58 protein-coding genes and 1 pseudogene (2 of these 59 running past the window's edge) are annotated in these 55,525 nt (G+C 73.6%); 18 read left to right on the top strand and 41 right to left on the bottom strand.

Going from position 1 to position 55,525, the window contains the following annotated elements; all coding sequences use genetic code 11:
* A protein-coding gene (locus tag ACTMS2_RS03205) for an ABC transporter substrate-binding protein (RefSeq protein ID WP_441173963.1) crosses the window boundary here: on the bottom strand, positions 1-28 show its 5' end (the start). Its footprint begins 1,169 nt before the window's first position; the window shows 28 of its 1,197 coding nt (coding positions 1-28); it begins with the start codon at positions 26-28; the stop codon falls past the left edge of the window.
* An 80-nt stretch (positions 29-108) separates the two neighbouring features.
* Entirely contained in the window at positions 109-906 is a 798-nt protein-coding gene (locus ACTMS2_RS03210) for an alpha/beta hydrolase family protein (protein WP_441173964.1), read from the bottom strand.
* Positions 907-989: 83 nt separating this feature from the next.
* Between ACTMS2_RS03210 and ACTMS2_RS03215 the strand changes: the two genes are divergently transcribed.
* A complete protein-coding gene (locus ACTMS2_RS03215) occupies positions 990-1,598 on the top strand; it encodes a bacterial proteasome activator family protein (protein ID WP_441173965.1) in 609 nt (202 codons plus the stop codon).
* A 33-nt stretch (positions 1,599-1,631) separates the two neighbouring features.
* Here the strand turns inward: ACTMS2_RS03215 and ACTMS2_RS03220 are convergent, their stop codons facing one another.
* The 3 genes from ACTMS2_RS03220 to ACTMS2_RS03230 all read right to left on the bottom strand — a co-directional run bounded on the left by ACTMS2_RS03220 (position 1,632) and on the right by ACTMS2_RS03230 (position 4,282).
* Complete coding sequence (locus ACTMS2_RS03220) at positions 1,632-2,444, bottom strand: HAD family hydrolase (RefSeq protein WP_441173966.1); 813 nt, start codon at positions 2,442-2,444, stop codon at positions 1,632-1,634.
* Positions 2,444-3,265, bottom strand: coding sequence for an HAD family hydrolase (locus ACTMS2_RS03225; RefSeq protein ID WP_441173967.1), 822 nt, complete (start codon positions 3,263-3,265; stop codon positions 2,444-2,446). Before ACTMS2_RS03225 ends, ACTMS2_RS03220 begins: the two co-directional genes overlap by 1 nt.
* Before the next feature lie 270 nt (positions 3,266-3,535).
* Positions 3,536-4,282 carry a hypothetical protein gene (locus tag ACTMS2_RS03230; protein WP_441173968.1) on the bottom strand — a complete coding sequence of 249 codons (747 nt, stop codon included), beginning with the start codon at positions 4,280-4,282 and terminating at the stop codon, positions 3,536-3,538.
* Positions 4,283-4,394: 112 nt separating this feature from the next.
* On the opposite strand from ACTMS2_RS03230, the gene ACTMS2_RS03235 reads away from it, so the two are divergent.
* The 3 genes from ACTMS2_RS03235 to ACTMS2_RS03245 all read left to right on the top strand — a co-directional run bounded on the left by ACTMS2_RS03235 (position 4,395) and on the right by ACTMS2_RS03245 (position 6,095).
* The gene (locus ACTMS2_RS03235; RefSeq protein ID WP_441173969.1) at positions 4,395-4,826 is read left to right on the top strand and encodes an OsmC family protein; all 432 of its coding nucleotides are present in this window, start codon (positions 4,395-4,397) and stop codon (positions 4,824-4,826) included.
* Between the two features lie 110 nt (positions 4,827-4,936).
* Positions 4,937-5,281, top strand: a complete 345-nt coding sequence (locus ACTMS2_RS03240; RefSeq protein ID WP_172896728.1) for a metallopeptidase family protein — start codon at positions 4,937-4,939, stop codon at positions 5,279-5,281.
* Between the two features lie 91 nt (positions 5,282-5,372).
* On the top strand, positions 5,373-6,095 hold the full coding sequence (locus tag ACTMS2_RS03245; RefSeq protein ID WP_441173970.1) for an AIM24 family protein: 723 nt from the start codon (positions 5,373-5,375) through the stop codon (positions 6,093-6,095).
* A gap of 237 nt (positions 6,096-6,332) precedes the next feature.
* Here the strand turns inward: ACTMS2_RS03245 and pheA are convergent, their stop codons facing one another.
* From pheA to ACTMS2_RS03270, 5 genes are all read right to left on the bottom strand, one after another.
* A complete protein-coding gene (pheA, locus tag ACTMS2_RS03250; RefSeq protein ID WP_441173971.1) occupies positions 6,333-7,286 on the bottom strand; it encodes a prephenate dehydratase in 954 nt (317 codons plus the stop codon).
* A gap of 9 nt (positions 7,287-7,295) precedes the next feature.
* Positions 7,296-7,973 carry a hypothetical protein gene (locus ACTMS2_RS03255; RefSeq protein ID WP_441173972.1) on the bottom strand — a complete coding sequence of 226 codons (678 nt, stop codon included), beginning with the start codon at positions 7,971-7,973 and terminating at the stop codon, positions 7,296-7,298.
* Positions 7,974-8,038: 65 nt separating this feature from the next.
* Complete coding sequence (locus ACTMS2_RS03260) at positions 8,039-8,428, bottom strand: ACT domain-containing protein (protein ID WP_089002865.1); 390 nt, start codon at positions 8,426-8,428, stop codon at positions 8,039-8,041.
* A 75-nt stretch (positions 8,429-8,503) separates the two neighbouring features.
* Positions 8,504-8,962 carry a hypothetical protein gene (locus tag ACTMS2_RS03265; RefSeq protein WP_441173973.1) on the bottom strand — a complete coding sequence of 153 codons (459 nt, stop codon included), beginning with the start codon at positions 8,960-8,962 and terminating at the stop codon, positions 8,504-8,506.
* Positions 8,963-9,139: 177 nt separating this feature from the next.
* Positions 9,140-9,880: a hypothetical protein gene (locus ACTMS2_RS03270; RefSeq protein ID WP_363622966.1), complete on the bottom strand. Its 741-nt coding sequence runs from the start codon at positions 9,878-9,880 to the stop codon at positions 9,140-9,142.
* 163 nt (positions 9,881-10,043) lie between these two features.
* Between ACTMS2_RS03270 and ACTMS2_RS03275 the strand changes: the two genes are divergently transcribed.
* Positions 10,044-11,282 (top strand): arginine deiminase, encoded by a 1,239-nt coding sequence (locus ACTMS2_RS03275; protein WP_101413382.1) that lies wholly within the window; start codon positions 10,044-10,046, stop codon positions 11,280-11,282.
* A gap of 74 nt (positions 11,283-11,356) precedes the next feature.
* On the opposite strand, the gene ACTMS2_RS03280 is transcribed toward ACTMS2_RS03275, so the two are convergent.
* The 22 genes and pseudogenes from ACTMS2_RS03280 to ACTMS2_RS03385 all read right to left on the bottom strand — a co-directional run bounded on the left by ACTMS2_RS03280 (position 11,357) and on the right by ACTMS2_RS03385 (position 34,443).
* Positions 11,357-12,241 carry a DUF5926 family protein gene (locus tag ACTMS2_RS03280; protein WP_441173974.1) on the bottom strand — a complete coding sequence of 295 codons (885 nt, stop codon included), beginning with the start codon at positions 12,239-12,241 and terminating at the stop codon, positions 11,357-11,359.
* A gap of 60 nt (positions 12,242-12,301) precedes the next feature.
* Positions 12,302-12,718 carry an ATP-binding protein gene (locus ACTMS2_RS03285; protein WP_441173975.1) on the bottom strand — a complete coding sequence of 139 codons (417 nt, stop codon included), beginning with the start codon at positions 12,716-12,718 and terminating at the stop codon, positions 12,302-12,304.
* 67 nt (positions 12,719-12,785) lie between these two features.
* Positions 12,786-14,243: a PAS domain-containing sensor histidine kinase gene (locus tag ACTMS2_RS03290; protein ID WP_441173976.1), complete on the bottom strand. Its 1,458-nt coding sequence runs from the start codon at positions 14,241-14,243 to the stop codon at positions 12,786-12,788.
* Positions 14,244-14,353: 110 nt separating this feature from the next.
* Entirely contained in the window at positions 14,354-15,145 is a 792-nt protein-coding gene (locus ACTMS2_RS03295) for a glycerophosphodiester phosphodiesterase (RefSeq protein WP_441173977.1), read from the bottom strand.
* A gap of 10 nt (positions 15,146-15,155) precedes the next feature.
* Positions 15,156-15,491, bottom strand: a complete 336-nt coding sequence (locus tag ACTMS2_RS03300; RefSeq protein ID WP_089002873.1) for a rhodanese-like domain-containing protein — start codon at positions 15,489-15,491, stop codon at positions 15,156-15,158.
* A 53-nt stretch (positions 15,492-15,544) separates the two neighbouring features.
* Complete coding sequence (locus ACTMS2_RS03305) at positions 15,545-16,483, bottom strand: LCP family protein (protein ID WP_441173979.1); 939 nt, start codon at positions 16,481-16,483, stop codon at positions 15,545-15,547.
* Positions 16,484-16,740: 257 nt separating this feature from the next.
* Complete coding sequence (locus tag ACTMS2_RS03310; RefSeq protein WP_441173981.1) at positions 16,741-17,955, bottom strand: LCP family protein; 1,215 nt, start codon at positions 17,953-17,955, stop codon at positions 16,741-16,743.
* 233 nt (positions 17,956-18,188) lie between these two features.
* Positions 18,189-19,427 (bottom strand): LCP family protein, encoded by a 1,239-nt coding sequence (locus tag ACTMS2_RS03315; protein WP_441173982.1) that lies wholly within the window; start codon positions 19,425-19,427, stop codon positions 18,189-18,191.
* A gap of 78 nt (positions 19,428-19,505) precedes the next feature.
* Positions 19,506-20,483 (bottom strand): UDP-glucuronic acid decarboxylase family protein, encoded by a 978-nt coding sequence (locus ACTMS2_RS03320; RefSeq protein WP_441173984.1) that lies wholly within the window; start codon positions 20,481-20,483, stop codon positions 19,506-19,508.
* Between the two features lie 88 nt (positions 20,484-20,571).
* Complete coding sequence (locus ACTMS2_RS03325; protein ID WP_441173985.1) at positions 20,572-22,245, bottom strand: solute symporter family protein; 1,674 nt, start codon at positions 22,243-22,245, stop codon at positions 20,572-20,574.
* Positions 22,223-22,594 (bottom strand): DUF485 domain-containing protein, encoded by a 372-nt coding sequence (locus tag ACTMS2_RS03330; RefSeq protein ID WP_441173986.1) that lies wholly within the window; start codon positions 22,592-22,594, stop codon positions 22,223-22,225. The genes ACTMS2_RS03325 and ACTMS2_RS03330 overlap by 23 nt, the downstream gene beginning before the upstream one ends.
* A gap of 237 nt (positions 22,595-22,831) precedes the next feature.
* Positions 22,832-23,383, bottom strand: a pseudogene (locus tag ACTMS2_RS03335) (flavin reductase family protein); the annotation flags it as partial.
* Positions 23,384-23,522: 139 nt separating this feature from the next.
* A complete protein-coding gene (locus ACTMS2_RS03340) occupies positions 23,523-24,017 on the bottom strand; it encodes an SRPBCC family protein (protein WP_441173987.1) in 495 nt (164 codons plus the stop codon).
* A 74-nt stretch (positions 24,018-24,091) separates the two neighbouring features.
* A complete protein-coding gene (locus tag ACTMS2_RS03345) occupies positions 24,092-25,792 on the bottom strand; it encodes an ABC transporter permease (protein WP_441173988.1) in 1,701 nt (566 codons plus the stop codon).
* Positions 25,777-26,541: an ABC transporter ATP-binding protein gene (locus tag ACTMS2_RS03350; RefSeq protein WP_441173989.1), complete on the bottom strand. Its 765-nt coding sequence runs from the start codon at positions 26,539-26,541 to the stop codon at positions 25,777-25,779. Before ACTMS2_RS03350 ends, ACTMS2_RS03345 begins: the two co-directional genes overlap by 16 nt.
* Before the next feature lie 92 nt (positions 26,542-26,633).
* Complete coding sequence (locus ACTMS2_RS03355; protein ID WP_357717692.1) at positions 26,634-28,274, bottom strand: sodium/solute symporter; 1,641 nt, start codon at positions 28,272-28,274, stop codon at positions 26,634-26,636.
* A 2-nt stretch (positions 28,275-28,276) separates the two neighbouring features.
* The gene (locus ACTMS2_RS03360; RefSeq protein WP_441174093.1) at positions 28,277-28,627 is read right to left on the bottom strand and encodes a hypothetical protein; all 351 of its coding nucleotides are present in this window, start codon (positions 28,625-28,627) and stop codon (positions 28,277-28,279) included.
* Between the two features lie 304 nt (positions 28,628-28,931).
* Positions 28,932-29,609, bottom strand: a complete 678-nt coding sequence (locus ACTMS2_RS03365) for a DUF5701 family protein (protein WP_441173990.1) — start codon at positions 29,607-29,609, stop codon at positions 28,932-28,934.
* Between the two features lie 69 nt (positions 29,610-29,678).
* Positions 29,679-30,440, bottom strand: coding sequence for a LytR/AlgR family response regulator transcription factor (locus tag ACTMS2_RS03370; RefSeq protein ID WP_101415315.1), 762 nt, complete (start codon positions 30,438-30,440; stop codon positions 29,679-29,681).
* Between the two features lie 17 nt (positions 30,441-30,457).
* On the bottom strand, positions 30,458-31,708 hold the full coding sequence (locus ACTMS2_RS03375) for a sensor histidine kinase (RefSeq protein WP_441173991.1): 1,251 nt from the start codon (positions 31,706-31,708) through the stop codon (positions 30,458-30,460).
* A 38-nt stretch (positions 31,709-31,746) separates the two neighbouring features.
* Positions 31,747-33,318 carry a sugar transferase gene (locus tag ACTMS2_RS03380; protein ID WP_441174094.1) on the bottom strand — a complete coding sequence of 524 codons (1,572 nt, stop codon included), beginning with the start codon at positions 33,316-33,318 and terminating at the stop codon, positions 31,747-31,749.
* A 264-nt stretch (positions 33,319-33,582) separates the two neighbouring features.
* The gene (locus ACTMS2_RS03385) at positions 33,583-34,443 is read right to left on the bottom strand and encodes an Fpg/Nei family DNA glycosylase (protein ID WP_441173992.1); all 861 of its coding nucleotides are present in this window, start codon (positions 34,441-34,443) and stop codon (positions 33,583-33,585) included.
* 24 nt (positions 34,444-34,467) lie between these two features.
* Between ACTMS2_RS03385 and ACTMS2_RS03390 the strand changes: the two genes are divergently transcribed.
* Positions 34,468-35,727 (top strand): glycosyltransferase, encoded by a 1,260-nt coding sequence (locus tag ACTMS2_RS03390; RefSeq protein ID WP_441173993.1) that lies wholly within the window; start codon positions 34,468-34,470, stop codon positions 35,725-35,727.
* A 341-nt stretch (positions 35,728-36,068) separates the two neighbouring features.
* Here ACTMS2_RS03390 and ACTMS2_RS03395 read toward each other — a convergent pair whose 3' ends face one another.
* From ACTMS2_RS03395 to ACTMS2_RS03415, 5 genes are all read right to left on the bottom strand, one after another.
* Positions 36,069-36,791, bottom strand: coding sequence for a CDP-alcohol phosphatidyltransferase family protein (locus ACTMS2_RS03395; RefSeq protein ID WP_441173994.1), 723 nt, complete (start codon positions 36,789-36,791; stop codon positions 36,069-36,071).
* Positions 36,766-37,833: an iron-containing alcohol dehydrogenase family protein gene (locus ACTMS2_RS03400; protein ID WP_366641596.1), complete on the bottom strand. Its 1,068-nt coding sequence runs from the start codon at positions 37,831-37,833 to the stop codon at positions 36,766-36,768. The genes ACTMS2_RS03395 and ACTMS2_RS03400 overlap by 26 nt, the downstream gene beginning before the upstream one ends.
* Positions 37,821-38,552 carry a sugar phosphate nucleotidyltransferase gene (locus tag ACTMS2_RS03405; RefSeq protein ID WP_441174095.1) on the bottom strand — a complete coding sequence of 244 codons (732 nt, stop codon included), beginning with the start codon at positions 38,550-38,552 and terminating at the stop codon, positions 37,821-37,823. The genes ACTMS2_RS03400 and ACTMS2_RS03405 overlap by 13 nt, the downstream gene beginning before the upstream one ends.
* Before the next feature lie 79 nt (positions 38,553-38,631).
* Complete coding sequence (locus ACTMS2_RS03410) at positions 38,632-39,402, bottom strand: hypothetical protein (RefSeq protein ID WP_441173995.1); 771 nt, start codon at positions 39,400-39,402, stop codon at positions 38,632-38,634.
* A complete protein-coding gene (locus tag ACTMS2_RS03415) occupies positions 39,399-39,848 on the bottom strand; it encodes an NUDIX domain-containing protein (protein ID WP_441173996.1) in 450 nt (149 codons plus the stop codon). The genes ACTMS2_RS03410 and ACTMS2_RS03415 overlap by 4 nt, the downstream gene beginning before the upstream one ends.
* Positions 39,849-39,964: 116 nt before the next feature.
* On the opposite strand from ACTMS2_RS03415, the gene ACTMS2_RS03420 reads away from it, so the two are divergent.
* From ACTMS2_RS03420 to corA, 4 genes are all read left to right on the top strand, one after another.
* Positions 39,965-40,357 (top strand): CBS domain-containing protein, encoded by a 393-nt coding sequence (locus ACTMS2_RS03420; RefSeq protein ID WP_089002895.1) that lies wholly within the window; start codon positions 39,965-39,967, stop codon positions 40,355-40,357.
* Between the two features lie 86 nt (positions 40,358-40,443).
* Positions 40,444-40,902 carry an ester cyclase gene (locus ACTMS2_RS03425; RefSeq protein WP_441173998.1) on the top strand — a complete coding sequence of 153 codons (459 nt, stop codon included), beginning with the start codon at positions 40,444-40,446 and terminating at the stop codon, positions 40,900-40,902.
* 106 nt (positions 40,903-41,008) lie between these two features.
* On the top strand, positions 41,009-42,103 hold the full coding sequence (locus ACTMS2_RS03430; RefSeq protein WP_441174000.1) for a PLP-dependent aminotransferase family protein: 1,095 nt from the start codon (positions 41,009-41,011) through the stop codon (positions 42,101-42,103).
* A gap of 357 nt (positions 42,104-42,460) precedes the next feature.
* The gene (corA, locus tag ACTMS2_RS03435; RefSeq protein WP_358166156.1) at positions 42,461-43,609 is read left to right on the top strand and encodes a magnesium/cobalt transporter CorA; all 1,149 of its coding nucleotides are present in this window, start codon (positions 42,461-42,463) and stop codon (positions 43,607-43,609) included.
* Between the two features lie 128 nt (positions 43,610-43,737).
* Here the strand turns inward: corA and ACTMS2_RS03440 are convergent, their stop codons facing one another.
* On the bottom strand, positions 43,738-44,553 hold the full coding sequence (locus ACTMS2_RS03440; protein WP_441174001.1) for a hypothetical protein: 816 nt from the start codon (positions 44,551-44,553) through the stop codon (positions 43,738-43,740).
* Positions 44,554-44,637: 84 nt separating this feature from the next.
* Between ACTMS2_RS03440 and ACTMS2_RS03445 the strand changes: the two genes are divergently transcribed.
* Both ACTMS2_RS03445 and ACTMS2_RS03450 read left to right on the top strand, forming a co-directional pair.
* A complete protein-coding gene (locus ACTMS2_RS03445) occupies positions 44,638-45,168 on the top strand; it encodes a peptidylprolyl isomerase (RefSeq protein ID WP_441174002.1) in 531 nt (176 codons plus the stop codon).
* Positions 45,169-45,262: 94 nt separating this feature from the next.
* Complete coding sequence (locus ACTMS2_RS03450; RefSeq protein ID WP_441174003.1) at positions 45,263-46,177, top strand: rhomboid family intramembrane serine protease; 915 nt, start codon at positions 45,263-45,265, stop codon at positions 46,175-46,177.
* 58 nt (positions 46,178-46,235) lie between these two features.
* Here the strand turns inward: ACTMS2_RS03450 and ACTMS2_RS03455 are convergent, their stop codons facing one another.
* On the bottom strand, positions 46,236-46,664 hold the full coding sequence (locus tag ACTMS2_RS03455; RefSeq protein ID WP_441174004.1) for a PH domain-containing protein: 429 nt from the start codon (positions 46,662-46,664) through the stop codon (positions 46,236-46,238).
* A gap of 88 nt (positions 46,665-46,752) precedes the next feature.
* Between ACTMS2_RS03455 and ACTMS2_RS03460 the strand changes: the two genes are divergently transcribed.
* From ACTMS2_RS03460 to ACTMS2_RS03485, 6 genes are all read left to right on the top strand, one after another.
* Entirely contained in the window at positions 46,753-47,925 is a 1,173-nt protein-coding gene (locus ACTMS2_RS03460) for a thiolase family protein (RefSeq protein WP_441174005.1), read from the top strand.
* Positions 47,926-48,369: 444 nt separating this feature from the next.
* Entirely contained in the window at positions 48,370-48,930 is a 561-nt protein-coding gene (locus ACTMS2_RS03465) for a phosphotransferase (RefSeq protein WP_441174006.1), read from the top strand.
* A gap of 183 nt (positions 48,931-49,113) precedes the next feature.
* Entirely contained in the window at positions 49,114-49,626 is a 513-nt protein-coding gene (locus ACTMS2_RS03470; RefSeq protein ID WP_089002903.1) for a hypothetical protein, read from the top strand.
* A 67-nt stretch (positions 49,627-49,693) separates the two neighbouring features.
* Positions 49,694-50,386, top strand: coding sequence for a response regulator (locus ACTMS2_RS03475; protein ID WP_441174007.1), 693 nt, complete (start codon positions 49,694-49,696; stop codon positions 50,384-50,386).
* Complete coding sequence (locus ACTMS2_RS03480) at positions 50,379-51,800, top strand: sensor histidine kinase (protein WP_441174008.1); 1,422 nt, start codon at positions 50,379-50,381, stop codon at positions 51,798-51,800. The genes ACTMS2_RS03475 and ACTMS2_RS03480 overlap by 8 nt, the downstream gene beginning before the upstream one ends.
* Before the next feature lie 55 nt (positions 51,801-51,855).
* Complete coding sequence (locus tag ACTMS2_RS03485) at positions 51,856-52,446, top strand: hypothetical protein (RefSeq protein WP_441174009.1); 591 nt, start codon at positions 51,856-51,858, stop codon at positions 52,444-52,446.
* A 91-nt stretch (positions 52,447-52,537) separates the two neighbouring features.
* On the opposite strand, the gene ACTMS2_RS03490 is transcribed toward ACTMS2_RS03485, so the two are convergent.
* Together ACTMS2_RS03490 and ACTMS2_RS03495 are read right to left on the bottom strand one after the other, a co-directional pair.
* A complete protein-coding gene (locus tag ACTMS2_RS03490; RefSeq protein ID WP_441174010.1) occupies positions 52,538-54,136 on the bottom strand; it encodes a ricin-type beta-trefoil lectin domain protein in 1,599 nt (532 codons plus the stop codon).
* Between the two features lie 236 nt (positions 54,137-54,372).
* A protein-coding gene (locus ACTMS2_RS03495; protein ID WP_441174012.1) for a hypothetical protein crosses the window boundary here: on the bottom strand, positions 54,373-55,525 show its 3' portion. The gene runs 1,133 nt beyond the window's last position; the window shows 1,153 of its 2,286 coding nt (coding positions 1,134-2,286); its start codon lies beyond the right edge, outside the window; its stop codon occupies positions 54,373-54,375.

The following is a 55,525-nucleotide window of genomic DNA, read 5'->3' on the forward strand; positions in this document are numbered from 1 at the left end:
GGGCCCGCCTGCGGTTCATCTGCGACACCGAGTTCCTTCCGGGGGAGCGTTGCAGGGCGGATCACGCCCCCTCGGCGTTCTACCCGGTCAGCGACGCTGCGTCAATGCCTAACGATCTTCCTGGAGGGATCGGAAAGCAGCCGTGATCTGCGGCCACGCCGCCGACTCCGGATCGATGAGCCCGAAATGCTCGCATTCTGGCAGCTCAAGAAGGGCGATATCGCCACCCGCGGCGCGGCCGGCCGCCACGAACTCCCGACTCATCGCGATGGGCACCTGCTCATCCAGTGCACCGTGCGCGACTACTGTGCGTGTTGGTGTTGGCACCGACAATCGTGGATCCGCCTTGGCGTACCGCTCGGGGTGCTCCGCCGGTCCGCCGCCGAGCAGCGCGGCCACCGCCCCCTCGTCCAGATCCAGCCGGTACGCCTCCGCGAGGTTCGACACCGGGGCCAGCGCCAGCACGCCGCCGACGGCGGCCGGGGCGGTCGTGGCCACGTACAACGCCAGGTGTCCCCCGGCCGAGTGACCCACCAGCAGCGGCGGCCCGGCGGCGACGCGGCCGGACAGCGCCTCGGCCGCGAGCCGGGGCAGCTCCGTCACGCCGGTCAGCACGTCGCTCAGCGTCGCCGGCCAGCCGCCGCCCGGCTGTCCCGTCCGCCGGTACTCCACCTGGGCCACCGGGTGGCCCAGCGCGGCCAGCCCGACGGCCAGCGGGTCGGTGTGCCGGCGGTCGTACTCGGCCCGCCAGAAGCCGCCGTGCACCACCACGACCAGCCGTCGGGCCGGGCCCGTCCCGGCGGGAACGCGCAGGTCGGCGACCTGGTCCGGGTGGTCGCCGTAGGAGACGGTGACGTCGGGGGCCGCGGTGGGCCGGCTGAGCACGTCGCGGGGGTCGGCGGGCATGGCGCGACCGTAGCGCGGATCACGCGTGGATCCGAGGTCGGGGATCGGTCCCCGGACGCATGGGCGCTCGCGGCTGGGTAAAGATGGTTGCCATGACCGAAGCGCACTCCGCTGGACAGAACGACGAGCCGGGCCAGGATGGCACCGGTCGCTCCGGAACGGTGGTGGTGGTGGGCCCGGACGGGCGGCCCGTCGGCACCGTGCAGACCGACGAGGCACACGGCGAGGACCCGACCCGACTGGTCGAGCAGCCGGCCAAGGTGATGCGGATCGGCAGCATGATCAAGCAGCTGCTGGAGGAGGTCAAGGCCGCCCCGCTCGACGACGCCAGCCGGCACCGGATGCGGGAGATCCACGAGCGGTCGATCGTCGAGCTGAAGGAGGGGCTCGCCCCCGAGCTGCGCGAGGAGCTGGAGCGCATCTCGCTGCCCTTCACCGAGGAGAAGGCACCCAGCGAGGGCGAGCTGCGCATCGCACACGCCCAGCTCGTCGGCTGGCTGGAGGGCCTGTTCCACGGCATCCAGGCGGCCCTGGTCGCGCAGCAGATGGCCGCCCGCGTGCAGCTGGAGCAGATGCGCTCCGGCCGGCAGGCGCTGCCGAGCGGCCCGGGCGCCGGCATGCTGCCGGGCATGCCGGGGATGGGCCAGCCGCCGCAGGGCGGCGAGGGCCACAGCACCGGCCAGTACCTCTGACCGTCCGGCCGGCCGGGGACCCCGGCCGGCCGCTCACCCCACCCCGAAGACCTTTTCCAGGTACGCCGCCACGCCGTCCGCCGAGTTCGCCGCCGTGACCTCGTCGGCGATCTCCAGGACGGCGCGGTGCGCGTTCGCCACGGCCACTCCCCGCCCGGCCCAGGTCAGCATGGGTACGTCGTTGGGCATGTCGCCGAAGGCGAGCACGTCCCGGGCGTCGATGCCCAGCCGCGCGCAGTACCACGCCAGGCCGGCCGCCTTCGTCACGCCGGACGCGGAGATCTCCACCAGCCCCGAGTACGACGAGTGGGTCGCCTCCGCCAGCCCTTCCAGGGCGGCGGCAACCAACGCGACGAACGCGTCGGGATCCTGCTCCGCCGAGCGGGCCAGCAGCTTCACCGCCGGCGCCGCCAGCAGCTCCTCGGGGGTCTCGACCGCCCGGATCGCGTCGTGGTCGGCGTCCCAGCGCAGCGGGTAGTGCGCCTCGTGCCGCATCTGCCGGCTGTCGACGATCTCGACCGCGAAGCTGACCTCGGGCACCTCGGCGCGCAGCCGCCGGGCCACCTCGGCGAGCAGTTGCGGGGCGAGGGGGTCGGCCCGCAGCACCTCGTCGGCGACCGGGTCGTAGACCACCGCGCCGTTGGCGCAGATCGCCGGCAGCGGCTCGGCGAGCTGCTCGTACACCATCTTCAACCAGCGGATGGGACGGCCGGTGACCAGCACGACCGGCGTGCCCCGCGCGGAGAGCCGGGCCAGCACCTCGGCGGTGTGCGGGCTGAGCGTGCGGTCGTCCCGGAGCAGGGTGCCGTCGATGTCGGTGGCGATCAGCCGTGGTGCCTCTCCCATCAGCGGGACAGTAGCCGATCGAGGTACACCGCCACCCCGTCGTCGTCGTTGCGCAGGGTGACCTCGTCGGCGAGGGCACGGACGGTCGGGTGGGCGTTGGAGACCGCGACCCGAGCCCAGCCGGCCCACTCGAACATCGGCAGGTCGTTGGGCATGTCCCCGAAGACCAGCACCTCGGCCGGGTCGACGCCGAGGCGCTGCGCCACCACGGTGAGCCCGGTGGACTTGTCCACCCCCGGCGGGCAGATCTCGACGAAGTCCAGCCCGGCCTGGGTGAGGGTGGCCACCTCCGGCGGGACGATCTGCCGGGCGACCTCGAGCAGTTCGTCGACGTGGTGGTCGGCGGTCCGGACGAAAGCCTTGATCACGTCGCAGGAGAGGCACTCGGCGCGGCTGCGCGTCTCGAACGCGTCCTGGTAGGGCCAGCTCGCGTGGTAGTCGCCCCAGAGCGGGGCGTCGTGCTCGTCCGACGCCTCGACCATCACCGTCAGCGGCCCGACGGTCGTCTCCAGGTCGGCCAGCAGCGTGGCCAGCACCTCGGCGGAGAGGCGCTCGTCGCGCAGCACCACCGGCCCGGCCGGGTCGCTCTGGTCGACCACCCGGCCGCCGCCGGCCATCACCAGGAAGTCCGCGGCGCGGATGTCGTTGCGGGTCAGTTCGGCCAGCCGGGGCCCGCGACCGGTGGCGCCGACCACCGGGATCCCGGCGGCCCGCACCCGGTCGAGCACCTCGTGGGTGTACGCGGAGACGGTCTCGTCGCTGCGGACGAGCGTGCCGTCGAGATCCGTGGCGATCAGCTTGGGCAGCCCCGGGCGGGTCATCGTTCCTCCTTCGCCCGCCGCCGTCGCAGCCAGCCGTCTCGGTCCTCGGTGCCTCGACCCCGAGTGACGGCGGGCAGCAAACGTACCTCGCGAAAGGGGCACCGGCCATGGCGTTCCGGCGAATGCCGTGCCAACGGACGACGGCCCGCCGATGTCCCCCGTCCGGGACCTTCCACCGGGTCGGGCCGGGCCGGGCTGGGCGGGCCGGGCCTCGTCGGGTCGAGCGGGCGCGCCGGGCCGGGCGGCCGTGCGGGCCGGAGTGGAGCCGGGTCAGTCCCGGAGCTCGGGGCGGGCGAAGGGGATGGCCGGCCCGACGGTGAGGTCGGCCGGCGCGGGCGGGCCGTCGTCCGCCATGTCCCGCGCCCTGCGGCGACGCCAGCCCACCGGCTCCGGGTCGTCGGCGTCGTCCGCCTCCCGCCCCTCGTCGGCCTTCCCGGCGGGCGGGGCGGCGCCGGCCGGGGCCAGCTTCAGCGCCGCCGCGAACAGGGCACAGGCCACGAACGCCGTCACCAGGCCCCGGCCGTACTCGACCTGGAACCCGTCGTCCGTGGAGTAGAAGAAGACCCGCTGCGCGGCCTCGTCCAGCGAGGCGGCGGTCGCGACCAGCAGCCCCAGCAGCGCCACGGCCAGGGCCAGCCCGGCGAGCCGGGCGTTCGGGCGTACCGCGCCAGTGCCGCGCAGCGCGAGCACCACCGCGCAGACCAGGGCGAACAGCCCGACCAGGTAGCCCACCCCGAAGCCGCCGATGTCGGACACCCCGCCCGGCACCCGCAGCGGCGTGTTGCCCTGCGGCCCGCCGTTGGGGATCGTCATGATCTGCCACTCGCCGAGCATCGAGGCGAGGGCGGCCACCGCGGCGAGCCCCGCGAGCAACACCGGCAGTCGGCGGTCCCGGCCCAGGCCGGAGAACGTACGCCCGAACCGGCGCGGCCCGGCCGGCTCCGCTGTGCCCCACTCCAGGACGGCCGCACCGTCGGACCGGTGTTCCTGCCGGGGAATGGGGGAATCCTGGGACATCGGCCACCCTTCCGCGTTCGCGGGCCTGCCCCGAATCATGACACAGTACGCACCCGGCGACGCGGAGCGTGAACGGTCGCCGGCTCGTGGCCGGTGGGCTAGCGTCGGGTGCATGCCTATCCGTACCGCTTCCGCACAGTGGCAGGGCAACCTCACCGAGGGGTCCGGCACCATCCGCACCGGCAAGGGCGGGTTGCAGGGGAACTACTCCTTCAAGTCCCGTTTCGAGGAGGGCGAGGGCACCAACCCCGAGGAGTTGATCGGGGCGGCCCACGCCGGCTGCTTCTCGATGGCGTTCTCCAAGGCGCTCGCCGAGGCCGGTTCTCCCCCCACCTCCGTGGAGACCACCGCCAAGGTCCACCTCGACAAGACCGACGCCGGAATGACGGTGACCCGCATCGAGCTGGACACCGTCGGCCAGGTGCCCGGCATGGACGAGGCGCAGTTCACCAAGCTCGCGGAGACCGCCAAGGAGAACTGCCCGATCTCCCGCCTGCTCTCCCCGGGCGCCCAGATCAGCCTGACCGCCCGCCTCGCCTCCTGACCGTCCGCATCCTCGCTGTCGACCGCCACGGGAAGGACCTTCCCGTGGCGGTCCGCCCTCTCGGCCGGCGCGGGCGGGCCGGGTCGTCGGGCAGAATGGGCGGGGTGCCGGTGGAGATGAGTCGCGAGCGCTTCGAGGAGCTGGTCGGCGACGCGCTCGACGAGGTGCCCGAGGAACTCCTCGCCCTGATGAGCAACGTCGTGATCCTGGTGGAGGACGACCCGCCCCCCGGCGAGGACCTGCTCGGCCTCTACGAGGGGCACGCCCTCACCGAACGGGGCTGGGACTACGCCGGCGTGCTGCCGGACCGCATCCTGATCTACCGCAACCCGATCCTGCGCATCTGCGACGACGACGAGGACGTCGTCGACGAGGTCGCGGTGACGGTGGTGCACGAGATCGCCCACCACTTCGGCATCGACGACGCCCGCCTGCACGAGCTGGGCTGGGGCTAACGGGGCGTGGCAGGGCCGGTCGGCCGGTGGTCGGCGGTTGCCGCGGTCGCCTACCGTCGGTCCAGGCACCACGAACTCAGGAGGCACTTCCATGCGCAGCGAGCTGTTCTCGGCGGAGAACCTTGAGAAGGAGTCCGCGCAGCCCGGCATGCGGCTGCAGAACTCCAAGATGCTGAAGATCGAACTCAACGGCGAGGCGATGGCCCGGGTCGGGTCGATGGTCGCCTACCAGGGGCAGGTGCAGTTCCAGGCGCTCGGCTCCGGCGGGCTCGGCAAGTTCCTGAAGCAGAAGCTCACCGGCGAGGGCGTCCCGCTGATGAAGGTCTCCGGCCGGGGTGACGTCTTCCTCGCCGACTTCGCCAAGGACGTGCACGTCATCGACCTGGAGCCCGGCGACGCGCTCTCGATCAACGGTTCCAGCGTGCTGGCCTTCGACTCCACCCTCCAGTACGACATCCGGATGGTCGGCGGGGCCGGCATGGCATCCTCGTCGGGCCTGTTCAACTGCGTCTTCAGCGGGCACGGGCGGATCGCCATCACCACCAAGGGCACCCCGGTGGTGCTCAACGTCGACGCGCCCACCTACGTGGACCCGCAGGCCGCGGTCTGCTGGTCGGCCAACCTCCAGACCGGCTACCACCGCGCCGAGCAGCTCGGCCTCGGCACGCTGCTCGGCCGGCGCACCGGCGAGTCGTTCACGATGAGCTTCGCCGGTCAGGGCTTCGTCGTCGTCCAGCCCTCCGAGGAGCCGCCGATCATGGGCAGCGGCACCCAGGAGCAGCAGGGCGGTCTGCTCGGCGGCCTGCTGAGCTGACCCGCGCCACCCCGCCACCGCCCCCGCACCGCGATCGCCCGGCCCCGCCGGACCCGACGCCGGCCGGGGGCGGTGCCGTTGCGGGCCCGCCGTCGGTGGTGCGGGCCGTGCCGGTTCGGGCCCGCCGTCGGCGACGAGCGCCGTGCCGTGCCGTGCCGTGCCTTGCTCGCCGTCGGCGGTGCGGGTCGCGTCGTTTCCGGACCGCCGTCGGCGGCGGGAGTCGTGCCGGGGCCGCGCTCAGGTCAGGTCGCCGGCGCGGAGGCGGGCCAGCCAGGCGGCGGCGTCGGCATAGTCGGTGTCCGAGAGGCCCGCCGGGGCCGGGATCGGGCGGTCGCCCGCCCCGGGGAACCGCTGCCGGGGGTACGAGCCCAGGAAACGCACGTCGGCGCAGACCCGGCGCAACCCCTGCAACGCCTCGCCGAGCCGTACGTCCGCCACGTGGCCGGCGCAGTCGAGGAAGAAGACGTAGCGGCCGAGGGCCTCGCCGGTCGGACGGGACTCGATCCGGCTCATGTTGACCCCCCGGACGGCCAGCTCCATCAGCACCGACAGCAACGCGCCCACCCGGTCGTGCGCGATGTAGACCGCCAGGGACGTCACGTCGTCGCCGGTCGGCGGCGGGGGCGGCCCGGGACGGGACACCAGTGCGAAGCGGGTCACCGCGTCCGGGTGGTCGGCGATCTTGTCGGCGAGCACGGCGAGCCGGTGCCGGCCGGCCCCGATCGGGGCGCAGATCGCCGCGTCGTACTCGCCGGCGGCGGCTCCGGCGGCCGCCGCGCCGTTGGAGAGCACGTCGACCACGACGGCGTCGGGCAGGTGCGCGCGCAGCCAGCCACGGCACTGGGTGGACGCCTGCGGGTGGGCGGCGACGCTGCGTACGTGCGGAAGGGCCGTGCCGGGCCGCGCGGCGAGCACGAACTCGACCGGCAGGATCACCTCGCGGGTGATCACCAGGGGTTCGCCCTCGGCGAGTTCGTCCAAGGTGACCCCGACCGCGCCGCCGATCGAGTTCTCCAGCGGCACCAGGGCCGCGTCGGCCTCCCCGGCCCGTACACTCTCCAGCGCCTCCGGCACGCTGCGCGCCGGCGTGCGGCTGCCCCGCTCGGCGGCGGGGATGCTGTTCAACGCCTGCTCGGCGAAGGTGCCCTCCGGCCCGAGGTAGACGAAGCGCGTCGGCGGTGTTCCCGGCATGGCGACAGCCTACGCACCAGGTACGCCGAGCGACCCGGCGTCGCAGACGCGCGTCCGGATGCCGGGCGGCCCGGCGGCACGGACCTCGGCGGTGCAGACGTCGGTGCCGGCGGTGACCAGCCGCGGAGCACCCGGCCGGCCCTGCGTGACCACCTGGAGCGTCTCGTGCCCGGTCACGTCGAGCACGGTGTAGTGCCACTCGCCGGCGCAGAGCGGCCCGGTGCGCACCCGGACCCGGACGCCGTTCGGCAGCACGCCGCCCCGGCCCCGCACCAGGTCCACGATCCGCGCGCCGGAGGGGCCGTCGGGGCACGGGACCGCCACCAGGCCGGAATCGGGCGTGGGGGTGACCGCCCCGGTGCCCGGCAGGCCGGTGGGGGACGGGGGAGTCGGTGGGGCGCTGGACGTCGCGGGGACCGCGGTGCGGGTCGGGGCGGTGGTCGGCGCGGGCTCGCGCAACTCCGGCGGGGTGCCGCAGCCGGCCAGTGGCACCGCGACCAGCAGCGCGACGGCCGCGAGCCGTCGGGCGTACGGCACGGCGGAGATCCGGCGGGCGTACGGCGGCGGGGCCGGTCGGTCGGGGTGCGGGCGCGACCGACCCGCTCCGGGCCCGGCGGCGGGGCCGGACGGTCGGGCGGAGGTGTCGTGGCGCGAGGGGGTGGGCGGCACGGCCGATCCTCGGGACATCGGGGAGCGTCACTGCGGCCGGGAGGCCGAGCCCATCCTAGGAGCAACCGGCGGCCGGGTGAAGATCAGCCGAGGACCCGATGGCCGGCCCGTTCCAGCGCGGCTGTCGCCTCGCGGAGCCGTACGGCGGGAACCAGCAGGTAGTCGGTGTCGTAGGTGGAGAAGGCGACCACGCTGACCCGGGCCGCGGCGAGCGGGTCCACCAGCGCGGCGAGGGTACCGCTGACCGCCAGGTCAAGCGGCTCGGCGACCCGCAGGCAGCGCCAGGCGGTCTCCCCGACGGCCTGCTCGGGCGCCCGGTCGGCGGGGCAGATCAGCGAGATCCCGTCGGCCGTCCAGCTCACCGTGACGACGTCGCCGTCGCTCAGCCCGCCCGACAACTCGGGCGGCAGGGCGGAGCCGGCGGCCAGGCGGCAGACGGCGTACTTCCCCGGCAGCAGAGCGATATCGAGCATGAGGGCACCTTACGGCCTCGGCACGGGCCCGCCCCAGATTCGCCGCGTGCGGCGAACGCCACATCCCGCCGCTGGTCAGACCGGGGAGAAGAACGTGAGCGAACCGGCGACCGTCCCCCTGGTGAACACCGGGGTGGAGATCGCGTCGACGGTCGAGTCCGGCGCGTCGGCCGACGCGCCCTGCACCCGCAGCAGCCCCCGGGCCAGGCGCCCGGAGGAGAGGGCGAGCAGCGGCGGGATCTTGTCGATCTCGGGCTCGGTCAGCTCGCAGCGGTTGGCGGTGAAGTCGAGCAGCCGCAGCCCGCCGTCGAGCAGCGGCAGCCCCGTCACGTCCTCCGGGTCGCCCAGGCAGAGCAGTTCGCAACCGGCGGTGGAGACGGCGACGACCCTCGTCCCGGCGTCGATGAGCAGGCACGGCTCGGCGGCGCTGAAGACGGTCGACGACCACCGACCGAGGTTGTCGAACTCCTGCTCTGTCGATGTTCCCGCCGTGGGCACGAACACGTCAGAGAGCGAGAGTTCGACGTGGGCCACCGCGCCTCCTATGTACACCGACGGTCCGTCCACGCTAGCCGGTCGTCGCGGATGTCGCCGACCGCGCGGGCTCGCCGGGCCGCCGGTTGGGTGAGGGAATGCCCTGACCAGGCGGCCGGCGACGGCGCGGCCGACGGGTGCCGACCGGCGCCCGGGTGCGTGGCGTCGCCGGTGACGTTACCGTCGGTTGGCCGGCTTGTCAGCGGCCGTTCGGCCGCCCTCGTACCACCGGTAGTCGGCGGCCGGCCGGTATGCGCCGTTCAGCCAGGTCTCCGGGTGCTGCGCGACCCGGGACAGCTTCTCGGCCGTGGCCGGGCTGATCCGGCTCCCACCGGCGACGAGCAGGCGGTCCAGCTCGCGGTGGGTGGCCATGAGGCAGTCCTTCGGCAGGCCGTAGACGCTGATGACGCCGGAGCCGACGAAGGTCAGCACCGGCGTCACCGGGATCGGCAGCCCCACCGCGTCGGAGAGGGCCTTGCTGGCGCGCTTGGCGTCGCGGCGGGCCTCGGCCACGTAGGGCGGCCGCTTCCCGTTGATCTGGACCACGTCGCCGGCGACCAGCACCCGGGCGCGGCCGTGGTCGGCGATGGTGACCGCGAAGAGCCCGCTCGGACCGATGGCGAGGAAGCCTGCGCGTTCGTCGCGTTCGTGGTCGAGCAGGAGGTCGGTCGCGTCCGTGCGGGGCCACTCGATGACGTGCCACGCGGGCCCGAGATGGTCGAGCCGGCCGAGCGCCCGTGCCCCGGCCGCCTCCAGCCGCCGGGCGCCCCGCTCCGCGCGACGGCGGCGGGCCCACTCCAACGGGGACGGACGGACGGGTGCGAGCACCCCCGGCGACTCCACGCGGGGATGTGGCACCGCTGCGGGCGGCAGTGCCCGACTGGACGGTACGGCTCGACGAGCGGGAAAGACAGTCATCGCGACCTCCGGCAAAAGGTCCCTCGAAGTTATGTCCTCACTACCCTACGTTGCCAGTCCCCCGTGTCGGCAAGTTGGAACGCCGGAGTGAGTGCGGATGAATGCCATATTCATCCACCCCTGTTTTATCGGATGCCGCCAAACCCTGCCCTACGCTGCGAGGGTGACCCACTACGTGGACAGCGAAGTCGGTCGGCTCGGTACGGTGCTCCTGCACCGCCCCGGCCCCGAGCTCGCCCGGCTCACCCCCCGCAACAACGACTCGCTCCTGTTCGACGCGATCCCTTGGGTCGGACGCGCCCAGGAGGAGCACGACGCCTTCGCCGCCGCCCTGCGCGAGCGCGGGGTCGAGGTGCTCTACCTCGCCACCCTCCTCGCCGAGACGCTCGCCGTCGCCGACGCGCGGGCCGAACTCACCGAGCAGGTGCTCCGCTCGCCGAGGCTCGGCGACTCGCTGCGGGCCCGGGTCGCCGAGCACCTCGCGTACCTCGACCCGGTGGCGCTCGCCGACGTGCTCATCGCGGGGCTGGCCCACGAGGAGCTGCGGGTCAGCCGGGAACGGCCGGGCGGTCTCGTCTACTCCCTGATGGACCGGCACGACTTCGTCATCGACCCGCTGCCGAACCTGCTGTTCACCCGGGACTCCTCGTTCTGGGTCGGCGACCGGGTCGGGGTGACCAGCCTGGCGATGCCGGCGCGGCGGCGCGAGACCACGCTGACCGACGCCATCTACCGGCACCACCCGCGCTTCGCCGGCACGGAACTCGTCTACCAGCCCGGCCTGGAGCACCTGGAGGGCGGCGACGTGCTGCTCCTCGCGCCGGGGGTGCTCGCCGTCGGCGTGGGCGAGCGGACCACCCCGGCCGGGGCGGAGCGCCTCGCCCGGCAGGTCTTCGCCGCCGGGCTCGCGCACACGATCCTCGTCGTGCCGATCGCCCAGGAGCGGGCGACCATGCACCTGGACACCGTCTGCACGATGGTGGACGTCGACGCGGTGCTGATGTACCCGAACATCGCCCACACGCTGTCGGCGTACACCGTCATCGCCGGCGCGGACGGCGCGGACCCGCGGGTCGACGGCCCGGCGCCGTTCCTGCGGGCCGCCGCCGACGCGATGGACCTGCCCCAGCTCCGGGTCATCGACACCGGCCTGGACCCGGTCACCGCGGAACGCGAGCAGTGGGACGACGGCAACAACACCCTGGCGATCGCGCCCCGGCTCTGCGTGGGCTACGAGCGCAACACCGAGACCAACGCGCAGCTGGAGCGGGCCGGCATCGAGGTCATCCCGATCGCCAGCTCGGAGCTGGGCTCGGGCCGGGGCGGGCCGCGCTGCATGTCCTGTCCCCTGGTCCGCGAGCCGCTGGGCGGGGCGGGAACGCCCCCTGCCGGCCGCCCGTAGCCGCACCGGTGCGGACCAGGAGGCCGCCGGGCCGGGCCCGGTGCCCCCGCCGCGACGGGCGGGGGCACCCCGGCTCAGCGCAGGGTGAGCTGGCGGCCGAGCAGGCCGTGGCGGGCCCGCCGGCCGGCGGCGTCCAGCGGGGCCGGCTCGGCGAGTGCCTCCGCGTACCGCTTGGCGAAGTCGGCGACCGGCTGCTCCCAGTCGGCGGCCGGGACGTCCTCCGGCAGGTCCCAGACGGGCACCAGCCGGCCGTGGGCCCGGAACATGCCCGCGAACCGGGTGTTCCCGCCGAGGACCAGCGTGCCGGCCACGCTCAGCCGGGCCAGCGCGTCCAGCGCGGCGTCCTCGTCGTCGGGCAGCACCCAGCGCACGTGCGCCTTCTCCGGCACCTGGCACCAGTACGCCGCGCGGGCGGCGGTGAGCCGGACGGTCGGGTATATGGCGGCGTTCGCCCGCTCCAGGGACGCCTGCACGTTCGGGTCGTCGCCGGCCCCCGGGTCGAGCCAGAACTCGAACCCGTCGTGCATGCTGACCTCCAGCGGGCCGTCGACCAGGACGTCCTGCAACCGGGGGCCGGGGCCGGGCAGCGGCGGCACGGCCACGGGGCGCCCCGGCTCGGTCCGCAGCGCGCAGAGCAGCGCCTCGGCCAGGTCCCGGGAGACGTCGCCCGACTGGATGTGGCGCTGGAGCCCGATGAGGACCCGCCCGTCGGGCTTGGTCATGGCCGGGGCGGCCATCGGCAGCACGGTGGCCAGGACGACCTCCCGCTCGCCGAACTCCTCCACCAGGGCGGGAGCCAGCCGCAGCGGCGCCGAGGCGGCCGGCACCAGTTCCCGCAGGGCGATCCACTCCGGCTCGTCGGTCAGCCCCTCGAACGGTCGGGGCACGAAGATGTCCCGCACCTTCTCCCGCTTGGGGGTGGCTTCGGCGGCCCGCTGGCTCTTTCGACGCTTGCTCACGGCGACACAGCCTAGAGGCCCCGGCCGGGCGGCGGGGGCAGGACCCGCCCTCGCGGTCGGTCAGCCGGCCACGGCCAGGTCCGACCGGGTGATCTCCGTCGGGTCGAACTCGGCCCACACGCTCTGGCCCAGGCCGTCGCGCTCGACTCCCCAGCGGTCGGCCAGCCCCGTGACGATGTGCAGCCCCCGGCCGTCGACGGCGTCGGTGTCGGCGATCCGCATGGTGGGGCCCGCGGCGGCGCCGCCGTCGGTCACCCGGAGCTGCACCTGCTGCCCGGCCAGTGAGGCGCGTAGCCGCCAGGCCACCCGGACCACCCCGCCGGGCAGGGGGTCGGCGTGCCGGACCGCGTTGCCCACCAGCTCTGCCAGGACCGCGACGAGGTCGGCCAGGAGCGGCGGGGGTACGACGTCGGTCAGTTCCTCGGCCAGCCGCCGCCGCGCCAGCCGTGCCCCAGCGGGGTGGTGAGGCACCACCACGCACCATGCCCGATCGGCAGCTCCCGTCGACACCTTCGCCCCTTCACGCCCCCGTTGCCCGTCGCCGTCACCCGCGGGGCAGCCGCACCTCTGCGACCGTACCGCCACCGGCCCTCGGCCGTAGGGATACCCATCCATTCTGCTGTTCAACGATCCGACGGACGAGATAGAGGCCGAGTCCGGCCCCGGGATAGCGGCGACGGTCGCCCGACTCGCCCTGCCAGAACCGGTCGAAGGCCCGCTCCACGTGCTCCGGCCGGATGCCGACGCCCCGGTCGCCGACCTGGAAGAAGACCGTCGACCCGTCGGCCCCGGCGGTGATCTCGACGGGCGAGTCCGGCGCGGAGTACTTGCCGGCGTTCGTGCACAGCTCCGTGAGCATGGTGGCCAGGCTCGGCCGGTGACCGAGCGCCTTCGGCAGGTCGGTGGGGAGGCGCAGGACGATCCGCTGCCGCAGCTCCGCCGGCAGGTCGGCCGCCGCCGTGCGCAGCGCGTCCCCGAGGTCGTACGGGGCTGGGGGATCGTCGCCCGGCCCCGCCTCGGCGGCGGAGGAGAGCAGCCGGTCCACCAGCCGGGCCAGCTCGTTGGCGCGTTGCCCGATCACCCGGGCGGCCTGCCGCCGGTCGGTCTCGGTCAACGACTCCCAGTGGTCGGTGAGCGTGTCCGCGTAGCCCTTGATGACGGTCACCGGCGTACGCAGCTCGTGGCTGGTCACCGCGACGAAGAGGTCCCGGTCGTGGTCGCGGCGCTGCTGGTCGGTGATGTCGCGGAAGGTGACCACCCGCAGGGTGCCGGGACCGGGCAGCTCACCCGAGGTGATCTTCAGCCAGCGCCCGTCCGGCAGCCGGTGGTCGAGCACCCGCCCGGAGGGGGGCAGCGGGAAGGGCAGCGGCCGGTTGAGCGCCTGGTCCGTGGGGCGGCCGGTGACCCGCGCGGCGGCCGGGTTCCAGAGCCGGACGTGGCCGTCGCGGTCGACCACGGCCAGGCCGTCCGCCAGCGCCGCCACCACCGGCCCGTCGCCGTGCACGGGCAGCCCGGTCTGGTCGCCGTACATGTGGGCGATGCAGGAGGCGACGTAGCCCACGACGGCGTGCTGCTCGGCGTCCAGCCGGTCGGCGCCGTCCGGGTAGAGCACGTGCAGACTGCCGACCGTCAGGCCGCCGACCTCCGCGCGGGAGACCACCATCCGCCGCAGGCCCCGCTCGGCGAGCTCGCCGGAGAGCCCGCCGGTGAGCTCGTCCGTGCGGGCCTGGCGTACGCGGGCGCCGGAGAGCAGGCAGACGGTGGCGGGGTCGTCGGCCGGCACGGGGCGGCCGACGGCCCACTCGGCGGCGCCGGTCGCGGCGATCACCCGGCCACCGGTCGGCGCGAACTCGACGAACGCCGTACCCGCCGCACCGAGCGCCGCCTGGGCCACGTCGAGCAGGCGGATGAGCACCGGCAGGCCGGTGCCACCCGAGTTGATCATTTCGATCACCGTGGTGTGGCCGGCGATGAGAGCGGAGAAATCGGTGCGCTCCGGCATGCTCCGAGTGTGCCCCGCCGGCCCGTCCCGGGACACCCCTGCCCGGCGCTCAGCACGACCGCCCGTACGGGCTGCCCGCCCGACCGGGCCGCCGCCCGGCGCCATGCCGGTCAGCGGCCCAGGCGGGCCAGCGTGTGCGCCGGCCGGTCGGTGATGACGCCGTCCACCCCGGCGGCCAGGACGAGGTCCAGGTCGGCCGGCTCGTTGACGGTCCACACGTAGACCTGGTTGCCCGCCGCCCGCAGCGCGGGCACCAGCTGCGGGCGGGCCCGCACCAGGGCGACGCCCGGGCCGGCGGTCCGGATGCCGAACGGCAGCCGCCCCGGCCGCACCCAGCGCGGCAGCACGTCCAGCAGCAGCACCGTGGGCAGCGCGGGGGCCAGCCCCCGGATCCGGCGTACGGCCAGCGGGGAGAACGACATCACGGTGACGCGTACCGGATCGTCCGGTTTCGGCTCGGCCAGGCCGTAGCGGCGCAGCAGCGCGACGAGCCGGCGCTCGACGTTCCCACCGTGACGGGAGGGGTGCTTGGTCTCCACCAGCAGCCGCACCGGCCGGCCCGCGGCCAGCACCGCGTCCAGCAGCCGTTCGAGGGTGAGCAGCCGGGTGTGCGACTCGTCCAGCACCTCGTCGCCGTCGGCGGGCGCGCAGCCGGGGTGCCAGGAGCCGAAGTCCAGCGCCTCCAACTCCGCGAGGGTACGCGCGCTGACCAGCCCCTGGCCGTTGCTGGTGCGGTCGAGCCGACGGTCGTGCACGCAGACCAGGTGCCCGTCGCGGGTCAGCCGGACGTCGCACTCCAGCCCGTCCGCGCCCTCGTCGAGGGCACGCAGGTAGGCCGCGAGGGTGTGCTCGGGCAGGTCGTGGGAGGCGCCGCGGTGGGCGAAGACGAGAGGAGCGTCCATCCCGCCCGTCCTAGAGGACCCGGCCCGGCTGCCCGTCCTCGCCGACCACCGGTCGCCCGGCGGCGGCCCACTCGCCCATCCCGCCCTCGACGTTGCGCACCTGGTCCCAACCGTTGCGCATGAGGTAGGTGACGACCTGCGCGGAGCGCCCGCCGGAGCGGCAGATGACGGCGACGTCGCGGTCGGTCGGCACCTCGGCGATGCGGGCCGGCAGCTCCATCATCGGCAGGTGGTGCGCGCCGGGGGCGTGGCCGGCGTTCCACTCGTCGTCCTCCCGGACGTCGAGCAGGTACGCGTCGTCGGCGATCTCGGGCACGGTCACGGTGGGAACCTGGGATCCGAACACGGGCCAAGCCTAGATCCTCGCCCGGCCGGCCGGCGGCGGGCCGGTCCCCGGCGTCACAGTCGGGTGACCCAGCGCGGGTTGGCCCGCGCCCAGTCCGGTACGCGGGTGCCGCGTACCGCCTCGAAGAGGCCGTTCCCGCCGTTGTCGAGGACCACGTACGACACCTGGTCGATGGTCTGTGGGTGGGAGGGGACCTGCACGCCACGCAGCGCGTCGGCCGGCAGGTCGCGCAGCGCGAGGACCAGCTCCTCCAGCGGTACGCCGTTGGTGTCCACGGTCAACGAGCCGCCGACGGCGCGGATGACCTGGTCCAGCTTGACCGGGTTGGTCCGCAGCGACGTCTCGCTCGTGCGCTCCAGCACGGCCCGGAGCAGTTGCTGCTGGTGGGTCTGCCGGTCGTAGTCGCCGCCTGGCAGGTCGTAGCGCTGCCGGACGAAGTCCAGCGCCTCGCCGCCGTCCATCTGCTGGCAGCCGGGCGGGAAGACGCGGTCGGTGTGGATCGAGCGGACCTCGGTGTCGACGCACATGCGTACGCCGCCGAGCAGGTCGATGACCTTGCGGAAGCCGGAGAAGTCGATCAGGGCCGCGCCGTCGAAGCGGATGCCGGTCAGCCGGGCCAGGGTGGCCGAGAGCAGCCGGGTGCCGGGCTGGCCGCCCCCGCCGTGCTCGTACGCGGCATTGATCTTGTCCTGGCCGCCGCCGTAGCCGTTGCCGGCGGGGATGGCGACGAGCAGGTCCCGGGGCACGGAGACCAGGTACGCCTCGCGCCCGCCGGCCGGGACGTGCACGATGAGGATGGTGTCCGAGCGGCGGTTCGCCGCGCTGCCGCTCTGCCACCGGTCGGTCCCCACCAGCAGGTAGTTCAGTGGCCCGTCGGGGTCGGTGCGCTCCTGGCGGGCGGTGGGGTCGAGCAGTTGCTCCCGCACGACGCTGCGCTCGTAGCGGTCGGTCAGGGTGCGCAGGCCCGCCACGGCGAGCCCGGCCAGCAGCACCAGGGCCAGGCCCAGGCCGAGCAGCAGCCGGGGCCAGCGGACGCGGCGCGGCCGGGCGGGCCGGGGAGCGACCCCCCGGCTCCGGCCGTCGTCCGCCGATCTGGACGTGACGCCTCCCCGCGACCCGTACGTGAACCCTTCTCACGTCAGGCTACGAGGCGACCGGGGCGACCCGGGCCGCTTCGCCGACATTGCGCGGCCCGGGCCGCTCTACCGACATTGCGCGGCCCGGGCGGACACCCGGCGGGCGGGCCCCGCTACTCGCGGTTGGAGACCACCTCGGGGTTGGCGAAGACGAACTCGGCCAGCTTGTCCTGCTTCGCCGCGCGGAACATGTCCAGCGTCTGCGCGCTGAGCGTCTCGCGGGTGCCGTCGCTGTGGAAGGTGCCGCCGTTGGTCTTCAGCATCACCAGGTCGTTGCCGGTCACCCCGCGCATGGTGAAGACGAAGTCGGCGACCGGCACGCCGCCGGTGTCCAGGATGAACGCCTTGCCGGCCGCGTCCATCAGCTTGTTCAGCTTGATCGGGTTGGTCAGCGTCCCGTCCTGGGTGGCCTTCTTCGCCATCGCCTTGATCAGTTGCTGCTGGTTCTGCTGCCGGTCGTAGTCGCCGTTCTTGAGGCTCTTGCGCTGCCGGGAGTAGTCCAGCGCCGCCCAGCCCTCCATCTCGCGGCAGCCCTTCTTGTGCACCACGGGCGTCCGCGGCTTGCCGGTCTTCTTCGCGTCGGCGTTCCACATCGGCTTGCCGTCCACGTACGACATGTGGATCGACTCGACCTCCTGCTTGACGCAGATGCGCACGGTGCCGAGGGCCTCGATGACGTTCTTGAATCCGCCGAAGTTGATGATCGCCGCGCCGTCGAAGCTGATCCCGGTCATCTTCTTGATCGTCTGCGCCATCAGCTGGGCGCCGCCCTCCCAGCCGCCGCCGTTGCGGGCGCCGGCCTGGAACGCCGCGTTGATCTTGTCGGTGCCGCCCGAGTAGCCGCTCTTCTTGAACGCCGGGATCTGCGCCTCGGTGTCCCGGGGGATCGAGATCAGGTACGCCTGGTCGTGCGTCGCCGGGATGTGCAGCACGATGATGCTGTCCGCCCGTACGTCGTCGGCGGCCCACCGCTCCCGGGCGTCCACGCCGAGCAGCAGCATGTCGATCGGGCCGTCCAGGCTGGCGCCACCCTCGGCGTCGGTCTTGCCCGCGTCACCGAGCAGGTTGCGCTGGGCGATGTTGCCGGTGGCGCTGCTGATCAGCGCCTTGCTGCCGACGATGGCCGCGCCGCTGGCGACCATCAGCACGGCGCCGAAGATCAGGGTGAGTCGGGCCCAGAGCGGGTCCTTGCGGCGAGACCGCTTCCTCGCGGACCCGCCACCGGGCTTGCCGCCCTTGACGGGCTGCTTCGGGATGCTCGTGGAGGCCCGGATCGGGCCGCGGGGGGACTCCAGCGCCGGAGGGCGACGGCTGGTCTGAACCGGCATGCGTGCTCCAGCTCGCGTTGTCAGGGGGCGGGATCACTTTACGGACGCTTTCCCGTCCTGGCGAGGTCGTCCGACCGTCAAATACCGTTCGTACGGCCGTCATCCAGGAGAACTGACCGAACGGACAGATCGATACGGCTGGTCGGCGGTTGGCTCACAGGAAGCGGCCGGCCGGCCCTCCGAATCGTGATGACGTCCGTCGATCACGAGGGAGGGCCGGCCGGCGGCACTGCTCAGTTTCCGGTGCCGTCCTTCTTCTGGTTGGCCTCGACCCAGGCCGTCATGGTGTCGGCCGACATGGCCTTGTACATGGTCAGCGCCTTCTCCCTGTCCGACACCACCACCGACTCGCCGTTGATGGTCTGGCTGCCGACGTGCGGACTGGTCACGAAGGTGAGGTTCTCGCCGCGCAGGTTGCGGAACTGCACCCCCATGTCGACCAGCGAGAAACCCTGGTCGACGGTGACCGCGGCGGTCACCGACTTGAGGAAGTCGTTCAGCTTCTTCGGGTTGGTCAGCGTGCCCGTGCTCGCCGCCTTGTCCATCAGGGCGCGGAGGAACTCCTGCTGGTGGCGCATCCGGGCGAAGTCGCCGTCCGGGAACTGCTTGCGCTGCCGGATCCAGTCCAGCGCCTCGGCGCCGTCCATGTGGTTGGTGCCCTTGGTGAACGTCCGGTACGGCTTGTGGATCGAGGTGATGGTCCGCTCGACCTTGAGGTCGACACCGCCGAGCGCGTCGGTGACCTGCTTGAAGCCGGCGAAGTCGATCGCCATCACGTGGTCGAGCCGGACGTCCGTGAAGCACTCGACCGTCCGGACGGCCAACGGCAGCCCGCCGAAGGCGAAGGCCCCGTTGATCTTCCCCCGCTGCCCGGAGCCGCAGTCCGCGTTGGCACTCTCCGGGATCGGCACGTAGAGGTCGCGGGGGATGGAGACCAGGTAGGCCTTCTGGTGGTCCGACGGGATGTGCATCACGATGATCGTGTCGGCCCGCCACTTGCTGGACTTGTCCACCGGGGCGTCCGGGTCCCGGGAGTCGCTGCCGACCAGCAGGATGTTCAGCGCGCCGTCCACCGCCTTGGCCGGGCGGCCCCCGGTGATCTCCGAGAACGGATCGGTGCGGGCCAAATCGTCGTTGAGGCCGCGGGCGTAGAACCAGGCGCCCGCCCCACCGAGCAGCGCGAGCACCAGCACGGCCACGCCGGCCACCAGGGCGATGCGGCCCCAGCGCGGGCGTACGCCCCGCCTGCCCGGCCGCTCCGGCCCGCCCGGACCGGTCGTCCCCCCACCAGGCCCGCCGGGGCCGGCGGGACCGCCCGGGCCGCCGGCGCGCGGCTCGTCCGGGGACGGGGACCAGCGGGCCTCGGCGGGCCGGGCGCGGCCGGCGTCCCGGCCGGAGCCGGGCACCGAGGCGCGCCCGGCGCTGCGGTGCAGGTGCGGGAGTGGAACTCCGGCGGGCATGGTCGCTGACATGTAACTCAGGGTACGTACGCGCGGCCACTGTCGCCCCGTAGCGCCGCCGACGTGTGCGCCGGCGGCGGGGCGCGCTCGCTACGCGATCCGCTCGCGGAAGTACTCGATGGTGCGGCGCAGGCCGTCCTCGGGCGCCACGGTCGGCTCGTATCCGAGCAGCTCGCGGGCGAGGGTCAGGTCCGGGCGGCGCATCTCCGGGTCGTCGGCGCTGCGGGTGATGTAGGTCACCTCGGAGCTGCTACCGGTGAGCGACACGATCGTCTCGGCCAGCTGCCGCATGCTCATCTCGTGCTCGGTGCCGCAGTTGATCGGCCCCGTCTCGCGGGAGTCGAGCAGCAGCAGGATGCCGTGCACCAGGTCGGACACGTAGCAGATCGACCGGGTCTGGTTGCCGGTGCCGTGCACGGTGATCGGCTCGCCGCGCAGCGCCTGGGAGATGAAGGTCGGGATGGCCCGGCCGTCGTCCGGGCGCATCCGCGGGCCGTACGTGTTGAAGATCCGGACGATGGCCGTGTCCAGCCCACGGCTGCGGTGGTAGGCCATGGTGGCCGCCTCGGAGAAGCGCTTCGCCTCGTCGTAGACGCTGCGGACGCCGATCGGGTTGACGTTGCCCCAGTACGACTCGCGCTGCGGGTGCTCCTTCGGGTCCCCGTACGCCTCGGAGGTGGAGGCCATCAGGAAGCGGGCGCCGTCGGCGACCGCGCGGTCCAGCAGGTGCAGGGTGGCCACCGAGCCGACGCGGAGGATCTCCACCGGCAGCTTCTCGAAGTCGGTCGGGCTCGCCGGCGAGGCCATGTGCAGGATGGCGTCGAACCGCTCGGCCATCGCCGGGTGGTGGGTCGGCAGACCGTCGGAGATGTCGGCCTCGACCAGGGTGAAGTTCGGCTCGTCCAGCAGGTGGGCGACGTTCTCCTTCGACCCGGTGATGAAGTTGTCGAGCGCGACCACGGTGCAGCCGCGAGCGATCAGGGCGTCCACCAGGTGCGACGGTACGAAGCCGGCGCCGCCCGTGACGAGGATGCGGTGACCGGGTCCGAAACGGGCGACAGCGTTCATGCCGGTCAGCCTACCGAGTGCCCAGGTCCGCCCGGCGCAAGGAAGGGACCCCCGTCACCGAGGGCCCCTTCCGCACTGCTGCCGGCCGTCAGTGGGCGCCGGCGCCGGTCACGGCGCGCACCTCCAGCTCCGCGTACTTCTCCTCGTCGTGCTCCTTCGAGATCACGGTGCCGATCCAGCCGCACAGGAAGCCGAAGGGGATGGACAGGATGCCCGGGTTGGACAGCGGGAACCACTGCCAGTCCTGCTCGGGGAACATCGAGGTGGGCGCCCCGGAGACCACCGGCGAGAAGAACACCAGCAGGACGGCGGAGAGCAGGCCGCCGTAGATGGCCCACACCGCGCCCGAGGTGTTGAACCGCCGCCAGAACAGGCTGTAGAGGATCGCCGGCAGGTTGCCCGAGGCGGCCACCGCGAAGGCCAGCGCCACCAGGAAGGCCACGTTCAGGTTCTGCGCGTAGATCGACAGCACGATCGAGATCGCGCCGATCACCAGGGCGGAGACCCGGGCGACCTTGACCTCCTGCCGCTCGGACGCCGTCCCGTCCTTGATCACGTTGGCGTAGAAGTCGTGCGCCAGGCTGGACGAGGAGGCCAGGGTCAGGCCGGCCACCACCGCCAGGATCGTGGCGAAGGCGACCGCAGCGATGATGGCGAGCAGGGTGGCACCGCCCAGGTCGCCGCCGAGGAAGTCGATGCCGAGCGCCTCGGCGAGCTGCGGCGCGGCCGTGTTGCCGGCCTTGTCCTGCGCGATGATCGCCTCGCTGCCGACCAGGGCCGCCGCGCCGAAACCGAGGGCCAGGGTGAGCAGGTAGAAGGTGCCGATGATGCCGATCGCCCAGAGCACGCTCTTGCGGGCCGCCTTCGCCGTCGGCACGGTGTAGAAGCGGATCAGGATGTGCGGCAGCCCGGCGGTGCCGAGAACCAGCGCGATACCGAGCGACAACAGGTCCATCTTGTTGTAGAAGGTCTGCATCGCGTTGCCGGCCACTTCCACGCCGTACCGCCCGCCCGGCTTGAGGAAGTTCTCTCCCTTGCCTGATGCCGCCGCCGCGTCGCCGAGCAGGGTGGAAAGGTTGAACTTGTAGTGCGCCAGCACCAGCAGGGTCATCACGAGGGCGCCACCCATGAGCAGGAACGCCTTGACGATCTGCACGTACGTGGTGCCCTTCATGCCGCCCACGGTGACGTAGATGATCATCAGAGCGCCGACCAGGATGATGGTGGCGACCTTCGCGGTGTCGGCGTCCATGCCGAGGAACGTGGTGCCCGGCTTGATGCCGAGCAGCAGCGCGACCAGCGCGCCCGCGCCGACCATCTGCGCCAGCAGATAGAAGATCGACACCGTGATGGTGGAGACGGCCGCGGCGGTCCGCACCGGGCGCTGGCGCATCCGGAAGGCCAGCACGTCGGCCATCGTGTAGCGGCCGGAGTTGCGCAGCAGCTCGGCGACGAGCAGCAGCGCGACCAGCCAGGCGACCAGGAAGCCGATGGAGTAGAGGAAGCCGTCGTAGCCGTACAGGGCGATCATGCCGGCGATGCCGAGGAACGACGCGGCCGACATGTAGTCACCGCCGATGGCCATGCCGTTCTGGAAGCCGGAGAAGGAGCGCCCGCCGGCGTAGAAGTCGGTGGCCGTCTTGGTCTGCCGGCTGGCCCAGATGGTGATGACCAGGGTCACCGCCACGAAGACCAGGAACAGCGCGATGGTGAGGTTGCGGGCGGTGGTGCTGCCCGCCTCAGCCGCGAGGACCGCGTTCATGGTCCACCTCCCCCATCTCGGCGCGGATCCGGTCGGCGACCGGGTCGATCTTCCGACCGGCGAACCGGGAGTAGAGCCAGGCGATGAGGAAGGTGGAGACGAACTGGAGCAGACCGAAGACGAGGGCGACGTTGATGTTGCTGCCGAAGAGCTTCGTGCCCATGAAGTCCCGCGCGTACGCGGACAGGATCACGTAGAGCGCGTACCACAGGAAGAACGCGACGGTCATGGGGAAGATGAAGCCGCGCAGCGTGCGTCGCAACCCGGCGAACTCGTCCGACCGCTGTACGGCCAGGTACCGCTCCGCGGCCGAGGCCGACGGCGTGGACGCGGGTGTGTCCGTGGACATTTGTGGATCACCACCTTCACAGGCGTGGGGAGTTTCGCGCACGGTAGAAAGCGCGCTCCCCGCCGGGGAAGGGCGAGATCGACGTCGGTCGGCGGCTGCGCCGAACGGCACGGTGGCTGCGCCGAGTGACCCAGCTCACTCCGTTCACCGGTAGTGGGCGCGGTGCCGACCCGCCGAGCGGTCGCCCGGCCGCCGGGCTGCGGTGCCGACGTCAGGCCGGGTCCGGAGCCGCCGTCGTCAGGTCAGCTCGCGGTAGCGGCCCCGGTAGTGCAGCAGCGGGTCCGTCTCCCCGGTCAGCTCGACGGCCTCGATGGTGGCCTCCACCAGCAGGCCCCAGCCGTACTCGCGGGCGGAGTCGAGCCGGCACCCCGCCCAGCCGCCGGCGTCGGCCGGCACCGGACCGTAGGGGCTGTCGGTCCACGCGCCGGTGGCGAACAGGCCGCCGGGGGACGGGAAGAGGCCCGCGAACCGGTCGGCGAGCTGCCGGTGCGCCGGGCCGAGCGGGGTCACCGCGAAGCGGCTGGCGGACTCGACCGCCGCCCACAGGTCGGACTCCGGGTCGACCAGGCCGAGCAGTCGGTCCGGCTCACCCTCCGCGACCAGCGTGGAGGAGACCGTCAGGCCCGCCGGCTCCGGCGCCGTCCAGAGCGTCACCGGCGACGCCAGCCGACCCCGCAGCCGGCGTACGGGCGAGCGCTGGCCAGCGGGCACGGCGAAGGGGTCGGTGTGGTGGATCTCGGCACCCGGCTCATGATTCACGTGAAACATTGTGCGGCCTGCCCCGCCCCGACGGGCCCGGATGTGGCTCCTGCCGAGTGCACGCCGACCCTACCGGCGGCACCGACCCCCGGGACAGTTGGTGGAGATCCTGGACGTCCTGCGCCCCTCCAGGGGCCGTTCCTTTCCAAGATCTCGACCGCTGAAGGGGTCAGTCGTCGGCGGTCAGTGACCGGCGGGCGGCGGCCAGCACCTCCGCGTCCGCGCAGCCGGCGGCGTATCCGGCGATCCGGCGGCGGATGTCGCGGCCGAGCAGCCAGGACCCGATGCGCTCCGCGACCGGGCGCAGGAACGCGGGCCGGCAGCGGAAGCTGTACCGCCAGGTGGCGACGGTGGAGCCGGGCTCCGGGGCGGGCGCGAACCGCCAGCCGCCGGCGAACATCTCGAAGAACCACGGCCCGCGCACCATCTTCATGCCGACGTGGCTGGGCGGCGCCCAGGAGACGTACTCGCTGACCATCGCCAGGCCGTGCCGGGACCGGGTGAAGGTGCGCACGCCCTTGCCGGGCCGGGTCGCCCCGTCGGTGAAGTGCTGCTCGCGGACGAACGGGTCCCACCGGTAGCGCACCGGCGCCGTGGTCTGGGAGACCGCGAAGGCCAGCTCGGGCGGGACCGGCACGGTGACCACCGCTTCGACGACGGGCATCAGGCCATTGTGCCGCCGACCGGCAACCACCGCGTCCGGAGTGCGCTGGCCCGCCTTCCGTGCCCGGCCCGCCGTCAGCGCCTGGGCGTCACCGTGGCGAGCAGTTCCGGCATCCGTCGGTCCAGCACGTCGCCCGCCAGGTACGCGCCGAGCAGCGCCGCACCCAGGCCGTACGCGGCCCCGAGCGGCAGCGCCAGCCAGAGCCAGACGTCGCCGAGCAGCCCGGCGGCCACCACCATCGGCACCGCCGCCACCGCCGTGGCGAGCATCGCCAGCAGGGTGAGGAAGCTCTTCGCGATCCCGGCACCGGTGTTCAACGCGAACGGGTTGCTCGTCTCCGGCAGCGAGTACGCCCCCAGCACCGAGACGAAGCAGTTCACCGCCAGCCCCGCGCCGTACGTGGCGAACAGGGTGCCCGCCATCAACCCGATCCAGCCGGGCTCGCCGAGGACCACCGCGACGACCACGGAGATCACCACCAGCATCGGCAGGACGTAGAGCGAGAACGCGGCCATCCGGGCGCGCAGTTCCTGCTGGCCGGAGACGCCCGCGACCACGTTCGCCGCGTACGCGCTGCCGTCGAAACCGAACTGGTTGGCCACGGTGACGGCGGCGAGCAGCCCGACGAAGAGCATCGACACGCTCGACAGCAGCGGGGACGGGTCGAGACTGGCGTTGAACCCCTCGGCGCTGTCGACGGTGAAGCCCGAGCCGCCCAGGTTGACCATGACCGGTACGAAGAGACCGACGACCGCGACGGTGATCAGGTTGGCCCGGCGTCGGGCGTCCCGCCACCAGTAGCGGGCCTCCCGGGCGACGAGGGCGCCGAACCGGTCCCGCCGGGCCCAGCCGACCGCCCTCGGGAAGAGCTGTGCGACCGCCCCGCCGGTCGTACCGCGCTGGGCGCGGACCGGCCCGGCACTGGCGGCACCCACCATGGCGGACTCCAGGGAGCGGGACCACCAGGCCAGCAGCGCGACGATCGTCGCCGCCGTGATCAGCAGCTTCACCGGCGCGGCCCAGAGGCGGCCCTCGGCCATGTCGATGCCGGCCGTCCAGGGCGCCCCGAACGGGGTCCAGCCGACCACCTCGGCCACCCCGTCGAGCCGGTCCCAGTCGGCGTCGCCGAGGGCGGCGACGCCCAGGAGCTGCAACGGCCCGATCAGCGCCGCGAGCACGGCGAGCAGCACGGCGGCCAGGTCACGGACCCGGCGGGACCGCAGGGCGGTGGCGAAGGCGCTGGTCACGGCCCGTGCCGCCGCCACGCAGAGCAGCAGCCCGGCGACCACCCCGACGAGGGCGACCGCGGCGGCCGACCAGCCGCCCAGCGATCCGGCGGTGACCACCAGGCCGCACAGGGCCAGCAGCACCGCGATCGTGGGGACACTGACGAAGGCGGCGGCGAAGAGCCCGGTGACGAGCGTACGGCGGGACAGCGGCAGCAGCGCGAACCTCGCCGGGTCCAGCGTCTCGTCCACCCCGAAGAAGACCAGCGGCAGCAGCAGCCAGCCGAGCACCGTCAGGCCACCGCCGAAGGCGGCCACCATGAGCGCGTAGCGGCTCTCGCCGGCCAGGCCGGGCGCGGCGAAGAGGAAGAAGCCGGTGCCGGCGAACCAGAGCCCGAGCACCGCGCCGCCCACGAAGAGCGCCACCCGCCAGGCCTGCCCCCGGAAGTTGTTGCCCATCACCCGCAGCTTGAGCCGGACGAAGTGCCGGGCCGAGACCGGCCGGACGGGCGCGGCGGCGACGCTCGGCCCACTCACTGCGACAGCCACGCCAACTCCTCGCCGGTCGCCGTGCGGCCGCCGACCACCTCGACGAAGACCTCCTCCAGCGAGCGGCCGCCGCGCACCTCGGCGATGGGGCCGACCCGCTTGATGGTGCCCGCCGCGAGGATCGCCACGTGTGAGCAGAGCCGCTCGACGACCTCCATCACGTGGCTGGAGAAGACGACCGTGCCGCCCCCGGTCACGTAGCGGTGCAGGATGTCGCGGATCAGCGCGGCCGAGACCGGATCGACCGCCTCGAAGGGCTCGTCCAGCACCAGCAGCCGTGGCCCGTGCAGCAGCGCGCAGGCCAGGCCGATCTTCTTCTTCATGCCCGCCGAGTAGTCGACCACCAGGGTCCGGCCGGCGTCGCCGAGCGCGAGCACGTCCAGCAGCTCCGCCGCCCGCTGGTCGACCACCGCCGGGTCCATCCCCCGCAGCAGGCCGTGGTACGCGAGCAGCTCCGCGCCGCTGAGCCGGTCGAAGAGCCGTACGCCGTCGGGCATCACGCCGAGCAGCTGCTTCGCCCGTACCGGGTCGGCCCAGACGTCGTGCCCGAGCACCCACGCGCCACCGGCGTCCGGCCGGAGCAGCCCGACCGCCATCGACAGGGTGGTGGTCTTCCCCGCGCCGTTCGGGCCGAGCAGGCCGTAGAAGGAACCGGCCGGCACGTCGAGGTCGACACCGGCCACCGCGACCTTGCCGTCGAACTGTTTCGCCAGGCCACGCAGGGAGAGCGCCGGGTGCTCAGCAGTCATGCGTCGACCGTATCCGGCCCGGACCAGCCGGCGCTCCGGCCGCAGGATGATCCCTGGTCATCCCCGAGTCGTACCCGGGTCCGGCCGGCGCGCTACAGCCGCAGCGCCTCCGGGGCGTGCAGGCGGAGCATGGTGGCGCCGACGTCGGCCGGCGCCCGGCGGCGGGTCACCACCGAGACCGCCACCATCACGGTGAAGGCGAGCGGCACCGTCCAGGCGGCCGGCTGCGCGGTGAGCGTCGCGGGCCAGCCGGACAGCGGCGGACCGAGCACCGTGACCAGCACCGCCGCGACCGCGGCGCCGCCACCGACCAGGATCCCGGCGGCGGCGCCGAGGTCGGTCAGGCCCCGCCACCAGATGCCGAGCACCAGCAGGGGGCAGAAGCTGGAGGCGGCGACCGCGAAGGCCAGCCCGACCACCTGCGACACGTCCAGGTCGGCGAGGTTGAGCGCGAGGACCGCCGGCACGGCCCCGGCGATCACCGTGGCGAGGCGGAAACCGCGTACCGAGCCCCGCCCCAGCACGTCCGTCGAGATCACCCCGGCGACGCTGGTGAGCAGCCCCGACGAGGTGGAGAGGAAGGCCGCGAACGCGCCGGCCGCGACCAGCGCGGCGAGCAGCCGGCCGGTGGTGCCGTCGCCGAGCGCGGCGCCGGGCAGCAGCACCACCACCGCGTCGGTCTGCCCGGTCACCAGCAGTTGCGGGGTGTAGATCCGGCCGAGCACCCCGTAGATGGTGGGCAGCAGGTAGAACGCCCCGACGAGGGCGAGCACCACCAGCGTGGTGCGGCGCGCGGCGGCGCCGTCGGGGTTGGTGTAGAAGCGCACCAGCACGTGCGGCAGTCCCATGGTGCCGAGGAACGTGGCCAGGATCAGCGAGTAGGTGGCGAACAGGCCCCGGTCGTCGTCCCCGGCGGTGCTGGGCAGCAGCCAGTCGGCGGCGTCCGTGGCCACCCCGGAGACCTCCGGCACCGGGTCGCCGGCGGCGAAGGAGAGCTCGTCGCCGGGGCGTACCTCCTGGGTCCGGCCGTCGGGCAGGGTGAGGGTCGCGCGGTGCTCGACCACGACGGTGGTCGCGGTCCGGAACGTCGGCCCGTCGGGTGGGGTCACCGCCGGGCGGGCGTCGGCCTGCCACTGCAACGCCAGGAAGACCGCCGGTACGGCCAGCGCGGTCAGCTTCAGCCAGTACTGGAAGGCCTGGACGAAGGTGATCGCGCGCATGCCGCCGAGCGCGACGTTCGCGGTGACCACCACGGCCACCAGCAGGGCCCCCAACGGGTACGGGGAGCCGGTCACCGTGGCCAGCGTCAGCCCCGCCCCCTGGAGCTGCGGCACCAGGTAGAGCCAGCCGATGAAGATCACGAAGACGGTGGCCAGGACGCGCAGCCGACGCGACCCGAGCCGCAGCTCGCAGAAGTCCGGCAGGGTGAACGCGCCGGAGCGGCGCAGCGGCGCGGCCACGAAGAGCAGCAGGGCCAGGTAGCCGGCGGCGAAGCCGACGGGATACCAGAGCACGTCGACGCCGTACTTGAGGATCAGCCCCGCGACCCCCAGGAAGCTCGCCGCCGACAGGTACTCCCCGCCGATCGCGGCGGCGTTCCAGGTCGGGCTGATCACCCGCGAGGCGACCAGGAAGTCGGAGGTGGTACGCGCCAGCCGCAGCCCGTAGAAGCCGATGCCGACGGTGACCAGGGTGACCGCCACGATCGCCGGTACGACGAAGCCGTTGCCCACCCTCAGCGCTCCGGCCGCTGGACCAGGTCGGTGAAGTCCTGCTCGTTACGTTCGGCCAGCCGCACGTACGCCCACCCGACGGCGATCAGGAACGGGAACGACACCACCCCGAGCAGCAGCCAGGGCAGGTGGACGCCGAGCACGGTCACCCGGCCGACGGCGGGGGCGACGGCGAAGAGCCACGGCAGCCCGCCGAGCCCGATCGCCACCACCAGGGAGAGCCGCAGGGCCAGCGCGAACTGGGCCCGGACCAGCCCCCGGACGAGGGCGTCGCCGACGCGGGTCTGCTCGGCCAGCTCGGCGCGGGTACGTTCCGCGCGGTCCTCCCGGCGGGACACCTCGGCCAGCACGATCCGCGCCCTGGGCTGGGGTGGCGTGGGCTGCCCCGGCGCCCCGGGCCGGCTCGCGTGCTCCGGCGCCCCGGACCGGCTCGACCGGGGCGTCGGGACGGGATCGTCGGCAGCGGCCACCCCGGCAGTCTCGCCCGATCGCCGTGATTGTCAAGGGCCCTGCGTCGGCGTCGCGCCGGTGGGGCGGGACCGGCCGGATCCACCCCACCGGGGCCTGTGGACAACCTGTGGAGAACGGGTCACCCCTGTGGATAACCCTGTGGAACCGCAGCGGGGTGACCGGTGACCGGTCATCCCGCCGCAGCACCTACTGCGCGCCGACGTGCTCCAGCCCGACGCGCTCCGGGCGGGCGGAGGCGGAGCCGAGCCAGGTGTGCGGGTTGCCGTACCAGCACCAGCCGAGCTTCGGCGCGTTCTGGCTGATCCAGAGCGCCGGCACCCGCTTGTCGCCGCAGCGGGAGCCGACCAGCGAGAAGCACTTGTTCTTCGCCAGCGCCTCCGGGTGCAGGGTGACGAAGGCGAGCCCCTCGTCGATGGTGAGCGGCAGCCGGTCCTGGCCGGTGATCACCTCCATGGCGGCGGCGGGGGCCAGGTTCAGCGTCTCCTCGCCCCGGTCGACGTCGAAGAGCAGGTACGCCGGACCGGCCGGAACCTCCAGCTCCTTGATCGGGTCGAACTTCGGCAGGTCGCCCTCGGCGTAGTGCCGGTCGATGATGCCCGGCTTCCGCTTGCCGGCCAGGGTGGTCAGCGCGACGCGCTCCTCCACCGGCACCAGGTCGCGGGTGATCACCAGGAGGAAGGGCACCCGCCCCTCGGTCGGGGCGGGCAGGCCGGCCGATCCGGTGACGGCCGCCGCGCGCAGCGGCGCGACCAGGTCACGGAAGGCGTCCTCGGTCAGCTCGGCGAGGGCCGGATAGCCCAGCTCCACCAGCCGGTCGAGCTGGCGGTCGAATTCGGTCGCGGCGTCGAACAAGGCGGCCTCCATTTGTCGTACGGAGTACCGTACAGCGTACGACGACGCGTGCCTATTCCCGGCCCGCGAGGAAGATCTGGGTCAGCGGTTCCAGTCCTGCTTCGCCGCGCGGACCAGCTTGTCCTTCAGCTCGCGGGTGTGCCGGCGGCTGACCGGCAGCTCTGCCGAGTCGATCACCACGACGTAACCGGAGTTGACCAGCCGCAGCTCCGCGATCAGCTTGAGCTGCACCAGGTACGAGCGGTGGATCCGGACGAATCCGGCGTCCGCCCAGCGCTCCGCGAGGGTCGCCAGCGACACCCGGACCAGGTGCGAGCCGTCGGCGGTGTGCAGGCGCGCGTAGTCGCCCTGCGCCTCCACCCACCGCACCGCCGAGCGGGGCAGCATCCGGGTGGTGCCCGCCAGCTCGATGGGGATGGTGGGATCCTCCTCCGCCCGGGCCAGCGCCGCCGGGTGCGACGGCACCACCCGCGCGCCGATCACCCGGCGCAGCGACTCGGCGAGCCGTTCGGCGCGTACGGGCTTGCGGACGTAGTCGGTGGCGCCCAGGTCGAACGCGTCCACCGCCCCGTCGTCGTACGCGGTGACGAAGACGATCGCCGGTGGCCGGGCGAAGCGCCGCAGCACCCGGGCCAACTCCATGCCGTCCAGCCCGGGCATCCGGATGTCGAGGAAGACCACGTCCACGTCGCCGTCGCGCAGCACCCGCAGCGCCTCCGTCGCGTCGCCCGCCGTGTGCAGCCGGGCCACCCGGGGATCGGCCCGCAGGTGGTACGCCAACTCGTCCAGCGCCGGCGGCTCGTCGTCGACCGCCAGCACCCGCAGGAACCCGGCCGCGCCCACCTCCGCGGTCCGCTCGGTCACGAGCCGGCCCGTACGCCGGGGTGGAACTTCGGCACCCGCATGCTCACCTTCGTACCCGAGCCGAGGCCCGTCTCGACGACCAGGCCGAAGCCGTCGCCGAAGACCGACCGGAGCCGCTCGTCGACGTTGGAGAGCCCGACGTGCTGGCCCGCGTCGTCTCCGACGCCGGCCAGCGCGGCGTCGCCCGGGCCCCCGGCGGCGCCGGCCAGCTCGGCGATGCCGGCGGTCAGCGTGCTCGGATCCATCCCCACTCCGTCGTCCTCCACGGTGATGTGGCACTCGGTGCCCGCGTCCCGGGCCTCGATGCTCACCATGCCCGTGCCCGGCTTGCGGGACAACCCGTGCCGGACGGCGTTCTCCACCAGCGGTTGCAGGCAGAGGAAGGGCAGCGTCACGGGCAGCACCTCGGGGGCGATCTGGAGCCGCACCTGGAGCCGGTCGCCGAAGCGGGCCCGCTCGATGGTCAGGTAGCGGTCGATCGAGCGCAGCTCCTCGGCCAGCGTGGTGAACTCGCCGTGCGCCCGGAACGAGTACCGGGTGAACTCGGCGAACTCCAGGATCAGCTCCCGGGCCCGGTCCGGGTCGGTGCGGACGAACGAACCGATCGCGGTCAGCGCGTTGTAGATGAAGTGCGGGCTGATCTGGGCGCGCAGGGCGCGTACCTCGGCGCGGGCCAGCCGCTCCCGCGACGAGTCCAGCTCCGCCAGGGCGAGCTGGTTGCCCGCCCAGTGCGCGGTCTCCAGGGTGGCCTGCACCAGGCCCGGCTCCGGCTGACCGTCGGCGACCGCGACCAGTGCCCCGACCCGACGCCCGTCCGCGCCGGTCAGCGGGGCCACGACCGCGCCGCGTAGCGGGCAGTCCACCCGGTCGCAACGCAGCTCCGGCTCGCCGAGGACGGTCGAGCGCCCCGTCGCCACCGCCCGCCGGGCCGCCGCGACCAGTTGCGCGTCGTGGTGCCCGCCCCGCCCGTCGAGGGCGAGCAGGCTCTCCCGGTCCGTCAGCGCCAGCCCGGCCGCCCCCACGAGCGCCCGCAGATGGCGTACGGCCTTCGCCGCGTTCGCGGCGCTCAGGCCCGCGCGCAGCGGCTCGGCGGCCAGCCCGGCGGTGTGCAGCACCTCGTACGTGGCCCGCTGGGTGGCCGTGGCGATGCCCCGCCGCGCGCGCAGTCGGAGCACCGCGAACAGGGCCGCCCCCAGCGCGGCGAGCAGCGAGACGACGCCGAGGACGCCCGAGAGGTTGCCACCCACGCAGCGATCCTGGCCCCTGCCGGCCCGTACGCCAAGGGTCAGTACGCGCCCTTGCGGGCGAGCACCACCCCGACCGTGCGCCACAGGATGCTCAGGTCGTACGCCAGCGACCAGTTGTCGACGTAGTAGAGGTCGAGCCGGACCGCCTCGTCCCAGGACAGGTCGGAGCGGCCGGAGACCTGCCACAGCCCGGTCATGCCCGGCCGCACCAGCAGCCGGCGGCGTACGTCGCCGAGGAAGTCACCGTCGTCGGCGGGCAGCGGGCGCGGCCCGACCAGCGACATCTCGCCCTTCAGCACGTTGATCAGCTGCGGCAGCTCGTCCAGCGACGAGGCCCGCAGGAAGCGGCCCACCGGGAAGACCCGGGGATCCTGCTTCATCTTGAACAGCATGCCGTCGGTCTCGTTGCGGTCGACGAGGCTGGCCAGCCGGTCCTCCGCGTCCACGTACATGGTGCGGAACTTCCAGACCCGGAAGGTGCGGCCCTCGTGGCCCACCCGGGGCTGGCGGAAGAAGACCGGACCGGGGTCGGAGAGCCGGATCGCGACCGCGATGGCCAGGAAGACCGGGGCCAGCAGCAGCAGGCCGAGCCCCGCGGCCACCCGGTCCATCAGGTTCTTGGCCAGCAGCGCCGGTCCGGAGAGGGTCGGCTCCTCGACGTGCAGCAGCGGCAGGCCCTCGATCGGGCGGATGTGCACCCGGGGGCCGGCGATGTCGGTGAGCTGCGGGGCGACGACCAGGTCGACGCCGGAGCCCTCCAGTTGCCAGGCCAGCCGGCGCAGCTCGCCCGGCTCCGAACTCGCCGAACCGCAGACCGCGATCGTGTCGCCGCCGACCTCCCGCACCAGGGCGAGGACGTCGCGGCCCGCGTACACCGGGACGGGGGTCTCGATGCCCTTGGCCGCCGCGTAGCCGTCGGTGATGTGGATGGCGACCGGCATCAGCCCGGCGGCCGGGTTGCGGGTGACCGCCGTGTAGACCTCCAGGCACTCCGGCAGGGTGCCGATCAGCACCATCCGGTGGCCGGCCTGGCTGATGTTGCGCCGGACCACGTGCAGCACGAAGCGGCAGAGGATCCGGTTGAGCAGGATCAGCAGCAGCGCCGCGAGCAGGGCGGTGCCGACCGTGTAGCGGGACAGGTCGGTCTTGGTGGCGAAGGCGAGGAACGACACCGTCGCGGCGACGGCGACGCCGGCCCGGATCACCCGCTTGTACTCGTCCGGGCCCAGGCCGAGGTAGCGCCGGTCGTACGCCCGGTTGGCCCAGAGACTGACGATCCAGCCGAGCGGCAGGAGCACGAACGCCACCGTGTGGAACCACGTGGGGTCCTGCTCGGCGTTGTAGAAGCCCGCGCGCGACTGGTCGAACGTCTCGATCGCGATCAGGCTGGCCACCGCGGCGGCTGCGAAGTCGAGCAGCAGCAGGAGGGTGATGTAGGGCCGGTGCCAGCGGGACACGCGGCGGCGGGCCCGAGCCCACGCGGACCGGGGTACGCCGTTGTGGGACGGCGGTGCCGGCGGCTGGATCTCGAAGCTGTCGACGTGCCGCACGAGTTTGCTCCGGCCTGTGTTGGTTACCGGGCGCTGGAGGCTTGCCGTCACCTCACCCATGTCCTCCCGCATGACACGGGCCGCTCACTCGCCGTGAGGGCCCGGTCGCCCACCGTCCCAGTCTCCCACGCGGGCGCCGACCCGCGCGCTGACCCGAGGGACAATGCGCCGGTGTGGTGCCGCCGGGCGTCTGGCCGGCTCCGCGCCATTTCAGAAGCCGGGGACCGAGCCACTATACCGATGGATGACGGGCCCGGTAGAGCCGCAACTCAGACCTTCGACGCGGGATGGCCGATTCCGTTCCGTAGTCGGCAGTGTCGTCACTCACCGTACAAGTCGAGAGAGCCGACGGTCAGCGAGCGGCTTCCCGCCGGTCTGGCAGGTCGGGCAGTACTGGAGGCTGGAATCGGCGAACGAGACCTCGCGGACGGTGTCCCCGCAGACCGGGCAGGGCTGCCCCGTGCGGGCGTGCACCTTCAGCCCCGAGCGCTTCTCGCCCTTCAGCTCGGCCGCCTTCTGCCCGACCGACCGGCGCACCGCGTCGCCGAGCACCTCCCGCGTCGCCGCGTGCAGGGTCGCCAGCTGGTCGTCGGTCAGCCGGTTGGTCAGCGCGAACGGCGACAGCTTCGCCGCGTGCAGGATCTCGTCGGAGTACGCGTTGCCGACCCCGGCCAGCACCGTCTGGTCGGTGAGCACGCCCTTGACCTGGCCCTTGCGGCTGCGCATCCGCTCGGCGAAGGTGGCCGCGTCCGCGGCGAGGACGTCGGGGCCCAGCCGGGCCACCCCGGGCACCGCCGCCGGGTCCGTGACCAGGTAGACGGCGAGGCTCTTCTGGGTGCCGGCCTCGGTCAGGTCGAAGCCCGAGCCGTCTTCGAGGCGTACCCGCAGCGCGATCGGTCCCTTCCCGGGGCGCAGCGGGGCGGCGGACGGAAAGGCCTCCCGGTAGTGCAGCCAGCCCGCCCGCGCCAGGTGGACCACCAGGTGCAGCTCGCCGTCGAGCACCACGTCGAGGAACTTGCCGTGCCGGCGCGCGTCCGTCACGGTCCGCCCGGCGGCGGCGGTCGGCGCCGGGTCGTACGTCTTCAGGGCGCTGATCGCGGCGACCTCCAACCGGTCGACGCGCCGCCCCACCGCGCGCTCACGCAGGTAGTCCGTGAGCGCCTCAACCTCCGGTAGTTCGGGCACCAGCCAACGGTAGCCTTCTTTCCCGTGAGAATCGTGGTGGCGCACAACCGGTACCGGGAGGCTCAGCCCTCCGGTGAGAACACCATCGTCGACGCGGAGATCGCCCAGCTCACCGCAGCCGGGGTGGAGGTGCTGCCGTTCATCCGCAGCTCGGACGAGATCCCGTCGATGTCGAAGTCGGCCAAGGCGCTGCTGCCGATCTCGCCGATCTGGGCGCCCCGCGCGCAGGAGGACCTGAGCCGGCTCATCGCCGAGCACCGGCCGGACGTGCTGCACCTGCACAACCCGTACCCCCTGATCTCGCCCTGGATCGTGCGGACCGCGCACCGGCACGGCGTGCCGGTGGTGCAGACGGTGCACAACTACCGTCAGGTCTGCTCCTCGGGGCTCTACTTCCGCGACGGGATGATCTGCCAGGACTGCCGGGGGCGGGCCCTGGGCGTGCCGGCGATCGTGCACCGCTGCTACCGGGGCTCGCGGGCGCAGAGCGCCCTGATGGCGACCACGCTGGCCGTGCACCGGGGCACCTGGCGCTCGGTGGACCGGTTCGTGGCGCTCACGTCGGCGGTCGCCGACCACCTGCGCGACTACGGCATCCCGGCGGAACGGATCGTGGTGAAGCCCAACGGCATCCCCGACCCGGGGGCACCCGCGCCGCTCGGCGACGGCTTCCTCTACATGGCCCGGCTCTCTCCGGAGAAGGGGCTGGGCCTGCTGCTGGACGCCTGGCGGCGGCACCCGGACGGCGCGCTCGGCCCGCTGCGCATCGCCGGGGACGGCGAGCTGCGCCCGCTGGCCGAGGCCGCCGCCGCCGAGCGCGCCGACGTGACCTATCTCGGGCCGCTGGACCGGGCCGGGGTGCGCGCCGCCATCGAGGCCAGCGCGGTCATCGTGGCCGCCTCCACCTGGCACGACGTGCTGCCCACCGTGATCATCGAGGCGCTCGCCGCCGGCCGCCCGGTGCTCGGCACCGCGCTCGGCGGCATCCCGTACCTGCTCGGCGCGGACGGCCCGCGCGAGCCCGCCGGCACCGGCCCGGCCGCCGTTGCCACGGCTGCCCCGGGAGAGGGCCGCGTCGCGCTGCCCACCGGCGTGACGGCGGGCGAGGCGGGCTGGGTGGTGCCCCCGGAGCCGGCCGCCATGGCCGCCGCCCTGCCGGTGGCCGCAGCAGGGGCAGCGGCGATCGCGCAGGCTGCCCGGCTGCGCTACGAGCGCACCTTCCACCCCGACGTGGTCACCAAGCGGCTCATCGACATCTACGCCGACGTGACGCGCCGCCACTGACCGACCCGCCCGCGAGGACGGTCTGTAGGTGCGATCTCGGTGTCTGCAGGACTTTTTGGCAAGCCGGGTTGGCATCTGGGCCAATTGCTCGGGCCAGGCGTTCCGGACCATCTGACCGCCGCCCCTCCCCGAATCTTGCCACCCTCCTGGAATCCCGTTCTGCTCTTGGGACGCCCGGAGATCTTGGTGGGAAAGTGCCCCTCCAAGGGCTTTTTCCTACCAAGATCTAACGTGCGGTCAGTCGTGGTCCCGGCGTGTGCCGGACATGCCGCTCCATCGGTAGCACAAACGGGGCAGCTCGACAGGGACCGAAGAAGGGTGGGCCGCCCCGGCGTCACACCTCAGCGCAGCGAGGCGCGGGCGGAGAAGGCGATGCTGGCGAGCAGGAAGCCGCCGTTGACGATCGTGAACGCCACGATCACCCAGAGGACCAGGGCGGGGGCGAAGGCCAGCACCAGGCCGGCGGCGAAGATCACCGCGCCGTAGTCGCGGACCAGCTTCACGAGGCGTACGGGCAGCGAGGTCGAGGTGACCATGCTGGCGGCGTTCGGGCCGGCCTGCATCACGGACGTGACCAGGTTGACCATCCAGGTGCCGGCGAAGATCGCGACCAGCCAGCTCGGCGTCGACGGCTCCTGCGCCACCGCCGTCGCCGCCAGCGCGGCGACCAGGGCGATCTGGGCGGCCACGTCGGCGAGCACGTCGACCCGGGCGCCCGCGGCGCTGCCCTGACCCGTCACCCGGGCGAGCTGGCCGTCGGCGCAGTCCAGGGCGTACGCCACCTGCCAGCCGACCAGCGCGAGCAGCCCGACCGCCCAGGCCGGGACGTCGCCGGCGGCGACCCGGCCGGCGAGCGCGACCACGGTGACCGAGGTGGCCAGGCCGAGCACCAGGTTGGCGATGGTCAGCGCGGTCGGGCGCAGCCCGAGGCGCTGGGCGACGAGCGCGAAGATCGCGCCCAGCCACTGGCTGATCGATTCGCTGAACAGGCCGCCACCCCGGTTGACCCGGTGGAAGTCGGCGACGGTGGGACGGGGCTCAGCCAAGGTGGTCGCGGATTGCACCGGCGTAGTCTGCCAGCCGCTCCCGCGTCTCGGTAGGCGACATCGCCAGGTGTTCGAGGATCGTGTAGCGGTCCGGCCGGGTCCGGGGCGCGAACTGCACGGCATCGACGAACTGCTCGTCGGTCAGGCCCAGGTCGCCCGGCGTCGTGGCGAGGCCGTGCCGGTGCAGGCAGCTTGCGAGTCGACCGAACCGCTCGGTGTCTCCGCGCAGGAACGTGCAGAAGAGGGCACCGAGCCCCACCTGCTCCCCGTGCGCGGCGGTGCCGGGGTGGAGCCGGTCGATCGCGTGCGAGATCTCGTGGTCGCCGCCACTGGCGGGGCGCGTCGACCCGCACACCGAGCTGGCGATGCCACCCAGGATCAGCGCCTCGGCCAGCGTGGTGAGGAAGCCGTCGTCGGTGATCTTGCCGGGGTGGTTGAGCAGCGCCTCGGCGCCCGTCCTGGCCAGCGTCACCGCGAGCCCGTCGATGGGCTCGCCGCGTACCTCGTGGGCCAGCTCCCAGTCGGCGCAGGCGTTCAGGTTGCTCACCGCGTCGCCGATGCCGGCCTGGGTCTGCCGGTCCGGGCCGTTCTCCACGAAGTCGAGGTCGACGATGACCGCGATCGGGATGTGCACCCCGTAGGAGCCCTTGCCGCCCTCGTGGTCGAGCGAGGCGGTCGGGGAGGCGATGCCGTCGTTCGCCAGGCTGGTCGCCACCGTCACCATCGGGATCCCGTAGCGGGTGGCCGCGTACTTGGCGGTGTCGATGGTCTTGCCGCCGCCGATGCCCACCACGGCGTCGTAGTGGCGGCGGCGCAGCCGGTCGCCGAGGTCGTTCGCCGCGTCGATGGTGCCGCCGACGACCGTGAAGACGTCGGCCGCGCCGAGCGACGGCCGGCACAGCTCGACGATCCGTTCACCCTGCCCGGGGCCGACCACCACGGCCACGTCCCCGCCGGCCGAGATCCGCCGGTCGGCCAGCAGCGGCCCGAGATCGGCCACCGCGCCCCGCCGGACCTCGATCACGAGCGGGGTGTTGACCGTACGGGCTAGTAGCGGCACGCGATCTCCCGCGCCCGGGCCAGGTCGGCGTGGTTGTCGACCTCGACCCAGGAGACGTCGCCGATCGGCGCCGCCCGCACCTCGCCACCACGGTCGGCAAACTCCTGGTAGCCGTCCTCGTAGTAGAGGTTCGGGTCACGCCGCCACGTCGCCTCCAACGCGTCGGCGAGGGCGTCGGCCACCTGCGGCTCGATGAGCGTCGCGCCGATGTACTCCCCGTACGCCTCGCCCGGGTCCATCAGCTTGGTGATCCGGGTGAGCTGGCCGGCGGCGTCGAAGGTGGTCTTCATCTCCTCCTCGGCCAGCGGCTTGATGGTGTCGACGGCGAGCAGGATGCCCGGGCCGCGCTCGGCCAGCAGGGTCTTCTCCACGCTCACCGGGTGCACGGTGTCGCCGTTGACCAGCAGCACCCCCCGGGAGAAGTGCTCGCGGGCCAGCCAGAGCGAGTACGCGTTGTTCCACTCCTCGGCCTTGTCGTTGTGCACGAGGGTGATCGTGACGCCGTACCGCTTCTCCAGGTCGGGTTGGCGGGAGACGACCGCATCGGCGGCGTAGCCGACCACGATCACCACGTCGGTGAGCCCCACCTCGGCCAGGTTGCGCAGCGAGATGTCCAGGATGGTGGTGTCGCCGTCCACCGGCACCAGCGCCTTGGGCAGGGTGTCGGTGTACGGGCGCAGCCGACGCCCCGCCCCGGCTGCGAGCACCATCCCGATCATTGAGGCGTCCTCCGTCGTACGAGTCCCGGTCACCGCTGGAGGATAGCCCCGGGCGGCGGCACCGCTGCGGTCAACCGGGTCAGCCGGGCAGCGCCGCCAGGTCCGCCAGCACCCCCAGCCGTTCCTCGGCGCTCAACACGGCGTACGGGGCGGCGGCCCGCCGGTCGGTCTCCAGCTCGATGGCGAGCTGCTCCGGGCCGGGCGGCAGGGCGGTGGCGCTCGCCGCGTCGTGCCCGGCGGCGGTCCACGCGGCGGCGTGCGCGTCGGCCCGGTGGTAGCGCATCGTGCCGAGCCGGTTCAGCAGCAGCACGCCGGGCGGGGTGCCGTCGGGCTCGTACGGCGGCGCCGTCGCGGCGAACGCCGCCCCGGTCTCGGCGCCCTGCTCGTCGGCCAGCACCAGCGCGCACGTGAGCACCCGGCCGAGCGCCTCCACCAGCCGCAGCACCCGGTCCTCGTGCCCCGCCCAGAGTTCCTCGGTGACCTCGGCGTGCACCTGCCAGATCTCGGCGAGGAAGGCCAGCCCCCGCTCGGTGGCGGTGAGCCCGCCCTCGGGGCTGCGGTGGATCATCCCGTACGCCACCTGCTTGTCCAGGGCGCGCCGGCACTCGACCGGGTCCCGGTAGCGGGTGACCGCCGCGAAGCCGGCCTCGTCGACCGTCCCGCCCGGCGCCGCGAGGCGGGTGCGGAACTCCAGCAGGAAGCCGGTGGCCGCCGGCCCGCCGTACCGCTGGCTCAGCTCGGCACCGCCGCCGTCGCGGCCGGCGAGGATGCCGGCGACGAACGCCCGGTCCACCGCCGGGGCGACCAGGCCGGCGAACCGGTGCGGCGCCAGCTCGACGGTGTCGTTCACAGACCGATCGAACGCAGGGCGGCGAAGCCTTCGGCCGCGATCCGGCGGATGAGGCCGTCGTTGACGTCGCGGTGCTCGTCGAGCAGGTCGAGCTCGTCGGCGGCGAGCCACCGGAACTCGGTGTGCTTGCCCGCCTCCAGCGTCGGCCGGGCAAGGTCGCCGTCGACCCGGACCAGCCAGTCGCGCTCGACGCGGGCCAGGCCGTCGTCGGCGACGTAGCGGTAATCCCCGACGTGGCCGAGCACGTGCGACACCGTCCAGCCGGTCTCCTCGGTCACCTCCCGGCGCAGCGCGTCCATCCAGTCCTCGCCCGGTTCGAGATGGCCGCCGACGATGTCCCAGCAGTTGGGAAAGATGCGCCGGTGGGGAGACCGTCGCTGGACGAAGAGTCGACCGTCGTCGTCGACGATCAGCGCGCCGGCGCAGCGCAGAGGCTCGGTGGACACGCCACGACAGTAGCGAGCGGGGGCGTGTTCCGGCGACGCCCGGTCTTGTCGCCGGGCAGCACCCGGGCGCACCATGTCCCCTACCGGGTGCCACCGTCCCACAGGGGTGATGCGTGATGCAGGTTCGGGAAGCGATGTCCAGCGAGGTTCTCGTGGTCGGTCCGGAGCACACGCTCCGTCAGGCGGCCCGGATGATGTCGGCCCGCGGTGTCGGGTCGGCGGTCGTGATCGACCCGGAGTCCGAGGGGGTCGGCATCATGACCGAACGGGACGTGCTCAAGGCCATCGGGGCCGGGCTGGACTGCGACGTCGAGCGGACGGCCGCCCACCTGACCTGGGACGTGGTCTACGCCGGCCCGGAGTGGACGGTGGAGGAGGCGGCCGCGGCCATGGCCCGGGGCGGCTTCCGGCACCTGGTGGTGCTCGACGGGCGCGAGGTGGCCGGGGTGATCTCCGTCCGGGACATCATGCGGGTCTGGGCGGCCAGCCGGATGGCCGGGACGACCTGAGTCTCCGTGCGGGGTGTGACGGGTCGATCGACGGGTAAGGATCCCATGCGGGCGCGGACGGGCCGTGACCCGCGTCGGAGGTCCTCATGCGTGGCGCGGATCGGCTGGTCGAGCAGCAGTACGCGATGCTCCTGCGGCGGGACGTGGCCCGGCTGCCGGACCTCTACGCGACCGACGCCTTCTATTCCATGCCGGGCGTCACGGTGCGCCCGATCGAGCTGCCCGCCCTGCTGCGTACCTGGACCGGGGCCTTCCCGGACCTGGTCGTCGACCCGATCGGGTCCGTGCAGACGGCGGGTGGCGCGGCCGTCGAGCAGCGGCTGACCGGCACCCACACCGGGGTGCTGCACACCCCGTTCGGCACGGTCGCACCGACCGGCCGGGTGGTGAGCTGGGAGGTGGTGGACGTCGTCCGGGTCCGGCGCGGCCGGATCGCGGCCTGGCGGTCCTACTTCGACTGGGGGCAGCTCATCGCGGCGCTCGGCCTGCACGTGGACGGGCTCTCCCGGGAAGCGCAGCACGACCCGCTCGGCCTTCCGGTCTGACCTGCCGCCGACCGGTCGACGCCGGTCACCCGTCCCGGTGGCTCAGGATGCGGACATCGCCGTGCCTGGCGCACGCACCCCGTCGCCTTCCGTACGCTGAACAGCCATGACCGCCGAGCAGCTGATCTCCTTCGCCCGTGGCGCTCCCTCCCTGGACATCGTCGATGTCGAGGGGCTCAAGGCCGCCGCCGTCCGCGCGTTCGACGCCGATCCCGCCGGGGTGACCGCGTACGGCACCTCCGTCGGCTACCTTCCGCTGCGGAAGTGGATCGCCGAGAAGCACGGGGTCTCCGCCGACCAGGTGCTGATCACCAACGGGTCGTTGCAGGCGGACGCGTTCCTCTTCGACCACCTGGTCCGCCCCGGCGACGCGGTGGTGGTGGAGCGCCCGACGTACGACCGGACGCTGCTCAACCTCCAGCGGATGGGCAGCGAGCTGCACGGCGTCTCCATCCAGCCGGACGGGCTCGACACCGCCGAGCTGCGCAAGCTGCTGGAGTCGGGGGTGCGACCACGGCTGGCGCACGTCATCCCGAACTACCAGAACCCGGCGGGCGTGACGCTCAGCCTGGAGAAGCGCCGCGAGCTGCTCGACCTCGCCGCCGAGTACGAGTTCACGATCTTCGAGGACGACCCGTACGCCGACATCCGGTTCCGGGGCGAGGCGCTGCCGTCGATGCTCTCGATGGACACCCGCGGCGTCGTGGTGCACGCCTCCAGCTTCACCAAGACGGTCTGCCCCGGCGTACGGGTCGGCTACCTGGTCGGCCCAGCGGACCTGATCGGCGACATCGCGAAGAAGGCGACGAGCCTCTACATCTCGCCGGGCATGGTCTCCGAGGCGATCGTGCACCAGTTCTGCGTCTCGGGCGACATCGGGCGCTCCATCGAGACGGTGCGCGCGGCGCTGGGCGAGCGGGCCCGGGTGCTGGCCGAGTCCCTGCGCCGGCACATCCCGGAGGCCCGCTTCGTGGAGCCGGACGGCGGCTACTTCCTCTGGGTGGAGCTGCCCGAGGACGTGGAGGTCGACCGGCTCGCTCCGGCGGCCGCCGAGCGCGGCGTCGCGGTGGTCAAGGGCAGCGACTTCGTCGTCGACGGCGGGCGGCACGCGCTGCGGCTGGCGTACTCGGCGGTGACCGCCGACCGCATCGACGAGGGCGTCCGGCGCCTGGCGGAGGCCATGGCGGCCGTACGGGGCTGAGTTTCTGTCAGATTTCTGACAGTTGCGCGATCGTGGCCGTCCCGGGTCTCCCGCCGGGGCGGCCGACGGCCCACAATGCTGCGAGCGTCACTCACCACGTGTAGCGGAACTCACCGCCCGGTGCCGGCCCCCACCGCGCCCGGTGGCCGAGCCCCGCCGGCCCGACCGGCGACACGGGGAGTGTCGCGACCAGCACAACCCCCGCCCCCAATAGGGCGCCGGGCTGGGCCGGGTCGCCCCCTCACCCCCCTGAAGCGACCCGGCCCACCCGGCGCCGCCCTCCCGGGATCGTCACCGGCGGTGATCATCGACGGCGGCGTACTGTTCACCCTCGGCAGCGCGTGGGGAGGGGGCGGGATGACGGACCGGGGGCAGCAGGGGCGGGCCACCGCGCCCAACGGCGGACGGGTGCTCAGGCCCCGCGACTGGGTGGCGCCCGTGCGGGCGATGACCCGCCGGCTCAACTCCGACCATCCGCAGCAGGCCTCCGCGCCGGCCGGCCCGCAGCGCAACGCCGTGGTCGACTGCGCGCTCTACGTGGACGGCCGTCGGCAGCCCGGCGACTGGCGGTACGCCGAGGCGCTCGCCGCTGCCCGCAGTGCGGAGAACGGCTTCGTCTGGCTCGGCCTGCACGAGCCCGAGTTAACCGAGATGACCGCCATCGCCGCCACGTACGGGCTGCACGAGCTGGCCGTCGAGGACGCCGTGAAGGCGCAGCAGCGCCCCAAGCTGGAGCAGTTCGGCGAGGTCAGCTTCCTGGTGCTGCGCACCGCCCGCTACTGCGAGCACGCCGAGCTGACCGAGCACTCGGAGGTCGTCGAGACCGGCCAGGTGATGCTCTTCATCGGCCCCAACTTCCTGATCAGCGTCCGGCACGGGGACGCCTGCCGGCTGGCTCCCGTCCGGGCCGACCTGGAGACGAAGCGCGACCTGCTGCTGCACGGCCCGTGGGCGGTGGCGTACGCGGTTACCGACCGGGTGGTGGACCTCTACCTCGAGGTCGCCGACCGGCTGGAGGACGACCTCGACATCCTGGAGGCCGACGTGTTCGACCGCCAGTCCAGCGGCCGGATCCAGCGGATCTACCAGATGAAGCGGGAACTGGTGGAGTTCAAGCGTGCCGTGATGCCGTTGCAGCGCCCCCTGCTCACCCTCACCGCGCAGATGAACCGCGACGTGCCGAAGGAGATCCGCCGCTACTTCCGCGACGTGCAGGACCACCTCAGCCGCACCGTCGAGCAGGTCAACTCGTACGACGACCTGCTCAACTCGATCCTTCAGGCGCGGCTGGCCCAGGTCACGGTCGACCAGAACAACGACATGCGCAAGATCGCGGCGTGGGCCGCCATCGCCGCCGTCTGGACCGCCATCGCCGGCATCTACGGGATGAACTTCGAGGTGATGCCGGAGCTGAAGATGACGTACGGCTATCCCGTCGTCCTCGCCCTGATGCTCGCGATCTCGCTCGCGCTCTACCGCTGGTTCCGCCGCAACGGCTGGCTCTGACGGCCCGAGCCTGACGCGCAGCCCCCGCCGCACCCGGCGCCGGACCCCGCAGCTTCCGTCGGACGCGGAAGCGCCGGCGGGGCGGCGGGAGCCGCTTCGCCGGCGCTTTCCGGGACCGACAGGGGATGTCAGCGGCGGCCGTTGGTCCGCGCGCCGCCCTTCCCGAGAGCCTCGGTCAGGTCGTCCGCGGGACGACCCGAGGTGTCCTTCGCGCCCTCGGCCACCGACGGGACCTTGTCCGTCGCGTGCACCGTCGGCTGCTTGCCGGGGGTGGTGGTGGAGGCGCTGTCGCCGCCGGCCACCGCCGAGCTGCCGGCGCCGGTCGGGCCACCGGCCACGTCCGAGCCGCTCGACATCGTCGACGCGTCGGTCACCGGCGTGCGGATCTCCATGGTCTCCACCTCTTCGCGCATCGGCTCCAGCTTGCGGGTCGGGTCGTACTCGGCCCACTCCTGCTGCTCCCGACGCCGCCGCATCGCCACGGCGGCGACCCCGGCCACCGCGCCGGCCGCGAGCAGGCCGGTCATCATGGACCCGCCCCGCCGGGAGTTCTTCTTCCGGGACGCCTTCATGTTCTTCGCCTTGACCTTCCTGCCGGCCGCGACCTGCTTGGCTGCCAGGGCCTTCCGGCCGGTGACCGCCTTGCCCGCCGCCTCGGCCTGCGCCTTGCGGACGGCCAGGGCCAGCGGCGCGAGCGCGGCGACCGTGGACGCAAGGCCGCTGGACGCGCGGTCGCGCACGATGACGGCCGTCGGCGCGACCGCACCCCGGGCCGCCTGGACCCGCGGGGCGACGGTGGCGCCGGCACCCTTCGCGGCGTACGTCGCGGCCTGCCTCAGGTGACCGAGGCCCTGGTTCAGCTCCACCTTGGCCAGCTGCCCCTGGGTCTTACGCCGCCCGATTCCAAACACGGTCCCACCTCCTGGGAGTTGTTCCTTCGTCATCCTCCACCTTCGGATGCCTCCGCACTGCCAGATCGGGCACATGGGAGGATCCGCATGGAACTGACCAACGACTGAGGAGTACCCGTGGCCGAGGCTGTCTACGCCACCTTGCACACCAACGCTGGCCCGATCCGGCTGGAGCTCTTCCAGAACCACGCCCCGAAGACCGTCAAGAACTTCGTCGAGTTGGCGGAGGGCACCCGCGAATACACCGACCCGCGTACGGGTCAGCCGGGCAGCGGGCCGTACTACGACGGCACCATCTCGCACCGGGTGATCAGCGGCTTCATGATCCAGATGGGCGACCCGACCGGCACCGGTCGCGGTGGCCCGGGTTACAAGTTCGGTGACGAGTTTCACCCGGAGCTGCGCTTCGACCAGCCGTACCTGCTGGCGATGGCGAACGCCGGGCCGGGCACCAACGGCTCGCAGTTCTTCATCACCGTGTCGCCGACGCCGCACCTGAACAACCGGCACACCATCTTCGGGAAGGTGGCCGACGAGCAGTCGGTGAAGGTCGTCGACGCGATCGCCAACACTCCGACCGGCCCGAACGACCGGCCGTTGCAGGACGTCGTCATCGAGCGGGTCGAGATCGAGCGGCCGGCTGCCTGAGCGGTCCGCGAGGTACCTTTGCCGACATGACTGAGCGCTCCGAGGGCCGGGACCGGTTGGTGGGTCGCGCGATCCGCGACGGCGGGCGCGCGCGGTGAGCGATTCCCCACCCACGACCCCGGTCTGCTACCGGCACCCGGGCCGCGAGACGTACGTGCGGTGCACCCGCTGCGACCGGCCGATCTGTCCGGACTGCATGCGGGAGGCATCGGTCGGGTTCCAGTGCCCGGAGTGCGTGGCGGAGGGACGTCGTAGCGTGCGGCCGGCGCGTACCGCCTTCGGTGGCGGTGCCGCCGGCCGACACGGCTACGTCACCAAGGCACTGATCGCGCTCAACGTACTGATGATGCTGCTCTCCATCGCCTCCGACCGGGGCGGGGACGCGGCGGTCGGCGGCTCCGGCTTCGGCGGCCTGATGGGCGGCAGCACCCCGCTGACCGACTGGGGCTCCGTGCTCGGTGGCGCGCTCTTCCCCGACGGCACGGTCGGCGGCATCGCGGAGGGCGAGTGGTACCGCCTGGTCACCGCGATGTTCCTGCACTACGGCGTGGTCCACCTGCTGCTGAACATGTGGGCACTGTGGGTGCTCGGCCGGTCACTGGAGGCCAGCCTCGGGCCGCTGCGCTTCCTGGCGCTCTACCTGGTCGCCGGGCTGGGCGGCAACGTCGCCGCCTACCTGTTCAGCGCGGAGAACCAGCTCACCGCCGGCGCCTCCACGTCGATCTTCGGCCTGTTCGCCGCGCTGGTGGTCATCGAACGGAAGATGGGCCGGGACATCTCCCAGGTGCTGCCCATCCTGGTGATCAACCTGGTCTTCACGTTCACCGTGCCGGGCATCTCGATCCCCGGGCACCTGGGCGGCCTGGTGGTCGGCGCGCTGCTGGCGCTCGTGTTCGCGTACGCCCCGCGGTCGCGGCGGTCGCTGGTGCAGCTCGCGGGCGGCGCGGTGATCGTGGCGGCGCTGATCGGCCTGGCCCTGGTCCGCACCGCGGCCATCGTCGGCGGCTGACCTCCGGCCCGCCGCCTTCCGGCGCGGGCCAGCCGGGACCACCGCCGCGACCTGCCGCTCAGTGCGGGCGGGCCTCGTGCAGGGCCTCGGCCACCTCGGCGGGGTCCGCGCCGAGGTCGTGGCGGCCGAAGAGGTGCAGCGACTCGCCCGCGTCGATCTCCAGGAGCTCGCTGGTCAGCCCCCGCCGCGCACGGCGGTCCACGGTCACCTTCTCGATGCTCGACCAGGGCAGCCGCCGGCGCCCCGCGAAGCCCTGGACGACCGTGATCCCGGCCGGGTCCACCGCGAGTCGGACCGGCACGAGAAGGTCGCGCGCCGCCCAGCCGGCGAGCGCGGCGGCCGTGAGGACGGCCAGCGCCAACCGGATCCGGTCGCTGCCGTCGAGGAGCAGCGCCAGCGCGAGCAGCGCGACCGCGCCGGTCAGCTTGAGCGCCGGCAGGGCGGCCGGCACCCGCCACTGCCGGCTCGGGGACGGGTCTGCGGACATCCGTTCAGCATGCCAGGGCACCGGGGGAGGACGCCCGGCCCGCCGACGACGTAGGATCGGGGCCAGCCCAAGTTACCGGGGAGTAGTCATGAGTGACGCAGTCATCGTCGGCGCGGTACGCACCCCGGTGGGGCGGCGCAAGGGCAGCCTGGCCGCCGTGCACCCGGTCGACCTCTCGGCGCACGTGCTGCGCGCCCTCGCCGAGCGCACCGGCATCGACCCGGCCCAGGTCGACGACGTGGTCTGGGGCTGCGTCTCCCAGGTCGGCGACCAGTCGTGGAACGTCGCCCGCAACGGCGTGCTCGCCGCCGGCTGGCCCGAGTCGGTGCCCGGCACCACGCTCGACCGGCAGTGCGGCTCCAGCCAGCAGGCCCTGCACTTCGCCGCCGCCGCCGTCCTCTCCGGTCAGGCCGACCTGGTCGTCGCCGGTGGCGTCGAGTCGATGACCCGGGTCGCGATGGGCTCCAGCGTGGCGGGCGGGTCGCCCTTCAGCGACCAGCTTCGTGACCGCTACCGCGGCGTCGAGGGCTTCGCCGACGACGCGCCGCTGCCGTTCAACCAGGGCGTCGGGGCGGAGCTGATCGCCGAGCGCTGGCGCTTCTCCCGCGCGCAGCTCGACGAGTTCGCCCTCGCCAGCCACGAGAAGGCCGCCGCCGCGCAGGACGCGGGCGCCTTCGACGCCGAGATCGCCCCGGTCGCCCTGGCCGACGGCGGCAAGTTCGCCGCCGACGAGGGCATCCGGCGGGACACCTCGCTGGAGAAGCTCGGCGAGCTGGCCACCCCGTTCCGCGCCGACGGCGTCGTCACCGCCGGCTCCGCGTCGCAGATCTCCGACGGGGCGGCGGCGCTCGCCGTCACCACCAGCGAGTGGGCCAGCCGGCACGGCCTGCGTCCGCTGGCGCGCGTACACACCGCCGTCGTCGCCGCCGACGATCCCGTCACCATGCTCACCGCGCCGATCCCGGCCACCGCGAAGGCGCTGCGCCGCGCGGGGCTGGGCATCGAGGAGATCGGGGTGTACGAGGTGAACGAGGCGTTCGCCCCGGTGCCGCTGGCCTGGCTGGCGGAGACCGAGGCGGACCCGGAGCGGCTCAACCCGCGCGGCGGCGCGATCGCCCTGGGGCACCCGCTCGGCGGCTCCGGCGCCCGGATCATGACCACCATGCTCGCCCACATGCGCGACAACGACATCCGCTACGGCCTCCAGACGATGTGCGAGGGCGGCGGCATGGCCAACGCGACCATCGTCGAGCTGCTGTAGCGGGCGGCTCTGGCCGGTCGGGCTCGCCGCCGGTCGGGCAACCCGCCGATCCGGCTTGCCGCCGGGTCGGGTCGCCGCCGGGCCGCGAGCTGTCGTGGGCGACGGAAAACGCGTGGTCCGGCGGAGCGGGTGGCGGTTAGGTTCCCGGCGTGACCGACGCCGCCACGCCACCCGCAGACCGGGCCGCCACGCCGTACGCCGACTGGGCCGACCCGCGCTGGCGGGACACCGCCCTCGACTGGGTCGGCGAGCACCTCGCCCGGCACGGCCGCCGGGTGGTCGGGCCGGCGGGGCTGGTCGCTGCTGCCCGACGGCGGTCCGACGCTGCGCGAGGCGCTGGGCGGCGACCGCGGCCTGCTGACCCGCTGGGAACGGGTCCTGCCCGCGTACGCCGATCTCCAGCGCGCGGTCGCGCCCGCAGCCGGCGAACTGCTCGCCCTCGGCGTGCCCGACCACCGGCCGGAGGCGCTGCCGGAGCTGTTCGGGGCGCTGCTCGACGACGAGGGGTCGCTGCTGCTCGGCGCGGAGGACGGGCTCTCCGCCGAGGCGTACGGGCGGCTGCGCGCCCACCGCTCCGCCTTCGCCGAGGACTGCCGGCGGCTGGCCGGCTCCGGCGTCGCGCCGACCGTCCAGCACGACGACCTGCACGACGGCAACGTCTTCGTCGCCGACGACGGGTACCGCTTCTTCGACTGGGGCGACGCCTCGGTGGCCCACCCGTTCGGCACGCTGCTGGTGACGCTGAACTCGGTCGCGGACGCGTTCGGGCTGCCCGAGGGCGACCCGGCGCTGGCGCGGCTGCGCGACGCCTACCTGGAGCCGTGGTCGGACGGGCACGACCGGGCCACGCTGCGCGAGGCGGCCCGCCTGGCCGTCCGCGTGACCCGGGTCAGCCGGGCGCTCTCCTGGCGCCGCGCCCTCCAGGGCGCCGACCCGACCCGCGCCGAGTACGCCGCCGCGGTGCCCGGCTGGTTGCAGGAACTGTTCGCCCCGGACCCGGTCTGAGCCGCCCCGGCGGCGCGTCCCGTCCCGTCTCCGGCCCCGCGTCCCGCCATCGGCCCGGCGGCGCCGCCCGCCCCGTCCCGCCGTGGCGGCGGAGCCGGACAGGCGGTGCGACGCGCACCCGTGGAACTTCCAAAATTATGGCGTGACCCACGTCACCCCAGGTCGCGCCTCGTTGGGCAGGGCATGGACGTCTTCTCCCGAACGTTCCTCCCGGCCGCCTCCGAGGCCGGGCTGGCGGTGCAGACCGTCACCCGGCACATGCCGGTCTTCCGACGCTGCGTCGGTTCCGGCGACGCCACCATCCTCGTCACCCGCTGCGCCCGGCCCGAACGCCCGATGGCCGGCGAATACCTCCTCCTGCTGACCCACCGGCGGCTGGTCGTCACCCAGCAGACCCGCGTGCTGCACCGGCTGCGCCTGCACCTCAACACGGACCTGCGGGAACTCAGCAACGTCACCTGGAGCCCCGACCCGCGCCTGCACTCGGTCGAGCTGGCCGCCACCGCCATCGACGGCATCCGCGAGCGGTTCCTCATCCGCACCCGCCACCCGAAGCAGGTGTGGCAGCTCGACGCGCTGCTCAACCACGCCTTCCGGACCCGGCTGCGTACGCCCCGGGAGCGGCTCGTCGCCACCATCGGCGAGGCGCCGCCCGTCGCGCGGCCCGCCACCTTCCGCCCCGCCGTGGTGCGCTGAGCGCCTTCTTACCGAACCCGAACATCCGCCGCCCCTGTGGCGCCGCCGCGTCGGCAATCATGGGCCGGTGACCGCCGACGCCCCGCCTCGCGGGCTCGTCCTCGTGGTGGAGGACGAGCCGGCCATCGCCGACCTGGTCCGGCTCTACCTGAGTCGGGACGGCTTCGGCGTACACCTCGAACGGGACGGGGCGGCCGGGCTGGCCGCCGCCCGCCGCCTGCGCCCGGTCGCCTGCGTCCTCGACATCGCGCTGCCCGCCCTGACCGGCACCGAGATCTGCCGTCGCCTGCGCGAGGCCGGCGACTGGACGCCGGTCATCTTCCTCACCGCCCGCGACGACGAGGTGGACCGCGTCGTCGGACTGGAGCTGGGGGCGGACGACTACGTCACCAAGCCGTTCAGCCCCCGCGAACTGGTCGCCCGGGTGCGGGCGGTGCTGCGGCGCACCGCCGGGGCGCCCGAGGGGACGGGCCTGCCCCGGGTCGTCGGCGCGGTGGCTCTCGACCCGACCCGCCGGACGGTGACCGTCGAGGGCACCCCGGTCCAGCTCACCTCCACCGAGTTCGACCTGCTGGCGTACCTGATGGCCCGGCCGGGCCGGGTCTTCACCCGGGAGGAACTGCTCGCCGGGGTGTGGGGGTACGCGGCGCACTCCGGCACCCGGACCGTCGACGTGCACGTCGCACAGGTCCGGTCGAAGCTGGGCGGAGCCGGCGTGATCCGCACCCACCGGGGCGTCGGGTACGCCGCCGATGGCTGAGCCGACCGTCGCGCCGCCGCCACCGCCGCGGCACCGTCCCGGCCGGACGCTGACCTCCCGCGCGGTGCTGGTCACCTGCGCGGTCGCCCTGGTCTCCGTGCTGGTCACGGCGATCGTCGCGGTGCCCCTGGCGGTACGCGGCGTGGAGCGGCGCGACCAGGAGGCGCTGGCCGCGCAGGCGCGGCTCGCGGCCGAGGTGCTGCGCCCCCGGCTGGAGACCGGCCGGACCGGCGACGAGGAGCGGCTCATCCGGCAGCTGGACGCCCAGGGCGTCGACGCGTACCTGATCCGGGGCGGGGTGGCCGAACGCCCCGGCCTGCCGCCGCGGGTGGTGCGGCGCGTCGCCGAGGGGCGCAACGTGTCGACCCGCCGGCCGCTCGACGGGCGGCGCACCCTCATCGAGGGACGTGCCCTGCCCGGCGGCAACGGGCTGGTGCTGACCCGGTCCCGGTCGACCGCGCCGTGGCGCCAGGTGGTGCCCAGCCTCTGGCTGCCGCTGCTGGCCGGGCTCGCCGCCGGGGGGGCCGCCGGGCTGCTGCTCGCCCGCAGGCTGGCCCGACCGATCCGGCGGGCCGCCGACGCCGCCGCCCGGCTGCGCGCCGGGGACCGGGCGGTACGCGTACCGGTGGAGCCGCCCGACGAGGTGGCCGACCTGGCGTACGCGCTGAACGGGCTGGCCGCCGCGCTGGCCACCAGCGAGGGCCGGCAACGGGAGTTCCTGCTCTCCATCTCGCACGAGCTGCGCACCCCGTTGACCGCGATCCGGGGCTACGCCGAGGCACTGGCCGACGGGGTGATCGGGCCGGCGGACGCGGCCGGTGCCGGTCGTACCGTGCTCGCCGAGGCGCAGCACCTGGACCGGCTGGTCAGCGACCTGCTGGCGTTGGCCCGGTTGGAGGCCGCCGACTTCCCGCTCGAACCGGTCCCGGTGGACCTCGCCCGGCTGGCCGCCGACGCGGGTCGGACCTGGGCCGACCGGTGCGCGGCGGTCGGGGTGCCGTTCCGCGTGGAGGTTCCGGACGCCGCCGTGCCGGCGTACACCGATCCGGGCCGGATCCGGCAGGTGGTGGACGGGCTGCTGGAGAACGCGCTGCGGGTCGTACCGCCGGCGGCGCCGGTCGTACTCGCGGTCCGGCCGGCCGGCGCGCAGCCGGCGGCGGGCGGCGTCGTCGAGGTCCGCGACGGCGGACCGGGCCTCACCGACGACGACCTGGCGGTGGCCTTCGAGCGCGGCGCCCTGCACCAGCGCTACCGGGGCGTGCGCAAGGTCGGCAGCGGGCTGGGGCTGGCGCTCGCCGCAGGCCTGGTCCGCCGCCTCGGCGGGGAGATCGCGGCCGGGCACGCGCCGGAGGGCGGTGCCGCGTTCACCGTCCGGCTGCCCCCGGATCCTTACCTGACCCGAACATCGGTCTGACCTGGCGCTCGCGGTACGGCGGGAGGCTGGTGTCCCACGGACGAGAGGGAGACTCATGGCACGTTGGTCAATCGCCACCACCACGCTGCTCGCGGCGGTCGCGCTCGGCGTCGGCGGATGCGGCCCCGCCGAGGTGGCCGGTCAGCCGGCCCGGGAGACCGCCGTCGAGGTCGTCGCCGCGCTCGGCGCTGAGGGCCAGGCGCTGGCCGCGATGGGCTTCGACGCCGGCGACCTGGACGTCGAACCGTTGGCCGCCCCCGCCTCGCCGCAGGCGTCGCCGGGCCCGGCCGGGGAACAGCGGCGCGAGCGCGCGGAGGAGCGGCGCGAGCGCCGGCAGGCCCGGGTGCAACTGCGGAGGAACACCCTGCACGGCGAGGCCGTGGTGCGTACGAAGGACGGCGGGACGAAGACGGTCGTCGTGCAGCGGGGCGAGGTGACCGCCGTCGACGGCGACTCGATGACCGTGAAGTCCGCCGACGGCTTCACGATGACCTGGACCTTCGGCGACGAACTGCGCGTCGTGGAGCGCCGTACGACGATCCGGTCCGCCGACGTGAAGGTCGGTACGACGGTCGGCGTGGCGGGTGCCAAGGCGGGCGACGGCGGGGTCGCCCGCCTGATCGTCGTGCCGGCCCGGCAGAAGTAGGTGGGGTGGCCCGTCGGCGACGGCGGGCCACCCCGGACGGCGCGAGCGGTGCCGCCCCGCGGAGGGCGACACCGCTCGACGGCGGTCGAACTCAGTAGACGCGGGAGCCGATGAAGTCGTCGTGCCCGTAGCCCACCGGGTTGGCGAAGTTGCGCGACTCGAAGGACCACTGCTGGCGGGTGCTGGTGGAGCAGGCGGCCAGGCGCAGCCGGGGGGTGCCCGAGGCCGGGCTGTCGAACGCCAGGCAGAGGTTGCCGTTGCCGGCCGTCCTGATCTGGTTGCCGGCGACCACGAACTTCTGGTTGGCCCCACCGTGGCAGTCGTAGATGTTCACCGCCGTGCCGGCGCTCAACGATCCGCCCGCGACGTCCAGGCAGCGGTCGTGGGAGAGCTCCGAGTGCAGCGACTGGCGGGTCGGGTCGTACCAGAAGCCCTGGTTGCGCCCGCCGTGGCAGCCGTACGACTGCTGGAGGGTGCCGTTGCGCGAGTCGTAGCCCCTGCCGTCGACGCAGGTGCCGGTGGCGGCGTTGCGCAGCTGCTTGAACTCGAAGAGCCCGTCGTAGAGCACGCCGTTGCCGGTGCTGGCCGGGTCCACGCAGGTGGCCCGCTGCCGCCCCGAGTCGACGAACTGGGTGATGCACTGGGCGAACATTCCGTGCCCGCGCTTGTTCGGGTGGAACGACTGCCGGGCCGCGTTCTCGTCCCAGACGCCGATCTCGATGAAGAGGCCGCGTACGGAGGTGCTGTCGGTGCACACCTCGTGGCCGTGGAAGAGCCGGCTGGCGTCCAGGTATCGGGTCCCCGTGTTGGCCGCCGCCGCCCGCAGCGCCGACTCGAACAGCGGCACCGCCTTGTTCCGGGCGAACGCGGCGTCGGCCAGGTAGAGCAGGCAGCCGCCGGAGTACCAGCCGGGGAAGTTCGGATTGTCCTCCACGTCCGGGCTGCCGGGGCTCGGGTACGACATGAGCACCAGCTCGTAGTCGGACTGTAGGTAGCCGGCGCCGGTCATGGTCCGCCGGATGTCGGCGAGCGCGTCCTCGACCGCCCGGCGGCTGCCGTCGGTGCGGACGGTCCACTGGTCGGTGTAGGTGGGGTAGCAGGGCCCCTGGAAGAAGACCCGGCGGACGGCGCAGTCGGTGGCGACCGGGCCGAACTGGATCGTGCCGTCGCCGTTGGCGCCGACCACCACCCAGATCAGCTTGATGTGGGTGTTGCGGGCCTTGATGGCGAGGTGGTCGCCCTGGTTCAGCTCGTTGTGCTGGGTCGGCCCGCCCCGGATGAGGTTCCACGGGGTCGCCCCGGAGCAGGCGATGTTGTACTTCTCGTCGGCGGTGAGCCCGGTGCGGAAGACCGCCTGGTCGTACGAGCGGTCGCACCAGTTGCCGGGCTGGTGGGTGCCGGGGACGTAGTTGCCGACCCCTTCGCCGGAGATCTCGCTGTCGCCCATGGTGATCAGCGCGGTGCGGCGCTGCTCGATGGGGCGGACGGCGGGCGCGCCGTAGAGCGCGGTGGCCTCGGCGGCGCGGATCGCCTCCAGGTTGGCGGCGAGTGGCTGGATGGCGGGACGGTCGGCCGCGGTGGCGGGGGAGGCCGTTCCGGCGAGCATCGGCAGGACGAGAGCGGCGGCGGCGACGACGGTGGACACCCGTCGTCGGGTCGCGCGTTCGCGCCTGGCAGGGGAACCAAGCATCGACGCACTCCTTTCGGCTCGATCGCGGGACGTCGATCGAGTTACCAGAAGGTAGCGTCGGCTTCGAGGTATGTGAATGCGTTTCGGAATCGTTGCGCGCAGGGTGCAGAACCTGGCGATAGGGGCAAACCGTGCGGCACGCGGATCGCCGGCGGGGCGGGCGCGGGCCCTTCCGGCGGGTCGGCGCCGTCAAGGGGCCGGCGCGGCGGACAGCCGGTCGGCGTCGAGGCGGCGGCTCAGCGCCCGGGCGGGAGGGCGTAGCCGACGTACCCCCGGAACTGCACGCGCCAGCCCGCCGGCACCAGCGCCGTGCAGGCCGGCCGGCTGCCCGTGCAGACGATGGCGTCGACCGTGGCCGGGTCGGCCGGCGGGCGCCCGGGCAGCACCGACTGGAGCGCCAGCAGCTGCGGTGGGCGGCCGTCCGCGTCGCGCAGCAGCAGCCACCAGGGGTACTCCCAGTTGTCGTTCTGCTGCACCAGGCCGATCCGGCGGGCGTCCGTCGCGCGTACCGCGTCGGCGGCCCAGCGGAACTCCTCCGCCCACTGGGGACGGCGCAGGAACCGGGTGTCCCATTCGGAGGTCGTGAAGACCGAGCCCGCCCCGACCAGCCGGCGCGGGAAGCCGTACGACACCGCCAGCACCCCGGCCAGCGCGCAGGTGGCCAGCACGCTCACCGCGAGCCCGGCCGCCACCGACCGCCGTCCCCCCGCGCCGGCGGCCCGGCGCCGGAACAGCGCGTCCAGCCAGAGGCCCGCCAGCGGTACGGCCAGCGTCAGCGCGTAGAGCAGCAGCCGGTTGCCCCACGGCTGCCACTTGATCATGGCGGTGTGCAGCAGCACGGCCGCCACCACGACCACCGCGTACGCGCGCAACGGCCCCGCCCGCGTCGGGCTGATCCGGCCGGGCCGGGCCAGCGCGTACGCCGCCCCGATCGCCGCCAGCGCCCCGGCCAGCGGGAAGGCCACCCGGTCCTCGTCGGGATACCAGGACGGCACCGGGAACCGCTCCCGCCCGAACGTGGTGGCCCGGTCCTGCGGGTCCACCCCGATCAGCTCCGCGCCGCCGACGATCGCCTCGGCGCCCGCCCGGCGCAGCGGCGCGAGCGGGGTGTCGAACGCCGTGTGCGCGATCCGCAGCGCGTTGACCACGAGCGACGGCGGGTCGTGCCGCTCCATCGGGATGGACTCGCGCAGCCGGGGCGGCCCGAGCGGATGCCCGAACTCGGCCGTCACCCGTGCCAGGAACGGCCCGACCACCATCACCGCGACCAGCAGGATCAGCGCCGACCCGGCGACCGTCCGGCGCACCTGCCGCGACCCCGAGCCGCCGGCACGGGCCGGGCCGACGGTGCCGGTGACCAGGTCGCGCGACCCCGCGCGGTCCAGCCCC

Source organism: Micromonospora sp. SD12 (assembly GCF_052068495.1).
GTDB classification, from domain to species: Bacteria; Actinomycetota; Actinomycetes; order Mycobacteriales; family Micromonosporaceae; genus Micromonospora; species Micromonospora echinofusca.

Excerpts from the sequence above, each read along its gene's own strand:
- ACTMS2_RS03210 (WP_441173964.1), bottom strand. The coding sequence starts at position 906 with ATGCCCGCCGACCCCCGCGACGTGCTCAGCCGGCCCACCGCGGCCCCC.
- ACTMS2_RS03215 (WP_441173965.1), top strand. The coding sequence starts at position 990 with ATGGTTGCCATGACCGAAGCGCACTCCGCTGGACAGAACGACGAGCCG.
- ACTMS2_RS03220 (WP_441173966.1), bottom strand. The coding sequence starts at position 2,444 with ATGGGAGAGGCACCACGGCTGATCGCCACCGACATCGACGGCACCCTG.
- ACTMS2_RS03225 (WP_441173967.1), bottom strand. The coding sequence starts at position 3,265 with ATGACCCGCCCGGGGCTGCCCAAGCTGATCGCCACGGATCTCGACGGC.
- ACTMS2_RS03230 (WP_441173968.1), bottom strand. The coding sequence starts at position 4,282 with ATGTCCCAGGATTCCCCCATTCCCCGGCAGGAACACCGGTCCGACGGT.
- ACTMS2_RS03235 (WP_441173969.1), top strand. The coding sequence starts at position 4,395 with ATGCCTATCCGTACCGCTTCCGCACAGTGGCAGGGCAACCTCACCGAG.
- ACTMS2_RS03245 (WP_441173970.1), top strand. The coding sequence starts at position 5,373 with ATGCGCAGCGAGCTGTTCTCGGCGGAGAACCTTGAGAAGGAGTCCGCG.
- pheA (WP_441173971.1), bottom strand. The coding sequence starts at position 7,286 with ATGCCGGGAACACCGCCGACGCGCTTCGTCTACCTCGGGCCGGAGGGC.
- ACTMS2_RS03255 (WP_441173972.1), bottom strand. The coding sequence starts at position 7,973 with ATGTCCCGAGGATCGGCCGTGCCGCCCACCCCCTCGCGCCACGACACC.
- ACTMS2_RS03260 (WP_089002865.1), bottom strand. The coding sequence starts at position 8,428 with ATGCTCGATATCGCTCTGCTGCCGGGGAAGTACGCCGTCTGCCGCCTG.
- ACTMS2_RS03270 (WP_363622966.1), bottom strand. The coding sequence starts at position 9,880 with ATGACTGTCTTTCCCGCTCGTCGAGCCGTACCGTCCAGTCGGGCACTG.
- ACTMS2_RS03290 (WP_441173976.1), bottom strand. The coding sequence starts at position 14,243 with ATGCCGGAGCGCACCGATTTCTCCGCTCTCATCGCCGGCCACACCACG.
- ACTMS2_RS03295 (WP_441173977.1), bottom strand. The coding sequence starts at position 15,145 with ATGGACGCTCCTCTCGTCTTCGCCCACCGCGGCGCCTCCCACGACCTG.
- ACTMS2_RS03310 (WP_441173981.1), bottom strand. The coding sequence starts at position 17,955 with ATGCCGGTTCAGACCAGCCGTCGCCCTCCGGCGCTGGAGTCCCCCCGC.
- ACTMS2_RS03315 (WP_441173982.1), bottom strand. The coding sequence starts at position 19,427 with ATGTCAGCGACCATGCCCGCCGGAGTTCCACTCCCGCACCTGCACCGC.
- ACTMS2_RS03320 (WP_441173984.1), bottom strand. The coding sequence starts at position 20,483 with ATGAACGCTGTCGCCCGTTTCGGACCCGGTCACCGCATCCTCGTCACG.
- ACTMS2_RS03325 (WP_441173985.1), bottom strand. The coding sequence starts at position 22,245 with ATGAACGCGGTCCTCGCGGCTGAGGCGGGCAGCACCACCGCCCGCAAC.
- ACTMS2_RS03330 (WP_441173986.1), bottom strand. The coding sequence starts at position 22,594 with ATGTCCACGGACACACCCGCGTCCACGCCGTCGGCCTCGGCCGCGGAG.
- ACTMS2_RS03340 (WP_441173987.1), bottom strand. The coding sequence starts at position 24,017 with ATGCCCGTCGTCGAAGCGGTGGTCACCGTGCCGGTCCCGCCCGAGCTG.
- ACTMS2_RS03350 (WP_441173989.1), bottom strand. The coding sequence starts at position 26,541 with ATGACTGCTGAGCACCCGGCGCTCTCCCTGCGTGGCCTGGCGAAACAG.
- ACTMS2_RS03365 (WP_441173990.1), bottom strand. The coding sequence starts at position 29,609 with ATGGAGGCCGCCTTGTTCGACGCCGCGACCGAATTCGACCGCCAGCTC.
- ACTMS2_RS03380 (WP_441174094.1), bottom strand. The coding sequence starts at position 33,318 with ATGGGTGAGGTGACGGCAAGCCTCCAGCGCCCGGTAACCAACACAGGC.
- ACTMS2_RS03405 (WP_441174095.1), bottom strand. The coding sequence starts at position 38,552 with ATGATCGGGATGGTGCTCGCAGCCGGGGCGGGGCGTCGGCTGCGCCCG.
- ACTMS2_RS03420 (WP_089002895.1), top strand. The coding sequence starts at position 39,965 with ATGCAGGTTCGGGAAGCGATGTCCAGCGAGGTTCTCGTGGTCGGTCCG.
- ACTMS2_RS03425 (WP_441173998.1), top strand. The coding sequence starts at position 40,444 with ATGCGTGGCGCGGATCGGCTGGTCGAGCAGCAGTACGCGATGCTCCTG.
- ACTMS2_RS03430 (WP_441174000.1), top strand. The coding sequence starts at position 41,009 with ATGACCGCCGAGCAGCTGATCTCCTTCGCCCGTGGCGCTCCCTCCCTG.
- corA (WP_358166156.1), top strand. The coding sequence starts at position 42,461 with ATGACGGACCGGGGGCAGCAGGGGCGGGCCACCGCGCCCAACGGCGGA.
- ACTMS2_RS03440 (WP_441174001.1), bottom strand. The coding sequence starts at position 44,553 with ATGACGAAGGAACAACTCCCAGGAGGTGGGACCGTGTTTGGAATCGGG.
- ACTMS2_RS03455 (WP_441174004.1), bottom strand. The coding sequence starts at position 46,664 with ATGTCCGCAGACCCGTCCCCGAGCCGGCAGTGGCGGGTGCCGGCCGCC.
- ACTMS2_RS03460 (WP_441174005.1), top strand. The coding sequence starts at position 46,753 with ATGAGTGACGCAGTCATCGTCGGCGCGGTACGCACCCCGGTGGGGCGG.
- ACTMS2_RS03470 (WP_089002903.1), top strand. The coding sequence starts at position 49,114 with ATGGACGTCTTCTCCCGAACGTTCCTCCCGGCCGCCTCCGAGGCCGGG.
- ACTMS2_RS03480 (WP_441174008.1), top strand. The coding sequence starts at position 50,379 with ATGGCTGAGCCGACCGTCGCGCCGCCGCCACCGCCGCGGCACCGTCCC.
- ACTMS2_RS03485 (WP_441174009.1), top strand. The coding sequence starts at position 51,856 with ATGGCACGTTGGTCAATCGCCACCACCACGCTGCTCGCGGCGGTCGCG.
- ACTMS2_RS03490 (WP_441174010.1), bottom strand. The coding sequence starts at position 54,136 with ATGCTTGGTTCCCCTGCCAGGCGCGAACGCGCGACCCGACGACGGGTG.